The 57,671-nt window shown below is 33.4% G+C and carries 41 protein-coding genes and 1 other RNA gene (2 of these 42 only partly in view); 19 read left to right on the top strand and 23 right to left on the bottom strand.

Going from position 1 to position 57,671, the window contains the following annotated elements; all coding sequences use genetic code 11:
* Positions 1 to 915: the start of an endopeptidase La gene (gene lon, locus FUA24_RS10490; protein ID WP_148542110.1), read on the bottom strand. 1,536 nt of this gene lie to the left of the window's left edge; the window shows 915 of its 2,451 coding nt (coding positions 1-915); its start codon is at positions 913 to 915; its stop codon lies beyond the left edge, outside the window.
* Between the two features lie 247 nt (positions 916 to 1,162).
* Here lon and FUA24_RS10485 point away from each other — a divergent pair, with 247 nt between their 5' ends.
* Positions 1,163 to 1,978, top strand: a complete 816-nt coding sequence (locus FUA24_RS10485; protein ID WP_148542107.1) for a hypothetical protein — start codon at positions 1,163 to 1,165, stop codon at positions 1,976 to 1,978.
* Positions 1,979 to 2,028: 50 nt separating this feature from the next.
* Here the strand turns inward: FUA24_RS10485 and FUA24_RS10480 are convergent, their stop codons facing one another.
* Positions 2,029 to 2,676, bottom strand: a complete 648-nt coding sequence (locus FUA24_RS10480) for a rhomboid family intramembrane serine protease (protein WP_148542104.1) — start codon at positions 2,674 to 2,676, stop codon at positions 2,029 to 2,031.
* Between the two features lie 94 nt (positions 2,677 to 2,770).
* Here FUA24_RS10480 and FUA24_RS10475 point away from each other — a divergent pair, with 94 nt between their 5' ends.
* Positions 2,771 to 3,655: a lysophospholipid acyltransferase family protein gene (locus FUA24_RS10475; RefSeq protein ID WP_148542102.1), complete on the top strand. Its 885-nt coding sequence runs from the start codon at positions 2,771 to 2,773 to the stop codon at positions 3,653 to 3,655.
* Positions 3,656 to 3,660: 5 nt separating this feature from the next.
* Here FUA24_RS10475 and FUA24_RS10470 read toward each other — a convergent pair whose 3' ends face one another.
* The 3 genes from FUA24_RS10470 to glmM form a co-directional block, all read right to left on the bottom strand.
* Entirely contained in the window at positions 3,661 to 5,193 is a 1,533-nt protein-coding gene (locus FUA24_RS10470; RefSeq protein WP_148542100.1) for a sulfatase family protein, read from the bottom strand.
* 111 nt (positions 5,194 to 5,304) lie between these two features.
* A complete protein-coding gene (locus FUA24_RS10465; protein WP_222861344.1) occupies positions 5,305 to 6,066 on the bottom strand; it encodes a DUF1961 family protein in 762 nt (253 codons plus the stop codon).
* 11 nt (positions 6,067 to 6,077) lie between these two features.
* Complete coding sequence (glmM, locus tag FUA24_RS10460; RefSeq protein ID WP_148542096.1) at positions 6,078 to 7,469, bottom strand: phosphoglucosamine mutase; 1,392 nt, start codon at positions 7,467 to 7,469, stop codon at positions 6,078 to 6,080.
* 135 nt (positions 7,470 to 7,604) lie between these two features.
* Here glmM and FUA24_RS10455 point away from each other — a divergent pair, with 135 nt between their 5' ends.
* Both FUA24_RS10455 and FUA24_RS10450 read left to right on the top strand, forming a co-directional pair.
* Positions 7,605 to 8,204, top strand: coding sequence for an acyl carrier protein phosphodiesterase (locus tag FUA24_RS10455; RefSeq protein WP_148542094.1), 600 nt, complete (start codon positions 7,605 to 7,607; stop codon positions 8,202 to 8,204).
* A gap of 145 nt (positions 8,205 to 8,349) precedes the next feature.
* Complete coding sequence (locus tag FUA24_RS10450) at positions 8,350 to 9,054, top strand: hypothetical protein (RefSeq protein ID WP_148542092.1); 705 nt, start codon at positions 8,350 to 8,352, stop codon at positions 9,052 to 9,054.
* A gap of 380 nt (positions 9,055 to 9,434) precedes the next feature.
* Here the strand turns inward: FUA24_RS10450 and FUA24_RS10445 are convergent, their stop codons facing one another.
* The gene (locus FUA24_RS10445) at positions 9,435 to 9,959 is read right to left on the bottom strand and encodes a hypothetical protein (protein ID WP_148542090.1); all 525 of its coding nucleotides are present in this window, start codon (positions 9,957 to 9,959) and stop codon (positions 9,435 to 9,437) included.
* A gap of 111 nt (positions 9,960 to 10,070) precedes the next feature.
* On the opposite strand from FUA24_RS10445, the gene uvrA reads away from it, so the two are divergent.
* The 10 genes from uvrA (at position 10,071) to FUA24_RS10395 (ending at position 26,471) form a co-directional block, all read left to right on the top strand.
* Positions 10,071 to 12,902, top strand: coding sequence for an excinuclease ABC subunit UvrA (gene uvrA / locus FUA24_RS10440; protein ID WP_148542088.1), 2,832 nt, complete (start codon positions 10,071 to 10,073; stop codon positions 12,900 to 12,902).
* A 15-nt stretch (positions 12,903 to 12,917) separates the two neighbouring features.
* Positions 12,918 to 13,607, top strand: coding sequence for an LOG family protein (locus FUA24_RS10435; protein ID WP_148542086.1), 690 nt, complete (start codon positions 12,918 to 12,920; stop codon positions 13,605 to 13,607).
* A 142-nt stretch (positions 13,608 to 13,749) separates the two neighbouring features.
* Positions 13,750 to 16,581, top strand: a complete 2,832-nt coding sequence (locus FUA24_RS10430; RefSeq protein ID WP_148542084.1) for a gluzincin family metallopeptidase — start codon at positions 13,750 to 13,752, stop codon at positions 16,579 to 16,581.
* Between the two features lie 173 nt (positions 16,582 to 16,754).
* Complete coding sequence (locus FUA24_RS10425) at positions 16,755 to 19,163, top strand: alpha-ketoacid dehydrogenase subunit alpha/beta (protein WP_148542082.1); 2,409 nt, start codon at positions 16,755 to 16,757, stop codon at positions 19,161 to 19,163.
* 150 nt (positions 19,164 to 19,313) lie between these two features.
* The gene (gene budA / locus FUA24_RS10420; RefSeq protein WP_148542080.1) at positions 19,314 to 20,144 is read left to right on the top strand and encodes an acetolactate decarboxylase; all 831 of its coding nucleotides are present in this window, start codon (positions 19,314 to 19,316) and stop codon (positions 20,142 to 20,144) included.
* Positions 20,145 to 20,149: 5 nt separating this feature from the next.
* The gene (locus FUA24_RS10415) at positions 20,150 to 22,297 is read left to right on the top strand and encodes a beta-N-acetylhexosaminidase family protein (protein WP_148542078.1); all 2,148 of its coding nucleotides are present in this window, start codon (positions 20,150 to 20,152) and stop codon (positions 22,295 to 22,297) included.
* Positions 22,298 to 22,771 carry a hypothetical protein gene (locus FUA24_RS10410; RefSeq protein ID WP_148542075.1) on the top strand — a complete coding sequence of 158 codons (474 nt, stop codon included), beginning with the start codon at positions 22,298 to 22,300 and terminating at the stop codon, positions 22,769 to 22,771.
* A gap of 82 nt (positions 22,772 to 22,853) precedes the next feature.
* Positions 22,854 to 25,280: a phenylalanine--tRNA ligase subunit beta gene (gene pheT / locus FUA24_RS10405; protein ID WP_148542073.1), complete on the top strand. Its 2,427-nt coding sequence runs from the start codon at positions 22,854 to 22,856 to the stop codon at positions 25,278 to 25,280.
* 9 nt (positions 25,281 to 25,289) lie between these two features.
* Positions 25,290 to 26,147, top strand: a complete 858-nt coding sequence (locus FUA24_RS10400) for a phosphatase PAP2 family protein (protein ID WP_148542071.1) — start codon at positions 25,290 to 25,292, stop codon at positions 26,145 to 26,147.
* 87 nt (positions 26,148 to 26,234) lie between these two features.
* Positions 26,235 to 26,471, top strand: coding sequence for a putative signal transducing protein (locus FUA24_RS10395; protein ID WP_148542070.1), 237 nt, complete (start codon positions 26,235 to 26,237; stop codon positions 26,469 to 26,471).
* A 79-nt stretch (positions 26,472 to 26,550) separates the two neighbouring features.
* On the opposite strand, the gene FUA24_RS10390 is transcribed toward FUA24_RS10395, so the two are convergent.
* A complete protein-coding gene (locus FUA24_RS10390; protein ID WP_148542067.1) occupies positions 26,551 to 28,176 on the bottom strand; it encodes an ABC-F family ATP-binding cassette domain-containing protein in 1,626 nt (541 codons plus the stop codon).
* Between the two features lie 193 nt (positions 28,177 to 28,369).
* Between FUA24_RS10390 and FUA24_RS10385 the strand changes: the two genes are divergently transcribed.
* The gene (locus FUA24_RS10385) at positions 28,370 to 29,782 is read left to right on the top strand and encodes a TlpA family protein disulfide reductase (RefSeq protein WP_148542065.1); all 1,413 of its coding nucleotides are present in this window, start codon (positions 28,370 to 28,372) and stop codon (positions 29,780 to 29,782) included.
* 5 nt (positions 29,783 to 29,787) lie between these two features.
* Here FUA24_RS10385 and FUA24_RS10380 read toward each other — a convergent pair whose 3' ends face one another.
* The 3 genes from FUA24_RS10380 to ffs all read right to left on the bottom strand — a co-directional run bounded on the left by FUA24_RS10380 (position 29,788) and on the right by ffs (position 31,326).
* Positions 29,788 to 30,213: a hypothetical protein gene (locus tag FUA24_RS10380; RefSeq protein WP_148542063.1), complete on the bottom strand. Its 426-nt coding sequence runs from the start codon at positions 30,211 to 30,213 to the stop codon at positions 29,788 to 29,790.
* 58 nt (positions 30,214 to 30,271) lie between these two features.
* Positions 30,272 to 31,075: an SDR family oxidoreductase gene (locus FUA24_RS10375; protein WP_148542061.1), complete on the bottom strand. Its 804-nt coding sequence runs from the start codon at positions 31,073 to 31,075 to the stop codon at positions 30,272 to 30,274.
* 152 nt (positions 31,076 to 31,227) lie between these two features.
* Positions 31,228 to 31,326, bottom strand: an RNA gene (gene ffs / locus FUA24_RS10370) — signal recognition particle sRNA small type.
* A gap of 88 nt (positions 31,327 to 31,414) precedes the next feature.
* Between ffs and FUA24_RS10365 the strand changes: the two genes are divergently transcribed.
* Positions 31,415 to 32,449 (top strand): glutaminyl-peptide cyclotransferase, encoded by a 1,035-nt coding sequence (locus FUA24_RS10365; protein ID WP_148542059.1) that lies wholly within the window; start codon positions 31,415 to 31,417, stop codon positions 32,447 to 32,449.
* Here the strand turns inward: FUA24_RS10365 and FUA24_RS10360 are convergent.
* Positions 32,446 to 33,942: an aminotransferase class V-fold PLP-dependent enzyme gene (locus FUA24_RS10360; protein WP_148542057.1), complete on the bottom strand. Its 1,497-nt coding sequence runs from the start codon at positions 33,940 to 33,942 to the stop codon at positions 32,446 to 32,448. The genes FUA24_RS10365 and FUA24_RS10360 overlap by 4 nt on opposite strands.
* 3 nt (positions 33,943 to 33,945) lie before the next feature.
* A complete protein-coding gene (locus FUA24_RS10355) occupies positions 33,946 to 36,345 on the bottom strand; it encodes a protein-disulfide reductase DsbD family protein (protein ID WP_148542055.1) in 2,400 nt (799 codons plus the stop codon).
* A gap of 324 nt (positions 36,346 to 36,669) precedes the next feature.
* On the opposite strand from FUA24_RS10355, the gene FUA24_RS10350 reads away from it, so the two are divergent.
* A complete protein-coding gene (locus FUA24_RS10350; protein WP_148542053.1) occupies positions 36,670 to 39,042 on the top strand; it encodes an outer membrane beta-barrel family protein in 2,373 nt (790 codons plus the stop codon).
* A gap of 53 nt (positions 39,043 to 39,095) precedes the next feature.
* Here FUA24_RS10350 and FUA24_RS10345 read toward each other — a convergent pair whose 3' ends face one another.
* The 6 genes from FUA24_RS10345 to FUA24_RS10320 are packed head-to-tail and all read right to left on the bottom strand — an operon-like array spanning position 39,096 to position 47,361.
* On the bottom strand, positions 39,096 to 41,948 hold the full coding sequence (locus FUA24_RS10345; RefSeq protein ID WP_148542051.1) for a DUF5060 domain-containing protein: 2,853 nt from the start codon (positions 41,946 to 41,948) through the stop codon (positions 39,096 to 39,098).
* 38 nt (positions 41,949 to 41,986) lie between these two features.
* A complete protein-coding gene (locus FUA24_RS10340) occupies positions 41,987 to 43,012 on the bottom strand; it encodes a Gfo/Idh/MocA family protein (protein WP_148542049.1) in 1,026 nt (341 codons plus the stop codon).
* The gene (locus tag FUA24_RS10335; protein WP_148542047.1) at positions 43,002 to 44,267 is read right to left on the bottom strand and encodes an MFS transporter; all 1,266 of its coding nucleotides are present in this window, start codon (positions 44,265 to 44,267) and stop codon (positions 43,002 to 43,004) included. The genes FUA24_RS10340 and FUA24_RS10335 overlap by 11 nt, the downstream gene beginning before the upstream one ends.
* Positions 44,268 to 44,269: 2 nt before the next feature.
* Positions 44,270 to 45,670: a four-carbon acid sugar kinase family protein gene (locus FUA24_RS10330; protein ID WP_148542045.1), complete on the bottom strand. Its 1,401-nt coding sequence runs from the start codon at positions 45,668 to 45,670 to the stop codon at positions 44,270 to 44,272.
* Positions 45,670 to 46,305 carry a cyclase family protein gene (locus FUA24_RS10325; protein ID WP_148542043.1) on the bottom strand — a complete coding sequence of 212 codons (636 nt, stop codon included), beginning with the start codon at positions 46,303 to 46,305 and terminating at the stop codon, positions 45,670 to 45,672. Before FUA24_RS10325 ends, FUA24_RS10330 begins: the two co-directional genes overlap by 1 nt.
* A gap of 6 nt (positions 46,306 to 46,311) precedes the next feature.
* The gene (locus FUA24_RS10320; RefSeq protein ID WP_148542041.1) at positions 46,312 to 47,361 is read right to left on the bottom strand and encodes a tartrate dehydrogenase; all 1,050 of its coding nucleotides are present in this window, start codon (positions 47,359 to 47,361) and stop codon (positions 46,312 to 46,314) included.
* 184 nt (positions 47,362 to 47,545) lie between these two features.
* On the opposite strand from FUA24_RS10320, the gene FUA24_RS10315 reads away from it, so the two are divergent.
* Complete coding sequence (locus FUA24_RS10315) at positions 47,546 to 48,568, top strand: LacI family DNA-binding transcriptional regulator (RefSeq protein ID WP_148542039.1); 1,023 nt, start codon at positions 47,546 to 47,548, stop codon at positions 48,566 to 48,568.
* 91 nt (positions 48,569 to 48,659) lie between these two features.
* A complete protein-coding gene (locus FUA24_RS10310; protein ID WP_148542037.1) occupies positions 48,660 to 51,026 on the top strand; it encodes a glycoside hydrolase family 3 N-terminal domain-containing protein in 2,367 nt (788 codons plus the stop codon).
* Positions 51,027 to 51,035: 9 nt separating this feature from the next.
* On the opposite strand, the gene FUA24_RS10305 is transcribed toward FUA24_RS10310, so the two are convergent.
* The 5 genes from FUA24_RS10305 to FUA24_RS10285 all read right to left on the bottom strand — a co-directional run.
* Positions 51,036 to 51,884, bottom strand: coding sequence for an SDR family NAD(P)-dependent oxidoreductase (locus tag FUA24_RS10305; RefSeq protein WP_148542035.1), 849 nt, complete (start codon positions 51,882 to 51,884; stop codon positions 51,036 to 51,038).
* 4 nt (positions 51,885 to 51,888) lie between these two features.
* The gene (locus FUA24_RS10300) at positions 51,889 to 53,721 is read right to left on the bottom strand and encodes a sulfatase family protein (protein ID WP_148542033.1); all 1,833 of its coding nucleotides are present in this window, start codon (positions 53,719 to 53,721) and stop codon (positions 51,889 to 51,891) included.
* 18 nt (positions 53,722 to 53,739) lie between these two features.
* Positions 53,740 to 55,599 (bottom strand): sulfatase-like hydrolase/transferase, encoded by a 1,860-nt coding sequence (locus FUA24_RS10295; protein ID WP_148542031.1) that lies wholly within the window; start codon positions 55,597 to 55,599, stop codon positions 53,740 to 53,742.
* A 230-nt stretch (positions 55,600 to 55,829) separates the two neighbouring features.
* Positions 55,830 to 57,086, bottom strand: coding sequence for a serine hydrolase domain-containing protein (locus tag FUA24_RS10290; protein WP_148542029.1), 1,257 nt, complete (start codon positions 57,084 to 57,086; stop codon positions 55,830 to 55,832).
* Positions 57,087 to 57,550: 464 nt separating this feature from the next.
* On the bottom strand, positions 57,551 to 57,671 hold the final stretch of the coding sequence (locus tag FUA24_RS10285) for an ArnT family glycosyltransferase (protein ID WP_148542027.1). The gene runs 1,277 nt beyond the window's last position; only the last 121 of its 1,398 coding nucleotides appear in the window; the start codon falls outside the window, past its right edge; it ends in the stop codon at positions 57,551 to 57,553.

Genomic DNA, 57,671 nt, shown 5'->3' with positions numbered 1-57,671 from the left:
AAAATGTTTAGCCACTTTTTCATCCCAAACCTTATCTTTGGCTCTAGCCTTCATTTCTTCAATCTCCTCGTCATGACTTACCCCACCCAATTCTTCTTGGATAGTCTTCATCTGCTGGTGCAAGAAATATTCTCGTTGCTGCTGGCTCATGTCCATCTGCACTTTAGACTGAATATCATTCTTCAATTCTAATCTTTGAAACTCCATATTCATGTGCTTAAGAGTAGCCAAAGCACGTTGTTTCAGGTCATTCATTTCTAGCAGAGCCTGTTTCTCGGTAACCGATAAATTCATGTTTGAAGACACAAAATTTACCAAAAACGAATTACTCTCTATGTTTTTAATAGCAAAAGAGGCTTCACTTGGAATATTAGGACTCTCTTTGATTATTTCTAAAGCTAATTCTTTTATAGAGTCAATAATTGCCGAAAACTCTTCATTCTTTAACGCCGGTTTAGCTTCTGGGATATCTCTAATGGTAGCATTCATATAAGGTTCCTCAGTAAGAACTTCTGCTACTTTAAATCGTTTTTTTCCTTGAATAATTACCGTAACATTGCCATCGGGCATTTTTAAAACTCGCAAAATTCTAGCAACAGTACCTGTTTCGTGAATGTCTTTGGCTGTTGGAATTTCAATAGATTCATCTTTTTGAGCAACAACTCCAATAACTTTAGAGCCTTTGTTTGCATCTTTAATAAGCTTAATAGACTTATCTCTACCAGCAGTAATCGGAATAACAACTCCAGGAAATAGTACCGTATTTCTTAAAGACAATATTGGTAATGTTTCTGGTAACTCCTCATTATTCATTTCTTCCTCGTCTTCAGGAGTCATTAAAGGAATTAATTCTGAGTTTTCATCAAATTCCTGCAATGACAAACTGTCAAGCGTCATAAAATTAGATTTCTTCATATATTTTTTTAGGTCAATTTGTCATAAAACAAACTAACACCTTGGTTTTTAAAAATCAAACAATACATTTAAAACTCTATATATCAACAATCTACAATTTAAGAAGCGGACACATAGCTTTATATAAAGTCAATACTCATGCCAATTAGAAAAATCAATTATTTAAATAACATTAAAATGATAAATATCATGATACCATTTCAATATTAAGATTTATATTCGCACTTTTATTTAAAAATTATCTTTCATGAAATTACAACAAATCTTACTAAGTGCAATTGCAATTCTATTTTTATCTTGTTCAACTGAATCTAGTGATTCTAAAGAAGAATCAGATGATAAAGACGACAAAACATTAGTAACAAAAATCATATATAATAAAGGGACAGATGAAGAATTTACTGAAACTTATAATTATGATGGAAACGTACTATTAAATATAGATGAAGGGGATGGTTTTAAAACAGTTTATACCTATGAAAACACTTTATTGGTTAGAGAAGATCATTTTTTTGGAGGAGGGCTTGCAGCTTATACTACTTTAGAGTATAATTCTGAAAATAAAGTTATAAAACTTACGGAAATTTGGCTGGAAGATTCTGGTATTGATGGATTGTCTTACAAACATAATATTACATATAACAACAGCAATAATACTTTTACAGATGAATTATTACGCAAAGGACCAGAAGATGGTTCTGTTTTTGAACCAGCAGGTACCTCAATATTTTCTCATATAGGGAATAACATATCTAGTATAAAAGAAGATGATGGATATGAGTATTTATTTACTTATGATGATAAAAATGGCATATTTAAGAACGTGCACCAAGTTGAAGTTTTAAATCTTCTAAGTAATAACGAATTTGGTGCTTTAATTCACTCTAATTCATATAACTTGACTTCTTATATTGAAAAATATAGTGATGAAACAGATTATGATGCAAAAGAAATATACATTTACACCTATAATGATAAAAATTACCCACAAACGGCAATATTAAAATCCGAAATTGATGGTGAAATTGAAGAAGACGAGACAATAGAATTCGTTTATAACTAAATAAACCAATAACAAAGAATAAAAAAGCGCTTTAAAGCGCTTTTTTATGTTTACATCTTCCCAGCCTTTCTTAATGCAAATAATAACACTATGGGAATAGCTAATAAACCAACCATTAGCAGATTTTCCTTTAAAAGCCAAGGAGCAAGAAATAATGTTATAACATAACCACCAATGGCACCACCAAAATGTGCATCGTGTCCAATATTACCTATTCTCTTTTTCATTCCATAAATAGAATACAGTAAATAACCAATTCCAAAAACATATGCAGGAATTGGAATTGGAATAAAATACATATACAAACTCATTTCTGGTCTTAACAAAATTGCAGAATAAAGAATACCTGTTACGGCGCCACTGGCTCCAACAGCACTATAATGGTATTCATTTTTATGAAAATATAATGATAACAGATTCCCTAATAGAAGACTTATAACATAAACAGCAACAAATCCTCCATTCCCCAGAAAACCAGTTACAACATTAGCAAAAAAGAATAGTGTAATCATATTGAATATAAGATGCTGAAAGTCAACATGCAGAAATCCAGCACTAAACAACCTAATTTTTTCTCCACGTTGTACACCTCCAACCTGAAATTTATATTTTTCTAAAAATCCGTAATCATCAAATCCTTTAATAGAAATTAAAACATTTGCTACTATGACTATTATGGTTATTAAATCTAAACTCATACTTTTTTAAACGATTAAGGTCAATTATTTATTTAATGTCTACTTTAAAAAACAAAATCTTGTACTTTTGCGCCTACAAAACTAAAACTAATTCATGCAATTTCTAATTTATATTCTTCTTTATCCTCTTTTATGGAGTATCTCCAAACTTCCCTTTAGAATATTATATTTAATTTCAGATTGTGTTTATGTCTTACTCTATTACATTGTTGGTTATAGAAAAAAGGTTGTAACTAATAATTTAGAATTGGTTTTTCCTGATAAACCCGCAGATGAAATTAAAAAAATTAGAAAAAAGTTCTATAAACATCTAGCAGATATGTTCTTGGAAATGGCAAAGACTATGTCCATTTCAGAAAAAGAATTAAAAAAGCGATTTCACATTAAAAATCCTGAAGAATTTAAAAGATTAGAACAACTTAATAAAAGTATTATTCTCATTTTTGGACATTATGCAAGTTGGGAATGGGCAATTGTTATACAGCAGTATATTAATTTTAAGGGGTTTGCTGTATATAAAAAACTTTCTAACCAATATTTTGACAAACTGGTACGGAAAATAAGATCTAAATTCAGCACATATTTAATTAGCACTAAAGAAACAATTACAACTATTACAACTCATGAGACTTCTGGAGTAAAAACAATTACTGGTTTTCTTAGTGATCAATCCCCCAGAGCTACTCGAGATGTATACTGGGGTAAATTTATGGGCATATCAGTACCTTGCTTTACAGGCGCCGAACGTTTAGCCAAAAACTTAGATTTTTCTACCGCCTACCTTAAAATCAATAAGGTTAAACGCGGGTATTACGAGGCTGAAATAGTAACACTAGCTGAAAATTCTAAAGATTTTCCAAACTATCAATTAACGGATGTTTTTTTAAGAGAATTAGAAAAACAAATATATGATACCCCAGAGTATTACTTCTGGACACACCGCCGTTGGAAACATAGAAATAAAAAACCTAAGTTGTAACTATTCTATTCTTTAGGTGTTGTATCTACAAAATCAGGATTCATAAGCACTCGTCCTTCTTCCCTAGCCTTCATATAAACTGCTTTAGATGGTCTTGGTCTAATACGGTATTTGGTTGGATAGCCTGTTTCGCGTACAAAGTCGTCTGGCGTTCTTTCTGTTGGAAGATAGTCTTTTGTGGTTTCTCTCATACGCTTTAAACGCATGCGCATATCATTTAGCACGTAATCGTATTCAGCGTTTAAAGCTAAGTTTTGTAATTCATAAGGATCTTTTTCAACATCATACAATTCCTCTTCTGGCCTAGGCATTTCAAAGCACCACATTTGAGCTTTAGACAAAGTTCCATTATCTCTTTCTTCCTTCATGCTCTTCCAGGTTCTATCTCTTATTATATCAGCAGAAGGTGTATTAGGAAGGTCTGGATAATAGTTTTTAATGTACTTATACTTTTTGGTTCTTACAGCTCTTGTATAGTCTTCAAAATCATGAAAATGATCTTCGGCATAAACATCTTTTCTTGTTTCGTGATTAGTATCGGCAAGCATTGAAGAGAAATCAACACCATCAAAATCAGATAACGGTTCTAATCCAGCCAATTTCATAAATGTTGGCGCTATATCTACAGAACTTACTAAATTATCATTAACCGATCCAGGTTTAATCTTTGCTGGCCATTTTATAATCCAAGGTGTTCTAATCCCTCCATCATATAAGGTAGTTTTATCTCTAGGGAATGCTCTTCCATTATCTGATACAAATAATACAATTGTATTATCGGCAACACCTTGCGCTTCTAATTCGGCTATAACCTTTCCAACATAATCATCCATTCTAGTAATTTCCTCATAATATAGGGCGAAATCTTTCTTTGAAGCTTCTGTTTCGGGCATATATGGAGGAATAATAGTCTCATCAAGATCATATGGCTGATTACTAATACCCTCATAGAATGGCCTATGGGCATCAAAAGATGCTAACCAAGTAAAAAATGGTTTATCTTTAGGTCTATCTTGCAAAAGTTTTATCCACTCATCACAACCACTTCCATCTCCTTTTAAGCGTCTATCTAAACCAATTGGTGCATCTAACCATTGCATTTCTAAAAGTTGATCGAAATCGTCTCTAACTGGGTCTCCCATATGGTATTTTCCTGCTAAACCAGTCCAATACCCCGCATTCTTAAGTTCTTGCACGAAGGTTTTCTTATAATCCGGTAAAGGCCATGATAATTGTTCAGCATCCGTATTATGTGGGTATAATCCTGAAATAATACTTGTTCTACTCGGACTACATGAACTTGTTGTTAAAAACGCCTGATTGAAAATCATACCATCTTTAGCCATTTTATCTAAATGTGGCGTTCTTACATTAGGATGGCCATAAGCACCCAAATCGTTCCAACTAACATCATCTGCAATAATAAAAACTATGTTAGGTTGTTGATTTGGTTCTTCAATCTTCTTATCAGATTTACAAGATTGAACAAATAATATAACTACGGCTATAAAAACGAAAGCGTATTTTTTTAAATTCATGTATGTGTTTTGATGGTTTAAAAGTAAATGTAAGTATAAAAAAAGGTCGTTTTTTCAAACGACCTATATTTCCAGTATTTCGATATTATTTTACTATTGTAAACTTAAACCTCATAACTTGGTATAAACTTTAAAATTACTATACAAAGAAGACCTTGTAAACATATGTCTCAGGCCTATTCTACCATTTTTAACTTGATTCTGTTCATCTAAATCCCAAGAAAATACTTTTTCTTTTGAATCTCCTTTTACTCTAAAAAACAACTTAGTTTTAGTCTTAATAATTGTAATTTTATACTTCTTTCCAGGTATAAATAGTCCCGTATTAAAACTTGCTGGAGGAATCTCGGTAGTTGTATTAAAATCTGTTCCTTCTAACCTAGGGTATTGTCTAGCTCTAATATACTCACCATCATTTCCAAAAGCAGCATAGCTAATATGAAGACATTTCATATTATCAAAATAAGTTCTCATGTATGGTATATCACGTTCGTCTTTCCATGTGAAAATATCTTTTTTGCCCTCATGGATACCTTGTGCCTGAATATAGACTATATTCACCTGAGATACTCTGGTGTCTATTTTAGTATAATCATATTCTATTTTAACATCACCACTAAACGAGGGTTTGGTCCATAATACGGCATGACAAGAATGATCATGCTCCACATCTCCCGCACTAAAAAGCATACCTTTTTGAGTGTTTACGACTTGAGCCCTAAGGCCATCTAAAAACCATTTGGTTTCCCAATCTTCAGTGCAATTGTCACTAAATTTTAATTGCCATTTAGAGTCCGTATTTAATTGGACAAAATTTTCATTTTGTGCAAAAGCAGTGTTAATTATAAATAATATGATTAGACAACTTCTCAAAAGACTGAATATTATAAGCCGGCTATGGCACCTAATTCAGCAATAAATTTATCTGCTAAATCATCGGCTTCTTTTTGTGATTTCGCCTCTGTATAGATTCTTATTATTGGTTCAGTATTACTTTTTCTTAAATGCACCCAATTCTCTGGAAAATCTATTTTAACACCATCAATTGTTGTCAGTTGTTCATTCTGATATCTGTTTTCTATTTCCTTTAAAACTGCATCAACATCAAGCTCAGGTGTTAACTGTATTTTTTTCTTACTCATAAAGTAGTTAGGATACGTTTTTCTTAACTCACTAACAGACATCTTCTTATCTGCAAGAAGACTTAAAAACAACGCTACACCTACAAGAGCATCTCTTCCATAGTGTGAGTCTGGATAGATAATACCGCCATTACCTTCACCACCTATAACAACATTATTCTTCTTCATTAGTTTTACAACATTTACCTCTCCTACTGCACTAGCTTCGTAAGTTCCACCATGCTTTTCTGTTACATCTCTCAATGCTCGAGTTGAACTCATATTACTTACAGTATTTCCTGGCGTTCTACTTAAAACATAGTCTGCACAAGCTACCAACGTATATTCTTCACCAAACATATCTCCATTTTCGTCCATAAAAGCTAATCTATCTACATCTGGATCTACAACAATACCAAAATCTGCATTATGTTTCTTAACCGCTTCCGATAAATCTGTTAAATGTTCTTTTAAAGGCTCCGGGTTATGAGGAAAATGCCCATTTGGTTCGCAATATAATTTAACCACATCAACACCCAAACGTTCTAATAATAATGGAATAGCAATTCCACCAGTTGAATTTACACCATCTACAACTACTTTAAACTTTGCTTCCTCAATAGGCTTAACTGTTACAAGTGGTAGATCTAGTACCTCAATAATATGCAAATCTATATAGGCATCATTAACCGTAACCTTTCCTAGGCTATCAACATCCGCAAATTCAATAGTACCGCTATCCGCCAAATCTAGAATTTTGGCACCTTCAACAGCGTCCAAGAACTCCCCTTTTTCATTTAACAACTTTAAGGCATTCCATTGTTTTGGATTATGGCTTGCAGTTAAAATGATTCCGCCATCAGCATGTTCCATAGGTACAGCAACCTCTACGGTTGGAGTGGTAGACAGTCCTAAGTTCACAACATCTATACCTTGACCAATTAGTGTATTAATTACAAGACTCTGTATCATTTCACCAGAAATTCTGGCATCCCTTCCTACTACAACTTTGTAATTTTCTTTATTAGGTCTATTTTGCTTTACCCATGCGCCGTAAGCGGCAGCGAATTTCACAGCATCAATAGGTGTTAAGTTCTCACCAACTTGACCTCCAATAGTTCCTCTAATTCCTGAAATTGATTTTATTAGTGTCATATCTTTGTTTATGGATTTCTGCAAACGTACATATTTTTTTTAGCTTGTATTTTAACATAACCTAAAAAAATTAAGGATGGGATTTTAAATTCTAAATATGTTCTAAATTAGACAAGGAATTTGTAAATTCCTCGAATGAATTACTTAGCCCACATTTACCTTTCTGGCAATAATGACCTAGTAACTATTGGCAATTTTATAGCTGATGGTATAAAAGGTAGTAGTTATAAAACCTATTCTAAAGATGTTCAGGTTGGCATTCTGCTTCATAGACATATAGATACGTTTACCGATGCGCATAAAACAGTAAGATTAAGTACTAAACGGCTTCATGAAAAGTACGGACATTATTCTGGGATTATTGTAGATATATTATATGATCACTTTTTAGCCAAGAATTGGAATAAATATTCTAAAACGCCGTTAAATGAATATGTAGAAGCATTTTATGATCTCTTAGAGGAACATTACGACATGTTACCCCCTCGAATTCAAAAAATGATGCCTTATATGATAACAGATAATTGGCTATTGAGTTATGGGTCTATGGAAGGTATATCTAGAGTGTTGGACGGTATGAATAGGAGAACGAAGCATAAATCAAGTATGAATGAGGCTGTAATTGAGCTCGAAGAATTTTATCAGGAATTTGAAAATGAATTCACTTCGTTCTTTAACGAATTAATCACCTTTTCAACAGAAAAACTAAAAGAACTGAGCCTGAAAATTTCTTAATTGCCTTATATTTATAATACATTTTTACTTAAAAAAAGCTAATAAGCTAATGTTTTGGTAATTATGTTTTCACCTAATCCATTTTTCTAAAAAACATTAGGTTATATAATTAAACTTTGTAAATTGTGAAAAAAGTCTGATAGGTTTGAGCAAAAAGAAGAAAAAACCTTTAAAAATTTTATTTGGTTTGGTGATTTTTATCACCCTACCCAGCTTGCTATTTTGTGGATACATTTATTTTAAACATCATGAAGAACTTCCAACTGGTCTGGAAGGAGAAAAGGCAGACATCTTAGCAACTAAAATGTTAGACGCTTTGAATAAAAAAGCTTTTGATAGTACAAATGTTTTTGAATGGACGTATAAAAGTAGAAGGCATTATAAATGGGAGAAACTTAAAAACTGCTGTGAGGTATACTGGGAGGACAAAAAAGTTAAGTTATTTTTTGATAATAGCACTCCTAATCAAGCCTATGTGCACAGCTTTAAAGTTGATGGTGAATTAGCGGATGAACTCATAAAAGATGCCAAAAAATACTTCCACAAGGACGCCTTTTGGGTATTTGCTCCCTACAGAGTCTTTGATGATAATGTAAAACGCGCTTATGTTAATACGGCTCAAGGAAAGGCGCTATTAGTAACCTATCCAAACAGAGGGGCTTATTTATGGCACTTAGATAATAATGGAACTCCTAAAAGTTTTAAAATGTGGGATGACCAAACGCCTATAGATGGTTTAGAAGCTTCTTGGAACACCTGGACTACAACAGAAACCGGAGCAAAACTACCAACAGGGCATGAGATTCTTTTCTTTGGAATGGAAATCACAGATATAAAAGGCATGTATTAAAACATGATGAAAGAAATATTTAATCTTGTTTATGAGGTTCTAATGTTTCTTTCTGAATTAACAGGATTTAGCTACAAAGAAATAAATGTTCTTATTTGGTTTCTTCTAATTCCTTTTTCATGGGTTTATTTATTGGATAAGGCGATAAAAAAGCACATTTCAAAGGTAATATTCTTAGTAACTTTTCTTATTCTATGTGTTTTTATAAAAGACTTTTCCAATTTTTCAAATACACTATTTGATAAATCAGTCGATTTTCTAAGAAGTTTTGATTTTGTTGGAATGAATTATGTTGTGGCTTCGGTTGTAATATGCATATTTTTTCCAATAATTATGTATTGGATTCTCATAAAAAAAGCATTTTTCAAAAAGCCTTAAATCTATTTACTTCGTTGGCCTATAAATTTTTGGGAATCAGATTTAAACAATACATTAAAACTTGTTAAACTACCATAAATTCTTGTTACATATTGCTGCAAGTCTACCTTTTGTTGCTCATCTAAATCACTAGAATTTATGCGCTGCTCCATTACACGAAGTCTATCTCTAACCATTGTTATTTTGTGGAAAAATTTGTCTATTGGTAATTCATAAGCCTTTAAATTTTCATCCGCTGGTTGTAAAATAAGCGTTCCTCCTTTGTATTTATCGGCAATAGTAACAACTTCAGAAACATCGCTCCACTTCTTTAAAATATTCACTAAACTAGTTTCAACATCATAAAAACTAATGGTATCAACATCATCATAAGCGGCTTCAATAATATCAAATTCACTATCTAAATCAATAGTTTCTAAACCTTTATCAATAAATGTAACCCAATAATGTTGAGATGTAACATTGGTTATAACACCTTTACCGTATTCACTATGATTAATTCTTGAACCTATACCTAATAATTTCATCTTATTTTAAAAATTTAATATTCGAACTTCTGTTTACAATTATAACAAATCCAGAAGAAATGTTTACAGAAAATTAACAACTAAAATTGTAAATTAGCACTTTTGTCAAATATGAGCCAATTGAATGATTTTATTGAAGTAAAAGGAGCCAGAGCTCACAATTTAAAAAATATAGATGTTTCAATACCCAGAGAAAAACTTGTTGTTATTACAGGGCTTTCTGGTAGTGGAAAATCGTCCTTAGCTTTTGATACTATTTATGCGGAAGGGCAACGTCGATATATTGAAACCTTCTCTGCTTACGCCCGACAATTTTTAGGAGGCTTAGAAAGACCGGATGTTGATAAAATTGATGGTCTATCTCCCGTTATAGCCATTGAACAAAAAACAACCAGTAAATCACCACGATCTACAGTTGGAACCATTACAGAGATTTACGACTTTATGCGCCTTCTTTTTGCCAGAGCTAGTGACGCCTATAGTTACAATACTGGTGATAAAATGGTAAGTTACAGCGATGAGCAAATTAAAGAGCTTATATTAAAAGACTTTGAAGGCAAACGTATAAACATCCTATCTCCTGTTATAAGGTCTAGAAAAGGACATTATAGAGAGCTTTTTGAACAAATTGCTAAGCAAGGTTTTGTAAAAGTACGAACCGATGGTGACATTAGAGATATTACCAAAGGGATGAAACTAGATCGTTACAAAACTCATGATATTGAAATTGTAATAGATAGATTGGTAGTAAATGATTCGGTGGACAATGACAAGAGACTTACTGAAACTATCAATACCGCAATGTATCATGGAGATGATGTGCTATTGGTTATAGATCAAGATACAAACAAAGCCCGTTATTTTAGTAGAAATCTAATGTGCCCTTCATCTGGCATATCATATCCAAACCCAGAGCCTAATAATTTTTCTTTTAATTCTCCTAAAGGTGCATGCACAACATGTAATGGCATTGGCGAACTTTACAAGGTAAACGTTAATAAAATAGTTCCAGATGATACGCTTTCTATTAAAAACGGAGCTTTAGCACCACATGGTCCAGAGAAAAAAAGCTGGATTTTTAAACAGTTAGAAACCATTGCACAACGCTTCAATTTTAAGTTATCGGATCCCTACAAAGACATTCCAGATGAAGCCAAAGAAATGATTCTTTATGGGGGAAATGAAAAATTTAAGATTGAAAGTAAAACCCTTGGCGTAACAAGAAATTACAATATTGATTTTGAGGGCGTAGCTAACTTTATTGAAAATCAATATAAAACTGCAGAATCTACATCGTTAAAACGATGGGCAAAAGAATACATGGACAAAATTAAATGTCCAGAATGTGAAGGTTCTAGACTCAAGAAAGAATCCCTTTATTTTAAAATAAACGGAAAAAATATTGCCGAATTAGCAAATATGGATATTGCTGAGTTGGTTACTTGGTTTAATGATTTAGAAAATCACCTATCCGAAAAACAATTAAAAATTGCTGAAGAAATACTAAAAGAGATCAGATCTAGGTTGCAATTTTTATTAGATGTTGGTCTCGATTATTTATCCTTAAACCGAAGTTCCAAAACTTTGTCTGGAGGTGAAGCACAACGTATTAGATTGGCTACTCAAATAGGTTCGCAACTTGTTGGTGTTCTTTATATTTTAGATGAACCTAGCATAGGCTTGCATCAACGAGATAACGAAAAACTAATTAATTCCTTAGTTTCTCTACGAGATATTGGTAACTCAGTAATTGTGGTAGAACATGATAAGGATATGATTGAGCGTGCGGACTACGTTATAGATATTGGACCAAAAGCTGGAAAATACGGAGGAGAGATTATTAGTGAAGGCGATATTAATGAACTTAAAACACACAATACCTTAACTGCCGATTACCTTAACGGATCAAAAGAAATTGAAATTCCAAAAACGCGTAGAAAAGGTAATGGTAAGTTTTTAGAACTTAAAGGTTGCACAGGTAATAATCTTAAAAATGTTTCTGTTAAATTTCCTTTAGGTAAAATGATAGGAGTTACAGGTGTCTCAGGTAGTGGAAAGTCTACTTTAATTAATGAAACCTTGTATCCTATTTTAAATGCGCATTATTTTAACGGTGTAAAAGTACCAATGCCCTATAAAAACATTAAAGGTCTAGAACATATTGATAAAGTAATTGATATTAACCAATCCCCTATTGGGAGAACGCCTAGAAGTAACCCTGCAACGTATACTGGGACTTTTAGTGAAATTAGAGCTTTGTTTGCTAAAACACCTGAAGCTATGATTAGAGGCTATAAACCAGGCCGATTTAGTTTTAATGTTAAAGGCGGGCGTTGTGAAACTTGTCAAGGTGGAGGTTTACGCGTTATTGAAATGAACTTTTTACCAGATGTTTATGTAGAATGTGAAACATGCCAAGGAAAACGCTTCAATAGAGAAACTTTAGAAATACGATACAAAGGAAAGTCTATTAGTGATGTTTTAAATATGACCATTAACGAGGCTGTAGGTTTCTTTGAACACATACCAAAAATTTACAAGAAACTCAAAACTATTCAAGACGTTGGCTTGGGCTACATAACACTAGGGCAACAAAGTACTACCCTTTCTGGAGGTGAAGCTCAACGGATTAAACTTGCCACGGAACTAAGTAAAAGAGACACAGGAAACACTTTCTATATTCTTGATGAGCCTACAACAGGACTTCATTTTGAGGATATTAGAGTGCTAATGCAAGTCTTAAATAAACTTGTAGATAAAGGAAATACTGTTCTAATTATTGAACATAATTTAGATGTTATTAAGACCGTAGACCACATTATAGATATTGGCCATGAAGGAGGAAGAGGTGGCGGACAAATAGTCGTTGAAGGTACGCCAGAAGAGATTATTAAACATAAAAAGAGTTATACAGCCAAATTCCTTAAAAAAGAATTAAATTAGAAAAAATTAAAATTTATGAGAAAAGAACTGCACCATAAAGGTTGGAATGAAATTAAAACAAATGATTCTTGGGCAATCTTCAAGATTATGGGAGAATTTGTTAATGGATTTGAAAAAATGAGTCAAATTGGCCCTTGTGTTTCCATTTTCGGATCGGCAAGAACAAAACCAGATCAAAAATATTACCAACTCACCGTTGATGTTGCAGAGAAAATTGTTGAAGCCGGCTATGGCGTTATAACTGGAGGTGGCCCAGGTATTATGGAAGCCGGAAACAAAGGCGCTCATTTAGCAGGAGGAACCTCAGTTGGATTGAATATTGAATTACCTTTTGAGCAACATGATAATCCTTATATAGATCATAATAAAAGCCTAGATTTTGATTACTTCTTTGTTAGAAAAGTAATGTTTGTAAAATATTCTCAAGGGTTTGTAGTTATGCCAGGAGGATTTGGCACATTAGACGAATTCTTTGAAGCTTTAACACTAATACAAACCCATAAAATTGGAACATTCCCAATTATACTTGTAGGAACCGAATTTTGGGAAGGTCTTTTAGATTGGATTAAAAATACACTTCTTGATACTTTTGGCAATATTAGTCCTAAAGACATGGACCTAATTCACCTAGTTGACACCCCAGAAGAAGTTACCGAAATTCTAGATGCTTTTTATAAAGAATCTCAATTAAGTCCTAATTTTTAGTTAGGTATTAGGTATTTTTTATACTAACTTGTTATAATAATACATTGGTAACATTATATTAAAGCGTGCTTAAAAGCATATTTTACTATATTGCAGTGCCTTAAGTTATTTTTGAATTTATACCCTAAATGTTTATTTGATTTTGAAATTCCGCCTCATAAATTGCTTTTTCTTTTACTTTGTTTGCTTTAGTGTTTTTAGCCAAAATAAAATTGATCTTAAAGCAGTTTTTGATGTTGAAAATAGAAAGATTTCAATATCTCAAACTATTAGGTATTATAACACTTCACAAGAAACACTAGATACCATTTATTTAAATAACTGGGGCAACAGTTATTCTACAAAAATCACACCTTTAGCCAAAAGAATTGCAGACGAGTATAAAAACGATTTTCATTTAGCAAAAAATAAAGATAGAGGGTATTCGGTTGTAACATCAATTAAGCAAAATGGTATTGATTTAGAATATTGCGAACTCGAAAACTCACCAGATGTTGTTAAAGTTACTTTAAATAACCCCTTAATGCCTAAGGACTACTATGAAATTAAATTGGATTATGTAGTAAGAATACCGAATTCTAAATTTACTAAATATGGCTTAACCAATGAAGGTGATATTAACTTAAGATATTGGTACATTACTCCTGCAATTTATGATGGGAATTGGCAGTATTATAGTAACGAAGATTTAGATGATTTATTCATCCCTAAAGCAGATATTACGTTGGATCTCTATTGCCCTAAGGACTTTAAAGTAACTTCAGAATTAGATTTAGATAGCCACACGCAAAACACTAATAATCAAAACCTTAAACTCTCAGGAAAAAATAGACTAAACACCAAATTATTCCTAAATAAGCAAAAGATTTTCAACACTATTCAGAATGATGATTTTGCCTTAGTGTCTGGTATAGAAGATAAAAAGCTTCAGGTTATAGACAAGGTATTGATAACAGAAAAAATACTTGGATTTCTAGAGGAAAACTTAGGCAAATATCCTCACAAAAAACTTATTGTATCACATATTGACTATAACAAGAATCCTATATATGGATTAAACTTTTTACCAAAATTCTTAAAACCTTACCCTAATCGCTTTCAGTACGAAATAAAGCTTCTAAAGATTGCATTAAATAATTATTTAGAAAACACACTTCTTCTTAACCCAAGAAAAGAGCAATGGCTAATGGATGGTATTCAAATCTACTACTTAATTAAGTATGTTGATGAATATTATCCAAAAATGAAATTTCTTGGCTCCTTTGCAGATATTTGGGGAATAAGAGCATTTCATGCAGCAGATATGAAGTTTAATGACAAGTATACACTTGTTTTTATGCTAATGGCCAGAACAAATAGAGATCAAAAGCTAACAATGCCTAAAGATTCGCTTTTAAAATTTAACAGTAACATAGCTAACCAATACAAAGCAGGATTAGGTTTAAGATATCTAGACGATTTTGTGAATAAAGATATCGTAGAAAACAGTCTTTCCGAATTTGTAAAAGAGAATAAATTAAAAGACATATCTACTAAAGACTTTGAAGATCTCATAAAGTCCAAAACATCTAAAGATATTAGTTGGTTTTTTGATGATTACCTAAATACTAGAAAAAAAATTGACTTTAAAATCAAAAATGTTATTAAAACTGAGGATTCTGTTACACTTACCATAAAGAATAAGCGTGAAAATAGTATGCCCATTTCGCTATACGCATTAAAAGATGACAGTATCATTTCTAAAACTTGGGTTCAAAACATATCAAAAAGCAAAACCATTACGATTCCTAGAAACGATGCAAATAAGCTAGTTCTAAATTACAATAAAGCTATTCCTGAAATAAACGTTAGGGATAACTGGAAATCTTTAAAAGGAAATCGCTTATATAATAAACCGCTTCAATTTAGAGTATTTCAAGACATAGAAGACCCGCATTACAGTCAAGTTTTCTTTATGCCTGTAATAGAATATAATAATATCTATGATGGCCTTAGTTTAGGAGCAAGAATGTATAACAAAACGGTTCTAAGAAAACTTTTAAATTACAAAATAGAACCAAGATATGCCTTTGGTTCACGCACCCTAACGGGATCAACTACTATTTCTAATATTCACTATCTAGAAAACAAGAATTTATACAGAATAAACTATGGTATTGGAGCCTCTTATTCTTCCTATGCCGAAGACCTTTTTGTGAGAAGAATAACACCTTCGCTTACATTTTATTTTAGAGACGACAATGATTTCAGATCTAACAAACGTAAAATATTAAGTTTTAGATATATTGATATTCATAGAGATAAAGATGTAAATAATATCTTAACGTCTTCCGAACCAAATTATAGTGTCTTTAGCGCCAGGTATATTCATTCTAATGATAACTTAATAAACTTTGGAAAATGGACAGCAGATTTTCAATTAGCAAAAGAATTTAGTAAAGTATCTTTTAAGTATGAATATAGAAAACTGTTTGAAAGTAATAGGCAATTAAACTTAAGATTCTTTACAGGTGCATTTATAAGCAATAAAACCGACCTAGATTCTAACTACTTTAGTTTTGCTTTAGATAGACCAACAGATTATTTATTTGAATATGCTTATTTAGGACGTTCTGAATCTTCAGGGATATTTAGCCAACAATTTATAACAGCAGAAGGTGGTTTTAAATCTAAATTAGAGTTTCCTTATGCCAACCAGTGGATGTCTACACTCAATGCAAGTACAACATTATGGAAGTATGTTTTACTTTATGGCGACATTGGCTTAGTTAAGAACAAGTTTGATTCCACACATTTTGTATATGATTCTGGAATAAGACTTAACCTGGTTACAGATTACTTTGAAATTTACTTTCCTCTGTATTCTAATCTTGGCTGGGAAATAGGACAACCAAACTACGATCAAAAGATAAGATTCAAGTTTACCGTAGACCCACAAGTCCTGTTAGGTCTTTTCCGTAGAAGATGGTTTTAAAACACTAATAATTACATTTTTTTACAAAAAACAGCGTTTATTTTGAAAAATATTCAATTTAAACATAAAAAACTAATTATTTTTTAACAATTGTTAACAATAAGAGTGGGCTTAAAATTGCAAAATCGGTATAAATCACCTATTTTTGCACATTGAAAAACCGTTCTTAAATTATGCAGAGTATTCCCGATTTAAAAAACATATCATTCGAAGATTTTAAAGCTGAAGTAATTAACGATTACAAAATAGCGGTTAGAAGCAGAGAATGTAGTTTATTAGGAAGACGCGAGGTATTAACTGGTAAGGCTAAATTCGGAATTTTTGGAGATGGTAAAGAAGTCCCTCAATTAGCAATGGCTAAAGCCTTTAAAAAAGGAGATTGGAGATCGGGTTACTACAGAGACCAAACCTTTATGATGGCTTTGGGAGAATTAACAGCCGAACAATTCTTTGCAGGTTTATATGCCAATACAAATATGAGCCAAGAACCAATGTCTGCAGGTCGCCAAATGGGAGGGCATTTTATGTCTCATAGCCTAGACGAGAATGGCAACTGGAAAGATCTAACCCAACAATACAATTCAAGTCCAGATATTTCATGTACAGCAGGACAAATGCCAAGACTACTAGGCTTAGCTCAAGCATCTCAGGTATTTAGAAAAGTGGATGATATTAAATCTGGCAACCTATCTGTTAATGGTAATGAGGTAGCTTGGGGAACAATTGGTAATGCCAGTACAAGTGAAGGTCTCTTTTTTGAAACCATAAATGCGGCTGGTGTTTTACAAGTACCAATGGTTATAAGTGTTTGGGATGATGAATACGGTATTTCCGTGCATGCTAAGCACCAAACTACCAAAGAAAATATTTCCGAAATCTTAAAAGGTTTTCAACGCGATGAAAATAATGCGGGTTATGAAATTCTTCGTGTAAAAGGTTGGGATTATGCCAATTTAGTTGAAACCTTTCAAGAAGCTGGAGATGTTGCAAGAGAAGAACATATTCCAATTTTAATTCACGTTACTGAATTAACACAACCACAAGGTCATTCCACTTCAGGCTCTCATGAGCGCTACAAAAGTGCAGAACGCTTAGAATGGGAAAGACAGCATGATTGTAATCTTAAAATGCGCGAATGGATGATTGAAAGCAGTATTGCAACTGCCGAAGAACTTATTGAGATTGAACGCACGATAAAAAGAGAAGTTAGAGAAGCTAAGAAAAATGCTTGGAATACATTTTTAAGACCTATAGTTAAAGAAAAAAATGAATTAGTTGCACTTTTAACACAAGTTGCGTCAAAATCCGCAAATGGCGTTTTTGTCAACAAATTAAAGGAGACTATTTCTGCTATAGATGAACCAACAAGAAAAGACATTCTTTCTTGTGCTAGAAAAGCTTTAAGATATACAATTGGTGAAACCTATGCAGAAAAACAAAAACTAGGAAATTGGATCAACTCAGTATTAGAAGAGACCCAACCCCTATTTAGCTCGCATTTGTATTCTGAAACTGCGCATAACAATACGCGAATTACCGAGATTAAACCAACTTATAATGATGATGCTCCGCTTGTGGATGGCAGAATTATTTTAAGAGATAATTTTGACACCATTTTCAATAATTACCCAGAGGCATTAGTTTTTGGTGAAGACACAGGAAATATAGGTGATGTAAATCAAGGATTAGAAGGTTTACAAGCTAAATACGGAGAACTTAGAATTGCAGACGCTGGTATTAGAGAAGCTACCATTATTGGACAAGGAATTGGTATGGCTCTTAGAGGTTTACGTCCAATTGCTGAAATTCAGTATTTAGATTACATTCTTTATGGGCTTCAAACGATTAGCGACGATCTTGCTACTATTCACTACCGCTCTAAGGGTAAACAAAAAGCACCACTTATTATTAGAACCAGAGGTCATAGACTAGAAGGTATATGGCATTCAGGATCGCAAATGGGAGGATTACTCAATTTATGTAGAGGTGTAAACTTATTAGTGCCTAGAAATATGACAAAAGCTGCAGGTTTTTATAACACTTTATTGCAAGGTGATGATCCTGCCATTGTTGTAGAATGTCTTAACGGTTATAGGCTAAAAGAAAAGATGCCTAATAACTTAGGAAATCTAAGGACACCTATTGGAGTTACAGAAACTGTAAAAGAAGGAACAGATATTACGCTAGTGTCCTATGGGTCCACTTTACGCATTGTAGAAAAGGTAGCTAAAGAGTTACTAACTGTTGGTATTGATGCCGAAGTGATTGATGTACAGTCTTTATTGCCTTTTGACCTTAATCATGATATAGTTAAAAGTATAGAAAAGACTAACCGACTTATGATTATTGACGAGGATGTACCTGGTGGAGCTTCAGCCTATATCTTAGATGAAATTCTAAATAAACAAAAGGCGTTCCAATATTTGGATAGCGAACCTAAGACATTAACAGCCAAACCGCATAGACCTGCATATGGAGATGATGGTGATTATTTTTCTAAACCATCTGCCGAAGATATTTTTGAAGCTATTTATAAAGTAATGCATGAAGTTAGTCCTTCAGACTATCCAAAATTAAGATAAAGACAAAATCTAAATAATAATAAAGCCTTTCTTTTATCGAAAGGCTTTTTTTATGAACACTATTTACAAAACTTTGATTTGCAACACATTGATTTTCCTTTTTAAATTGGTTAAATTCGTTTCACTTACTAAACACTAAATAAACTAAACATGAAACCTTTTTTAAAACTGATTGTCTTTAGCCTTCTATTATCACTCAGCTCTTGTATTAAACAATCTGAAAAATCTACAAAACCAGCTGAAGCACCTCAAGATAATTCTATTGCTTCCACCAATGATTATACACTAAATGAGGATACATTTTATCAATATTCCATTTGGTTTGCCTTTGTTAACAAAGTATTTGACGGCGATTTAACCGTAGAGGAATTAAAAAAACATGGGGATGTAGGATTAGGCTCTTTTGATTTTCTTGATGGAGAACTGATTATGTTAGATGGAATACCCTATCGCATAAGAGAAAATGGAGAAATTAGTGTGGGACAAGACAAGGATGAAATTGTCTATGCCGATGCAGCTTTTTTTAATAAAGAAGACAGTTTTCCTATAGAAGAAACTGTAAAATTTGGCGATTTACCTTCTAAACTAGACGCAAAGAAGAAATCCCCTCATTACTTCTATGTATATAAAATTCATGGAAGCTTTAAACATATTAAATTGGGAGGTGTTCCTAAAGTTAAGAGACCTTTTAAAGACGGACTAGATGTACTCATACCCAACAGGCCTGTTTTTGAGGCTGAAAATATTTCAGGAACTTTAGTAGGTTTTTATTGTCCAGATTTTATTGGACACATTAATGCCAAAGGACACCATTTTCATTTTATTAGTGATGATAAAAAATGGGGAGGTCATGTTATGGATTTTGAATCCTCTTTAACATTAGAGGTTCAGTTCGATACCAAAACGAAATACGAATTTGATCTACCTAAAAGCGAGGAGTTTGAAAACGTAAACCTGAGCAAGAAATTTCAATACAATTAGAAACTATGTTTAGGAATTTTGTTTTTATTACGCTTTTAGTAAGCGTAACACTTTTTAATTGCTCAAAATCGACGCAAATTCAATCGCCTTTAGTTGATTTCGCAAAAGAACACGTAAAAAAGGCCATTGATGAGAATGGTCTTAAAAAACTAAATATTACTTGGATAATTGATAGTTCTACCCTTAAACCTCAAGCCTATAAAGTTTCGGTACATGCCGAAAAGCTTACTATTGCAGGAGGCGATGAACTTGGGCTAATGTATGGTGGATTGGAAGTTTCAGAACAGCTTTCATTGAACGGTAACGTTGTAGATACCGCACATGAACCCTTTATTTTGAAAAGAGGTTTAAAAATGAATATTCCACTAGATGCTAGAACGCCCAGTTATGATGACTCTGGTGATGCGGCTATCAAAAATGTAAAAACGGTTTGGGAATGGGACTTTTGGAAAAACTATCTGGACCAAATGGCAGTAAACAGATACAATGTATTATCGCTCTGGAACCCTCACCCTTTCCCTTCTTTAATCCAGTTAAAGGACTATCCAGAAGTAGCATTAGATGACATCTATACCACAAGTTATACACCAAACGGATTAGAAAATGAAATGGGAGATCCTGGATTGGTTTCAAGCGTAGTTTTTGACAATCTGAAACTTGTAAAAAAGCAATCTATTGAAGAAAAAATAGCCTTTTGGCAAAAAGTAATGGCGTATGCCCACAATAGAGGCATTGATATTTACTGGGTAAATTGGAATATTTGCCCTAATAGCGTAGCTACGCCAGTTGATCCCATGTACAAAACCTATAGAATAAATATGACCGATGAAAAACCTGGTAAACATGGTATTACACATCAAATGGATAACCCAATAACCATTGCATACCATCGTGCAGCAGTAAAAGAATTCTTAAAAACATATCCATACGTAAAAGGAATTGGTATAACATCTGGTGAGCATATGCCCCTAACTTGGGAAGGTTCGAATAGAGAAGAATGGGTTTGGAACACCTATGGACTTGGAATTCTTGATTTCAAAAAAGAACAGCCTAACAGAAAGGTAGACTTAATACATAGAGTTTGGCATTCAGACATGGCTCAAATAATGAACTATTGGGGCGAATATCCAGATGATTTTGATGTAAGCTTTAAGTATGCTAAAGCCCGCCTGTACTCCTCTCCTAGCATTAATTTTTATGACGATCATATTGCATCAATGAAACAGTATAATCTCAAGTCTTGGTGGAACCTTAGAAATGATGACATTTTTGTTTACCGATGGGCTAATACGGATTACGTTAGGGCGTTTATTGCAAATATGCCTCAAGACACCAAGGGTTATTATATGGGTTCTGATGGTTACGTATGGGCTAAGGAATTTATTAGTAAAGTGCCAGAACTTTCTGGAGAATATGAATTTGACAAACATAAATTCAAGTTTATGCTTTGGGGGCGTTTAGGCTATAACAATGAACTATCGGAAGAGATTATTTTTAAAACCTTTGATAAACACTATAACTCCAAGGATAATAAATCATTATTCAGAGCTTGGCAAACTGCTTCTAAGATTATTCCACAGGTGAACAGATTTCATTGGCGCAATTGGGATGCTGATTGGTCTGTAGAATCTTGTAGAGCAAGAGAAAAGCTTGGAGGTTTTAGAGATGTTTTTGATTTTGTAAATAATCCCGTAATGTCAGGTCAAAACCTTATCAATCCGAGAGATTACGCTTTAAAAACCTCTAAAAGAGAAAAAGTTGAGGAAACAACTCCTCTTCAAGTCTCTGAAAATTTAATCTTTTGGGGTTATGAATGTATTGATACTGCAGAAAAACTGTATAATCCAGAAATGTCTGCTCAATCTAAAGCCTTAATTTCAGATATAAAAGCCATGGGTTATTTAGGCATATATTACGCTCATAAAATTAATGCCGCTGTAGATTTAGCGTATTACAACCTAAGAAAAGAAGAGGCTTACAAAATTGTAGCCATAAGTAATATGGAAAAAGCCCTAGAAGCTGTTATAAAATACGCCCACATATCAAACCTTAATTACAAACCTCAAATGTTGGCACGTCCCGGAGCTCTGAATTGGAATGATATGGTAAATGAAGTAAAAAAAGAACTAGAAGCTGTAAAGAAATTACAATAAATGAAAGCTGTCTCTGTAAAAGAAATAAAACAAGAACTTAACACACTTACACCTAAAGAAGTACAGGATATTTGTTTGAGGTTATCTAGATTTAAAAAAGAAAATAAAGAGTTACTTACCTATCTTCTTTTTGAATCTCATAATGAGGAAGGCTATATTCAAAGTGTAAAAGACTATATTGATGAAGAATTTGAAATTATAAATAGAGATAGCTTCTACTACATACGCAAAAGCGTTAGAAAAATTCTTAGAAATATAAAGAAGTACGTTAGGTATTCGCAAAAAAAGGAAACCGAAGTAGAACTCCTGCTCTACTTTTGTAAAAAACTAAAAGATTTTAAACCGAATATTCAACGGAGTACACAATTATTAAACATGTATAAGCGCCAGTTATTTTTAGCTAAAAAACATATGAGCACATTACATGAAGATTTACAATATGATTTTAATATCATGATTGAAGAATTAGAATAACAAAATTGTAAATCATCATACTTTAGTTTGAATGCTATTGAGCATTATTTTATATTTGCCCTCTTAACAAGAAGTAGACTTTATGAAGATTTCATATAACTGGTTAAAGCAGTTTATAAAAATAGATTGGACTCCAGAAAAAACAGGTGAATTACTAACAGACTTAGGGCTTGAAGTAGAAGGAATTGAGACCTATCAGTCTGTAAAAGGAGGGCTTGAAGGTGTTGTTGTTGGTGAAGTATTAACTTGTGAAAAACATCCTAACGCAGATAAGTTAAAAGTTACTACAGTTAACATTGGAGAAGACGCTCCAGTGCAAATAGTTTGTGGTGCTCCCAATGTTGCTGCAGGGCAGAAAGTACCAGTTGCTACCATTGGCACAGTACTTTACACTGAGGAGGGTGAAAGTTGGAAAATTAAAAAAGGGAAAATAAGAGGTGAAGAAAGCTTCGGGATGATTTGTGCCGAAGATGAACTTGGTTTAGGCAAATCTCATGAGGGTATCATGGTCCTAAACGATGCTTTAGAAGTTGGAACACCTTGTGCGAGTATTTTTGACATTGAAAACGATCAAGTTTTTGAAATCGGCTTAACTCCTAACAGAGCAGACGCTATGAGTCATTTAGGAACTGCAAGAGATCTTAAAGCTGGTCTATTACAAAAAGGTACCAATCTTGAATTAATAACACCATCTGTTAGTGCTTTTCAAGTTGAAAATAGAACATTAAAAATAGATGTAGACGTTGTTAATAAAGAATTAGCACCTAGATACTGTGGTGTTACTATTTCTGGCTTAAAAGTTAAAGAATCACCAAGCTGGTTACAAAATAGATTAAAGGCTATTGGCCTAGCTCCTATAAATAATATTGTTGATGCTACAAATTATGTTTTACATGAACTAGGACAGCCTCTACATGCTTTTGATGCAGTTAAAATTGCTGGGAACAAAGTAGAAGTTAAAACTTTACAAAAGGGCACAAAGTTTACTACTCTAGATGGTATAGAACGTGAATTACATGAAGACGACTTAATGATCTGCGATGCCGAAAAACCAATGTGTATTGCTGGTGTTTTTGGTGGTGAATATTCAGGTGTTACGGAAACAACAACATCCATCTTTTTAGAAAGTGCTTATTTTAATCCTGTTTCTGTTAGAAAAACAGCTAAACGTCATGGATTAAATACAGATGCCTCTTTTAGATTTGAACGTGGTATTGATCCTAATTTCACAAAATATGCCTTAAAGCGTGCTGCTTTATTAATTCAAGAGATTGCAGGAGGTGAAATTACAAGTGAAATCACAGATATTTATCCGAATAAGATTGAGGATTTTCAAGTTTTATTAAATTTTGAAAATGCCAAGAAACTTATTGGTCAAGAGATTCCTCGAGAAACTATAAAAAGCATCCTATCATCCTTAGAAATTAAAGTTAATAATGTAACCGAAACAGGTTTAGGATTAACGGTTCCAGCTTATAGAAATGATGTACAGCGTGAGGCTGATGTTATAGAAGAGGTGCTTCGTGTTTATGGATACAACAATATTGAAACTACTAAAAAGCTAAATGCTTCAATATCTAGTACATCCAAATATGATGATCATAGAATTCAAAATGTTGTTGGAGATCAACTAGTATCTCAAGGATTCTATGAAATTATGGCCAACTCCCTAACTACTGCCAAGTACACTGAACTTAGTGAACACCTAAAAGAAGAACATAACGTATCTATTTTAAATCATTTAAGTACAGATTTAGGTGTAATGAGACAAAGTTTACTCTTCTCAGGTTTAGAAGCTGTAAGCTATAATATTAACAGAAAACAAGATAACTTAAAGCTATTTGAATTTGGTAAAACATATCACCAATTTGGTGAAACCAGAGAAGAATTTAAGCACTTATCTGTTTTTGTTTCTGGAAATCGTTCTCAAGAACGTTGGACAAACGCCATTCAAAAAAGCGATTTTTTCTTCCTGAAAGGTACCATTACAAGTATTTTAGCAAGATTAGGTTTATCTAGATATAAGGTTTCTCCGGTTAAAAATGATATTTTTAGCGAGGGTATAAGCTTATCATTAGGTAAAAACAAACTAGTAGACCTTGGGTTAGTAAATAAAAAGATTTTGAAACACTTTGGAATTGGTCAAAATGTTTTATTTGCTGATTTTAATTGGGATGCCGTTTTAGAAATGGTAAAGCATAATAAAGTTAAGTTTAAAGATATTCCTAAATATCCTGCTGTACGTAGAGACTTTGCCTTACTTCTTGATGATACCGTTACTTTTGAAGATATAGATAAGATTGCTTCTCAAACAGAAAAGCAGTTATTAAAAGATGTGGATTTATTTGATGTTTATCAGGGTAAAAACTTACCAGCAGGTAAAAAGAGTTATGCCGTTAGTTTCACCTTACAGGATGAAAATAAAACGCTTACCGATAAGCAAATAGATAAAATTATGAACAAGTTGCAAGCAAACTTTGAAAAGCAACTTGGTGCTGAACTGAGATAGATAATTGTCATGCTTACTAAACATTTTTTTGTGGTACTTATGTGCTGTGTTTTTTCAGCTCCGTACGCCAACGCTCAAAACAAATTATATAAAATAGACCAATCTCAAGAAACAACATGGTCTCTTTTAAAATATGATATTAATGCCACCTGGCATAGTGTTAAACACTCATTCACAAGACCTATTAAATGGAAGAAAAAGGATTTTACTAAGTTTGGTGGACTAATTGTTGGAACTGCTGTTTTATCATTAGCGGATGAAGAAGCCTACGATTTTGCTATAAGACAAAGAGATGGAACCCCTAAAATTGTAAGAGATTTTGGTTGGTACTTTGGCAATCCTCAAAACTACTTTATTGCCAATGCAGGTTTATATGGATACGGGTTATTTACAAAAAATGAAAAGGTAAGACGTACTAGTGTTTTGATTATTTCTTCTTCTGTAACTACAGGTTTAATTCAAACTTTTGCCAAAAATGGATTTGGTAGAGCAAGACCCAGTCAAGAATTAGGAGCGCATTATTTTGAACCTTTTTCTAAAGAACCAGGATTACATTCTTTTCCATCTGGGCATACGGTATTATCTGTTACAATGTCTCACGCTATAGCAAAACAATTTGAGAACCCTTGGGTTAAAGCTGGTATTTACACAATTGGTGCCATCCCTCCTATTTCAAGACTTGTAGATGGTGCACATTGGTTAACTGATGTGACTTTTGGGGCAATACTAAGTATAGTCGTTGTTGATGGTATAGATAAATTTCTATATAAAAATGAATCTCATAATATTCCATATGCAAAGCCAAAAGCAATTTCTTGGAATATTTCCTTTGGCCCCAACAAAGTTGGATTAGTTGGCACATTCTAAATTTCGCACTTAAGAATTTTAGTTAAAAGCATTATGAAATTTCCCTAAAATTTAGTATATTTAAGAGAACCCTTAAATTTTAGAGCTATGACAGATTCAAACTATATCAAAGTATTTACTGGAGATTTTATTATTGTAAAACGTGTTTTGAATGAACTTGAAAACGTAAATATCAGAGCTGTAATTAAAGATGAAACAGAAGCTGGAAGATTGGCTGGTTTTGGAGCTGCTGTTCAAGGGCTTCAAGAAGTTTACGTTCATAAAGATGAATTAGATAAAACGTTACAAATTATTGAAAGCCTGAATTCGGAACTTCAAGCTTAAAATAAATAATTTTTAAATAAAAAAAACACCTTTTAGTTCTACGACTAGAAGGTGTTTTTTTATTTGCGTATATCTCAGATTATGCTGTTACGGCATACATCTTATCCCTTAATTCTTTGATTTTTGCATCTTGCATATACTCATCAAACGTAGTATATCTGTCAATTACTCCATTTGGAGTTAGTTCCACTACTCTATTAGCTACTGTCTGAGCAAATTCATGATCATGAGTAGTAAATAAAATTGTGCCTTTAAAGTTTTTTAAAGAATTATTAAATGCAGTAATACTTTCTAAATCTAAGTGATTGGTTGGCTCATCTAACTGAAGAACATTTGCTCTAATCATCATCATTCTACTTAACATACAACGCACTTTTTCTCCTCCAGACAGAACATTAGATTTCTTAAGCGCTTCCTCTCCACTAAAAATCATTTTACCTAAGAACCCTCTAATATTTACTTCTTCGCGCTCCTCTTCGGTTTTAGCCCATTGACGTAACCAATCTACTAGAGTTAAATCATTATTAAAAAACTCACTATTATCTAATGGTAAATAAGACTGAGATGTTGTAACGCCCCAAGAATAGGTTCCAGAATCTGCTTTTTCTTTATCATTTATAATTTGGTAGAACGCCGTTGTTGCTCTAGAATCTCTTGAAAACACAACTACTTTATCTCCTTTAGCCAGATTCAAATCAATATTCTTGAATAGCAAATCTCCATCTAATGAGGCCGCTAATCCTTCAATATTTAAAATTTGATCACCAGCTTCACGCTCACGTTCAAAAATAATTGCAGGATATCTACGAGAAGATGGTTTAATGCTTTCAATATTAAGCTTATCAATCATTTTCTTTCTACTCGTAGCTTGTTTACTTTTAGCTACATTGGCAGAAAAACGACGAATAAACTCTTCTAATTCCTTCTTTTTCTCCTCAGCCTTCTTATTCTGTTGTGCTCTTTGTCTAGCCGCTAATTGCGAAGATTCATACCAGAATGTGTAGTTACCAGAATAGTGGTTAATTTTTCCAAAGTCAATATCTGAAATATGTGTACAAACGGCATCTAAAAAGTGACGGTCGTGAGATACAACAATAACACAGCTATCATAGTTAGCTAAAAAAGTTTCTAACCAAGAAATGGTTTCATAATCAAGATCATTGGTAGGCTCATCCATGATTAATACATCTGGATTTCCAAAAAGCGCTTGTGCTAATAATACACGTACCTTTTGTTTACCATCCAAATCTCCCATTAAACTATAATGAAAATCTTCTTTTATACCTAAGTTAGATAACATAGCTGCTGCATCACTATCTGCATTCCAACCATTCATTTCCTCAAAAGTTACTTGAAGCTCTCCAATTTTTTCAGCATTTTCATCTGTGTAATCTGCATAAAGCGCATCAATTTCAGTTTTAATATCGAATAAAGGTTTATTTCCCATTAAAACCGTTTCTAATACTGTATGTTCGTCGTATAAATTATGATTCTGTTCTAAAACAGACATACGTTTACCAGACTCTAATGAAACGTGCCCAGAAGTAGCCTCCATTTTGCCCGAAATTATCTTTAAAAAAGTAGATTTTCCAGCTCCGTTTGCTCCAATAATACCATAACAGTTTCCTTTAGTAAAAGAAGTATTTACTTCATCAAAAAGAATACGTTTTCCAAATTGTACAGAAAGATTCGATACCGATAACATATGATTATTTTAATTTTTGCAAAAGTAGAAAAATGAATTGGTAAGTGGAAACTTATAGCTTCTAATTTTAAGAGTAAAAAAACAACTGTTAAACGCTTTAACTTAGTAAATACAACATTTAACAACGCATTAACAACAGTTTTTAAATGCATAAGTTATTTTTGTTTAGTAATTCGTAACTAATGAGGGATACATGAAGTTATATTTATTTTCATTTTTAAGCTTGATTTTATGTTTTGGATGTAATACATCTGAAAACAAAATTTCTCATGCCTATTTTGGAGGTGAAATCATAAACCCAAGTTCTAAATACGTCATTCTTACTAATGATGAACACAAAGCGGACACCATTAGGTTAGACGGAAGAAATAGATTTATATTTAAGATAGATAGTTTAAAAGAGGGAATGCATTCTTTTAAGCATGGCGGGGAGTATCAATCTATACTTATTGAAGCTTATGATAGCATTTTGCTTAGATTAAACACTTTAGAATTTGATGAATCTTTGGTTTACACTGGTCAAGGCTCTAAAAAGAATAATTACTTTATTAATGAATTCTTAGAGAATGAAAAAGAAGAGAAACATATATTAAAACTGTGCCAATTAAACGCTGGCGATTACAAGAACCATATTGATTCTCTTCAGAATAGTAAATTAAAAACTTTGGAGCGTTTTAGTGATAAGTATGAGGTAACTCCTTTATTTAATAAGATTGCTCAAGCTAATATTAATTTTCATTACAACTCTTGTAAAGAAGTTTACCCGTTAATGCACCACGGTAAGTTTAAAGGAGCTTTTCTAAAATCTTTACCAGCGAACTTTTATAGTTATAGAAAGAATATTAACTATAATGATGAATTCTTTAAGAATTACCATAACTATCATATCTTTCTAAGACATCATTTTAACACCCTATCCTTAGAACGCTACTCTGAAAAAAATAAAAACAAAGTTTTTAATTGGGGATCCTTAGGTTATAACATTGATAAGTTACAGCTTATTGATAGTTTAGTTACTCACCCCGATATAAAAAATGAGTTGCTCTACCATTTTACCATAAAGTATTTATCATTTAGTAAAAATGCTAAAGATTCTGATGTTGTTCTAAACTCGTATTTAGATAAAACAACCAATGAAAAGGCTAAATTATTAATGACCAATTATTCAAATTCTATAAAAAAACTTCAGAACGGCGCTACGTTTCCTAGCTTTGACGTTGTAGATTTTGACAATAACATCTTCGATATATACGCTCTAATTAAGCAGCCTACAGTAATTACATTTTGGTCTCACAAATATTACGAGCACTTCAAAAAGAGCTACAAAAAAATTAAGTCTTTAGAAGAAAAATATCCTAACGTTACGTTCATTAATATAAACATTGATGATTATGGTTATGAAAAGCCAAAGCAAACGTTAAAGGACTGCAAGTTTAATTGTGATAATCAGTATTTATTTAAAACTCCTGAAGAATCAAAGAAAACCTTGGCAATCTATCCAATGACAAAAACTATTATTATTGATGAAAATCAAAAAATAGTTAGCTCAAACACTAACATGTTTGCAATGCACTTTGAGAAACAACTTTCTAAACTAAAAAAATAGCGTTTTTAACGCACAACTAAAGTGTATACTTTTGATGTGTTATTAGAACATAAAGGGTCGTGATACCTTTCGTTCCCGTATTCGTCAAAATAGTACTCATTAAAGGCCTCAACTTCCAGATGAACTCTTATAGTATATCTTCCTGGTTCTCTTGGTATACCTTCAAAAACGACTTTTCGCCTTTCATAAATCACATCTAAGCCTCTTGGTAAATCTCCAGAAACTCTAAAGAAGTAATCATAATCGTTATCTCTGGTTTCGTTTTTAATTTCGGCCGATACCGTTTCAAAATAATACTCATCTACATGGGCATGGTCTAATTCCTTATTTTTTAATTCTGGTCTAACATTAATGATACAGTCTACAACATCATCACATGCTGTAAACGCAAAAAAAGAAAATACGAGGAAAATTGATAAATAATGTTTCATAATAATTAATTGATTGATGATGATATTGAAACATTTTATCAAAGAGCATACCAAAAAGTTATAACTTATAATGATTCATTAAAAGTTTCTCGTAGACTTTATCAGGCAAAATCCGTTTTAAAACAATTGAAAATTTTTGCATAAACTCACCTACTTTGTAATGCACTTTCGGTTTAGAAGTATTGATTATCTTAAAAATTGCCTTAGCCATTTCGTTTGGATCGCTTCCGGCATCAACATGCTCATTCATTAAATCTAAAGTGTTACCGTATGGTTCCCTATATGGAGAATCTTCTAAGAGAGGTGCATGATATCTTCCTGCCGCAATATTAGTTGCAAAATCACCAGGAGCAACGTTTGTCATATTAATATTAAAACCTTTAAGCTCCATTCTAAAGGCCTCTGTAATTAATTCCAAGGCTCCCTTACTGGCAGAATAAATACCACGATAAGGCAATCCCATGTAACCAGCAATAGATGTTATATTAATGATTAAACCAGCCTTTTGGCTTCGCATTTGAGGTAAAACGGCTTTAATAACATTTATTGGTCCAAAGAAATTGGTTTCAAAGTTCTTCTTTATTTCCGCTTCTGGAGTCTCTTCAATAGGCCCTGTAATACCTGCACCAGCATTATTAATTAGAACATCTAGTCTTCCCTCCTTTTCAATTACAGTATTTATCGCAGCATTAATTGTTGAAATGTCTTTTACATCTAAGGCTAAAATTGGAAACTTAGTTTCAGGGTAATTATGAGGGCTTCTACTTGTACCATATACAATGAACTCCTTAGCACACAAAAACTCTCCTATAGATTTACCAATTCCAGAAGATCCTCCAGTAATTAAAACAACTTTAGACATTTTTTAATCTTTAGATAATATGAAGCGGCAAAATACAATATACATTGCCGAAAAGAAAATTTAATTATTTATGTTCCCGCTATTACAGGTGTATATTAAACTAAAAAATCTTGACTAGCATACGCTTGCAAGATTTAAATTTATTGTACAAAAAAAGGCAAGCTACCTACATCACACCGCTACGACCATATACCTTTGCTGCGTTCCCGCCCTGGAGGATTCTACAGGAGCTGGTTGTGTAGGACTTGCCGGGTGCAAAGATACAACCTTTTAAAATTTTCACAATGTTTTTCTAAACTGATTTTTAATAAATATCTTGCTATAAATTAAATTATCATCATGCATTTACCCAAGTATCTATTAATCATATTTTTAAGTACACTTATAATTTCTTGCGGATCTAATTCTGGAAAGAAAAAAAACAATTTTCTAATTAAAACTAATGCAGAAAAAGGAAATATTTCTATTGACAAGCCCTTAAATATAACATTGGTTAACAAAAAAAATCTAGAAATTGATTCCGTTGTTTATAAATTGGATGGTAACCCTATTAGTGAAAACACAGACTTAAAAACTTTTAAACTTGGTAAACATACCATAGAAGCTAACATATTCTCAGGAGGAGAAAGCCACGCTGCAACAAGTGCCATAACCATTTTAAATGATAAAGCTCCTAAACTCTTTAAGTATAAGATTTTAAACGAATATCCTCACGACATTACTTCGTATACACAAGGCTTAGAGTTTCATAATGGTGTATTGTACGAAAGCACAGGTCAATACAAAGAATCTAAACTTAGAAAAGTTAATTATAAAACTGGTGAAGTTTTAAAAAATGTAGATTTGGCAGATGAATATTTTGGTGAAGGTTTAACCGTTTTAAATGATAAAGTCTATCAACTTACTTGGCAAAAAGGTGTTGGTTTTGTGTATAATGCGGAGACTCTTGAAAAGGAAGGAAGTTTTAAATACAATAATAGTAAACAAGGTTGGGGTTTATGTCATTTTAACAATACTATTTACAAAAGTGATGGTACAGAAAAAATTTGGACTTTAAACTCAGAAACTCTAGCTGAAGAAGGGTTTATTCAGGTATGTCACAACAGAGGGATGATTTCTCAGATAAATGAAATGGAATGGATTGATGGCAAAATATATGCGAACAGATATCAAAAGAATGGTGTAGCTATAATTAATCCAGAAAATGGTGCTGTTATTGGTGTTGTAGACTTTTCGCCTTTAAAAGACCTTGTTACGCAACATGACAAACTAGATGTATTAAATGGTATAGCGTATAACCCAGAAACCAAAACTATTTTTGTTACAGGTAAAAAATGGGATAAGCTTTTTGAAATTGAATTGATTGAAAACTAAAGTTTAAACCAATCTTTAGTAATGTCTTTTTCAATTGAGCTATGACTCTTATGAATAAATTCATTTTTTAAAGCATTGTACTCATAATCTTTACCCCAATCGGTAAAGTTTTTTGAAACTTGCGCTATAGCATCACAAATAAACTCAATTTCCTTATTAGTCATGGTTGGATGAATAGACATACGTATCCATCCGGGTCTATCTATTAAGCAACCTTCTATAATTTTTTGTTCGATAACTTTTGAAGTTGGCTGGTCTACGTTAAGTAAATAATGTCCATAAGTACCTGCACAAGAACACCCACCTCTTGTCTGAACTCCAAACCGATCATTTAAAAGTTTTACCACAAGGTTATAATGCACGTCATCTATGTAAAACGAAAATACACCTAATCTATCACTATGTCTTGGCGCTAAAATTTGAAGATTATCGATTTTAGACAGCTTATCGAAAATGATGGTATTTAACTCATGTTCTCTATCCAAAATATTTTTAACTCCCATTTGTTCCTTAAGCTCCATTGACAGGGCAATTTTAATAGCTTGAAGAAACCCAGGAGTTCCACCATCTTCTCTAGTTTCAATATCATCAATATAATCATGATCTCCCCAGGGATTGGTGTAATTAACCGTTCCACCTCCTGGATTATCAGGCACTAAATTCTTATATAGTTTTTTATTAAAAATTAGCACGCCTGATGAACCTGGTCCTCCTAAAAATTTATGTGGAGAAAAGGTAATTGCATCTAAATACGCTTCTTTATTTTCTGGATGCATGTTAATATTAACATAAGGCGCCGAACATGCAAAATCTACAAAACATAATCCGTTATTTCGGTGCATTATTTTTGCTATTTCATGATAATTAGTTCTTATTCCAGTAACATTAGAACACCCCGTTATTGCAGCAATTTTAATCGGACAATCTTTATATTTTTCCAATAACTTTTTAAGGTTTTCTGAACAAGGCAGTCCTTCGGTATTAGAAGGTATGACCTCTACTCTTGCAATAGTTTCTAACCAAGATGTTTGATTAGAATGATGTTCCATATGAGATACAAAAATTATTGGTCTTTTTTCTTCAGGAACAATGGTATTCTCTTTAAGGTTTTCATTTAGTTTTAAACCTAAAATTCTCTGAAATTTATTTATAGCCCCCGTCATTCCAGTTCCAACAGTTACAAGAACATCATCATTTGAAGCGTTAACATGGTCTTTAATAATACGCCTAGCATTGTGATAGGCAAGGGTCATTGAGGATCCCGTAATAGACGTTTCGGTATGCGTATTTGCAACAAAAGGGCCTATTTCGTGCAAAAGTTTATCTTCAATTGGTTTATAGAGCCTACCGCTTGCTGTCCAATCTGCATAAACTATTTTTTTTCTTCCGTATGGCGAATCAAAATATTGATTAATCCCAACTATATTACTTCTAAATGTCTCAAAGTAAGCTTCTAAATCGGACTTTTTAATTTGGATAGCATTATTAGTCATAAACTATTTTGTTAAGGCTTTAAAACGCTCAATGCCATCTTTCAAAAATTGCGCATATTCCACTTTATCTGGCGTATACCCAACAGGTTCTTCCAACATTTGAGTACCATTTGAACTTAAAAGAACATAATATGGTTGTGAGTTCGACTTAAAAAATTGCGTTTGAAAGTTAGCCCATTTATGACCATAGTTTTTTAAGACTCTAGTACCGCCATTAACCCTATTAACTTCTAACTTTTGATCATCTGGTAACTCTTTTTTATCATCAACATAAAGTGAAATAATAACATAATCGTTTTTTAGGTAACCATCTACCTCCTCTGTAGGCCAAACATGCTCTTCCATCTTTCTACAATTTACGCAGGCGTAACCTGTAAAATCAATCATTATAGGCTTGTTTACCTTTTTTGCATAGGCAATACCTTCTTTTAAGTCTTTAAAGGTTTTTAAATTATTAGTTGTAGTACTTGGTAAAAACCAACTGTAACCAACTGGTGGTGCTAAACCACTTAATAAAGTTAAAGATGTAAAAGTATTTGTCTCTTTATTAACTCTAAACCCGGATATCAAATACAGCGTAAACGCTGCAACTAGAATACCAGTAGATATCCTAAAAAAGGATAGCTTTTTTATAGGAGAATCGTGAGGAAATTTAATCTTGCCAAATAAGTATAACGCCAAACCACCGAAACATAGAATCCAAATACCTAAAAAGGCCTCAATCTTAAGAATTCCCCAATGATCTACTAAATCGGCATTTGATAAAAACTTAAACGCTAATGCTAATTCTAAAAATCCTAAAACAACTTTAGTCGTATTTAACCACCCTCCAGACTTAGGTAAGGCATTCATCATATTTGGAAACATTGCGAATAAAGCGAAAGGTAAGCCTAATGATACTCCAAAGCCCGCCATACCAGCAGTTAGTTGCCAAGCTCCACCATCAGAAGACAATGATCCCGCCAAAAGAGAACCTAATATAGGACCTGTGCAAGAAAAGGATACAATAGCTAAGGTCAAAGCCATAAAGAAAATGCCTATAATACCTCCAGCATTTTCACCTTTTGTAGTTTTTGTTGTCCAACTAGCAGGTAATGTTAATTCGTAATACCCAAAAAAGGAAAATGCAAAAAATACGAATATGATAAAGAACACAACATTTAACCATATGTTAGTAGATATTTCATTTAAAATATCTTCATTAACAGAATCTAACAAATGAAATGGAACACTCAACAACAAATAAACTAATAAAATAAAAAAACCATAAAGCAATGCCTTGCTTATCCCCGAACCCTTACTTTTTTCACCATTTTTAGTAAAAAAACTAACGGTAAGTGGTATCATAGGAAATACACAAGGTGTTAACAACGCTAAAAGACCGCCAAGGAACCCAAGCCCAAAAATTGCCCAAAGCGACTTAGATTGCTTTAAATTGGTATCAATAAGTTGTACATCTTCTGGATTCATTCCATATAGTTGCATATTGGCAGAATTATTATCTAAACTGGCAATTGCTTTATCAAGAACTATATCTTCATCATTTAAAGAAAAATGGAATGTTTCGTCTATTTGCAAACAAACCTCTTTACAAACCTGTCCTGTTAAAATTAAAGAAACCTGAGAAATTTCAGGTTTATTTAGTTTTATACGTTGTTTTAGAATAGCCGAATTATCAAAATAGGTTTCGTGGACTTTAAAAATCTCATTATACTTTTTAATAGTATCACTTTCAATGGCTTTCCCTACCAAGTCAAATTCATCGACATTATTAGTCTTTTCAATTACAATAGGAAGTGAACCTCCTTCTGCAGTATATTGAGAGTATACATGCCAACCTTCTTCAATACGAGCTTCTAGGATTAAATCATATTCTGTTTCTGAAATTTTCTGAGTAGAGGTCTTCCATTTTACAGGTTCTAAAATCCCCGGTTGTTTATTAAAGCCAACTTTTAACTTGGGTGTATCACTTGGTATCTCAAAAGTTAAATCTATGGTTGTGGGTGGTAAACACCTTGAATCATCACACACCATAAAATCAACCGATCCAGTTACCTTTTTAGTTCCTTTAGAAACCTTAACTTTTTGAAGAAATTCCGCTGAATCCCCAAAATACTTTATCCTCATTGAAAAGATGGGATCATCTACGACATGACCTTCAGGTTCAGAAGTAATACCAATTTTTTCTACATCGTTATAAACAAAAGTTGTTGGTATTGGACCTCCGTCAGGCACATTTTGAGAGTATAGATGCCAACCTTTATCTATTGTAGCTGTGGTTTTTAAAATAAACTCTGTATCTGATACTTTTTCAACGGAAGTTAACCATTTAACAGGTTCTAGAATTTGAGCAAACCCCTGACCTGTTATAATGAATAGCAAAATAGCTAATAGCTTTTTCATTTAATTCTATTTATAATCATTACAAAAAGGGTTACTTGAAAGAATAACCCTTTTTTTACATCTTTCTTTTAATTTACTGACCGACTAACCCAAAAATTACACTAAACAAATGTATAAAGAAAGATGATTTTGTTAATTACATTTTATAACTAGTTTAACAATTTTTTTGTTCAATTAGTTTATCTTAAGCCATTATCAATTCTAAATATTTAACACTCAGCTTACAAAAAATAAAATTAAATACTTTAGAAAACACATAAATATAACTAATAACCGTCATTATATTTACATCTTTTAATAATAAATAATCTTTTTACTGAAAAATTGAAACAACTTATCTTTCTTTCTAGTTTCGTAATCCTGTTTAATTTTGCTGGTATTAGTCAGGATAAAAGCCTAAGCATTACAGGAAAAGTTATAGAATCCTCAACCAACCAACCTGTTGCCTTTGCTACCGTTTTATTAGTTAATTCAGACACCAAAGAGAACTTAACAGGCACAACAACTATTGATGATGGTTCATTTAGATTAGCGTCTAACTCCCTTAACGTGCATATTACCATTAGTTTTATTGGATACAAAACAAAAACTATCACCAATTTAAAGCCTAAAAATGGTAAAATCAGCTTAGGTACCATATACATAGAAGAAGACTTAGCTCAGCTCAATGAAGTGGTTGTACAAGCAGAGGTTTCAAAAACACAGTTTAAGTTAGATAAGCGGATTTTTAATATAGGGCAAGATTTAAGTAGCACTGGTGCCAGTGCACTAGAAGTACTAAACAATGTGCCATCTGTTAATGTTAGCATTGAAGGAGATATTAGTTTAAGAGGAAGTCAAGGTGTGCAAATGCTTATTAATGGAAAACCCTCTGTAATAGCCAGTGACAGTGGTAATGCTTTAGGAACAATTACTGCAGATATGATTGATCGCATTGAAGTTATTACGAATCCTTCGGCTAAATATGATGCCGAGGGTACATCTGGGATTATTAATATTGTACTTAAAAAAGAAGAACGAAAAGGTTTAAATGGATCGGCTACATTAAATTTTGGAGAACCTACCAACCATAGTTTTGGCTTAAGTTTAAATAGAAGAACCGAAAAGTTTAATCTCTTTAGTCAAATTGGAATAGGCCATAGAAAACTGCCAAATGATAGAAAAAGTATAAATAGAGATATAGTTAATAATACCTCATTAGAATCGGATGGTATTGAATATAGAAATGAAAAATTTTATAACATTGTTCTTGGAACAGATTACCATATAAATAAAAGTAACGTTTTAACCCTTTCTGGTAATTTTGCTTACGAGGTTGAAGACCAACCTTCATCAAACACTTTTGAATTCTTTGAAAATGCATTGCGGACGTCTTCATGGAAAAGAACAGAAGAGACTGAAGCTACTAATCCTAAATATCAATATGAGCTTCAATACAAAAGAGAATTTGAGGATAACGAAGAACATGTCCTGCTATTTAGTGCATTAGGACGTTTTTTTGGCAAAGATCAGTCTTCAGACTTTACAGATGCAACAATATCTGGTACTAATAGGGATGCCAATCAAAAAACACGAACGGACTTTAAAGAAGCGAACTACACTTTTAAACTAGATTATACCAAACCTTATACTAAAAAATTCACTATTGAAACTGGTGCGCAATATGTTTTAAATAATGTGAGCAACGATTTTGAAGTTCAAGATTTAATTGCTGGAACATACATAACCGATCCTAATCAGACCAATATTTTTGAATTTGATCAAAATGTCTTAGGTGTTTACGGAACTGCGGCATATGAAGGTGAAAAATGGGGTGTAAAAATTGGATTAAGACTGGAAAACACTGATTTAGAAACGTTACTCACTAATACTAATGAGGGTAATAATCAGAACTATTCTAATTTGTTTCCTAGTTTTCATTCTTCATACAAGTTTAATGAGGCTTACTCTTTACAGATTGGGTATTCTAGGCGCGTTTACAGACCACGGTTATGGGATTTAAATCCTTTTTTTAATATTAGAAACAACTTTAATATTAGAACAGGAAACCCAGACCTAAAGCCGGAGTTCACAGATTCCTATGAGCTTACCAATATTTATAACTTTGGTAAAGCATCCATTAACTTTGGCGTTTATTACAGGTATACCACCGATGCTATTGAACGCAGAATTTCAACCTTCCAGAATAATGTTAATACGTATAAGCCTTTAAATATTGGTACTACAGATGCTATTGGAGTTGAAGTAAATGGTAAGTACCCGATAGCTAACTGGATTAGCTTTAATGGTGATTTAAACTATAACTACTTTAAAAGAAAAGGTGATTTTAACGGTACTTTAATAGATTTTAATGCAGATCAATGGACTGGAAAACTAACCAGTAAAATTAAATTGCCTGCAAGTATAGATTTTGAAATTACAGTAAATTACCAATCTGGGACAGAAACAGTTCAAGGACGTATTTCTGAGAATATTTTTGCAGATTTAGGCCTTAGAAAAAAAGTAATTAAAGGTAAAGGTGTCATAAATTTAAGTGTAAGAGATATTTTTGCTTCTAGAATATTTGAATCTGAGACTATTCAGCAAGATTTTTATTTATTAAATCGAAGCCAAAGAGGACGTTTTGTTACCTTAGGTTTTAGCTACGGTTTTGGTAAAGGAGAAGCTATGGAGTATTCTGCAAGAAAAAGGTTTTAAATCATACAACTTAAAACCTTTTTACTAACTAATTAAAACATTCCCAAAAACTATTACTCAGGAATATAATCTTTATCTCTTGCTAATATCCATTTGTCTAATTCAAAACCGTCTTCTCTCATTGAGAACGATATAATATATTCATCAGCCTTATCGAAGGTTAATGTAATTGTTTGTGCGTATCCGCAGTGATTTTCTGGCACGCGTTGCGCAGAAGACCATGTCCATTTGTGTTTTCCTTTGCATAACTGAATTCGTTGCCCACTCTCTGGCCATTCTCCATTTACACCCACATGTAAGCCATTATCTTCTGGCCCAGTAGAAAAGGCTCTTACCCAAACGTAGTAAGTTCCAGGGTTATTAATTTTAACTTTGTAAGATACCATACCTCCAGTTCCTGGCACTGGGAAAAAGTTTTCACCTACTATAAGCTTATCTTTATGCGTCTTTCTTGTATCTGGCATGGCCTCAATATAAGCATGTCCACTAGCCTCTTTTGTGTGATCATCATGCTTTGTAAAAGGTACAGCTTCGCCGGGTTTATGTATATAAAACTTTCTAGGACTTCCATTATTTGAATTATAATGAAAAGCTTCTCCTTCTACAGCTAGTAAGCCACCTTTCTCCTCAAAAGCATTCTTCTCCTTTAAAACCTCCTCTAAATTGTAAATAACAGGTGTAAGCTCTAAAGATTTCCAACGTCCTCTGGACCATGCTGTTTCATCATGCTCTGGTATTTTTCCATTTGTCAATGCCTTAGATGCTATTTTTATAGTATCTCCAGTTTTTAAATATAATTTACCAACAGCTAAACTTGTATTTTTAAACGATTCTGGAACCTGCGGGTTTTTAACCTTTTTGAATCCTTCTTTGTTTACTCTTATCTCATAAGTCGATTCTCCATCATTCTCGGCTACAGTATTTAAAACACCATTGTAGTAACCTGTTTTTCCATTAAATACCGCATATGCTTTGGCTTGTTTATCTCTAAAAGCCTTCTTTCCTGCATTAATAGCAAAAGTTCCTCTTTTTTCTTCCTTATAATAAATAGCATCTGCTGTTTTGTCTATCTCAAAATCACCTATAGCATTTAAAGTTATCGTTGTATTAGGAGATACTTTTGCCTTCTTTTTGGATTTATTTTGAATTAAAGCTACCCAATCTCCTTCTTTTGAAGGTGGTAAACCAATAGAAACAGCATCACCAGACTTTACTGTTTTTACACTGCCGTATTGTAAATCTCCTCCTGCTTTGGCATTGTACCATTTTACAGTATATTTTGCTTTGCTCCCAGCTAAATCTATTTTTGTTTCTTCAACTTTTGGAAGGTAAACTGCATATACTTCACCTGTTTTGGCAAAAACATAATCATGAGTGTTTTCCGTTAAATTATCACTAGAAACCATATGCTCAAAAGGAAGATGTTTATTGAAAAAATCTAAAGCATGTTTTGTTTGTTCCCAAACATTGTTTCTAGAGCGCCAATCTTCACAAGTTAAATCATGGTGTGCAAACTTGTATCCAAAATACCATTCTACACCAGCACCACCTGCCATTAAGTTACCCCAAAGCACGTCTGCTCTAATATCATCATGATCTGGGTCATCTGCATCTGGCTTTGCTCCTGTACTTGCAGGACCAATTTCATCCTGACATACCACCCATTGTCTACCAAAATTAGCAGATTCATTTATCCAATTAACAGTAATATCATGAACATCATGAGGATGATGTGTTTGCATTGATGGTCCATCTAAATATTCATAACCTAAAAGTGGTGTTAAAAATAGATCTTGAGCTTTTGTTGCTGCATGCGTATGCAAGGCCACAAAGTTTTGATAAGGGTCATTGGTTTTAATGTATTTGGCCATGGCCTTTCTATCCTTATCAGTTTGCCCTTTAGGCGTCCAATGCAATGGTCCGTTTTCTTCTCCTAAATTCCAAGTGATGGCTAAATGATGTGAAAAACGCGCAATTAACTCTCTGTAATATAGTTTACGCATGGTTTTAGTTTCACCTATATCTAACAACAATTCGTTTTCCGTTTCTTGTGTCACAATATGTAACATTAAACCTAAATCATCCATATAGTCAAATACTATTTCCCATTGATCTAGTTTACTACAGTCAAATCGGTAACGCTCATGTCTATTTGTCCAAGGCCATACATCTTTTCCGTCTCCCTGAACGTTCATTGTTAAGAAATAAACAGAATTCATGCCCTTTGATGCCAAATAGTTTAAAGCACCTATTATGTTCTTTCCCTTCCCATTTTGCCAAGTTGGGTTACCTTCTTTAAAATCTTTAGCGTGCGCTTCATATTTGTGTGAGGCCGGTGTTTGATCAAACTCATAGTATCCCAAAAAGCTTTCAGGGCTATCGGCTCCTCCTTTTAGAAAAGCTTGTTTAGAATCGGCGTATCTTAAATACCTATCTCCAGTATAACGTAATCTTCCGTTCTTTCTAAATCTTGACGTCATATCATCATTTTCAGCAATAGTAAATGTGCCTTTTTTACCATTAAACGCTACTGGTTTACCGGCGTGAATATCATCACTTACAGCAATGTTTTCCCCTTTTCTAAAAGACACTTCATAGCTCCATTCTCCAACTTGATCTGGCATAAATCTCACTTTCCAAACCCTTCCCGATTTTGCACTAGATTCTGCTGCATTTCCATCGGCAGCATAAAAACCTGGAACAATTAATGTCTTTTTCTTGTTCTTAAAAATCACATTTAATCTGTAGTTCAAAAATGGGTTTTCTTCGCCACTTTCACTTAACTGATCTCCTTCAAAAGTTAAAGTAACTTTGTGCCATTTCTTTAATTTTCCTTCAATTTTTTGTGCATTCAGTCCAAAAGCGGAAAGAAGCATAATTCCTAGTAAAATGGATATTTTTTGCATTTTTTTAAAGTTTATGCGTTTAGTTTGTTGGTATTAGTTTATAAAATTACAGGGGCATTTATTTCAGCTGATTTATAGACTGCTTCCTGTACTTGTAAGGTTTTTAAATAGTTTTCGCCACTAGTTTCAAAAGGTTCTCCTGAAAACAATTTATCAATGAAATCACTTTGAAAAATAAAACAGCAATCTCCTGCAAAACCTACATCGTTATGTATATAGTTATGTCTTTGCTCTTCTTGCCCTAATTTTTGTACTGTTATAGTGCCATCGGAATATAAGCGAATTGAACCCTTTGAGCCATCTATTAAATACTCGCCGAAAGTATATCTCGATTTTTCAAAATTATTCTCATTATAGCGATTAGCATCCCAAATGGCATGCGAATTATTCTCGAAGTTTAGCACAACCAAACCTGAATCTTCCCCCTTTATTACAGGATTCAATCGCTTTAAAATAGCATAAGCGCTACTTACCTCCCCGGCATGATATCTAAACGTATCGATAAAATGCACTCCAGTTTCATAGATAAGTAGTTTTTTGTAATCCCTGAAATAAGGCTGTCTTGCAAGATAGGCGTCTTCGCCCCAGCCATCTCCCATTCTGGATCTGAAGTTTAAACTAAATAATTCACCAATATCATCATTATCAATAATTTTCTTTATTTCTCTATGCCAAGGTTGAAATCTAAAGTTTTCATGTACTACAAATCGAACTCCTTTTTTAGAAACGTAATCCACAATTTTTTTTGATTCCTCTATAGTTGGCGCTAAAGGTTTCTGACAAATAATATGCACACCATTATCTGCGGCAAATTTGCACATCTCAAAATGTGTTTCCGGAGGTGTAATAATATCAACGAAATCTGGTTTTTCAGCAAGAATCATTTCTTGGTAATCCGTATAGTGCTTTTTTACACCATATGGTTCCATGATATTCTTAGCACGATCTAAATTTGAATTACAAAGGGCGACGATTTGTACTTCAGGAATTCTAGACCATGCTTCGTACTGAAACTTGCTGAAATAACCAGCTCCAATAGCTACACCTCTTAATTTATTCTGCATTTTTTAATTTTTTGTTAGGGTTCATAAAGGACCAGCAAATAATTGCAACTACGCCTAAAGCAGCTGCAACATAGAAAAATGGTTCATTAGAACCAGTCCATTCCTGTAAATAAGGAAATGCTAGTGCTGTAGTAAAAGCACCTAAATTCCCTGCCATATTCATCATTCCAGATACTTTACCGGAGTTTTCTTCACCAATATCCATACAGAATGACCAAGATGGACTTAAAGTCATATCTGCACCAAAAATGGCAACTGATAAACATAAAACAGCCCCTAATGCCGTGTCCATGTATAAACTTGATAATATCCCTATAACAACAAGAATAAATCCTATTGTAGCGGGTAGTTGTCTTGAACGTTTCCAATGTCCCTTTCTATAAATGCTATCTACTGTAAAACCAGACACCCAATTCCCAACCGCTCCAGCCAATAGAGGTAACATAGCATAAAAACCAGTGGCAACTAAACCAAGTTCATATTTAGCTTTTATATAAGGAAATAACCAAGTAAGCATAAAGAAGAAAATAAAATTACTCCCTATATATTGAATCATGGCCAATATTACATTTTTTGACGTTAGTATTGTTTTTAACGCTAAATCTCCACCCTTCTTTTCTTCTGCCTGCTGTCTGTTTGTCTTAATAAACTCTTTTTCGGCATCAGATAAGCCTTTGTGCTCTTCTGGTTTATTTCTAAAGACAATGAAAAACCATACTGCAAAAATGAGTCCTATTGCACCAAAGAAATAAAAGATATTACGCCAGCCCCAAGCATCTATAAGATAAGCTACTAGAGGCAAAGCAAAAGCCGCTCCTAATCTAGAACCCGAAAAATTTATACCTTGAAAAACACCGCGTTCTTTTGTAGGTACCCATGAAAATGCAGCTCTTGATATATTTGGAAATGCTCCCGCTTCTCCTGCTCCAAAAATAAACCTGAAAAATAGCATAGAGACATAATTCCAAGCAGCACCCGTAAGTGCAGTAAAAATGGACCATAATACCATTATGGAAGTCATTACTTTTCTAACACCATACTTATCTCCCAAAGAGCCACCTGGGACTTGAAATAAAGCATATCCTAATGCAAAGGCGCTGAGCACCCATCCCATTTCAATATCTGTTAAATTTAAATCTGAACTTATAGAGTCTTTTGCAGAAGAAATACAAACTCTATCAATATATAATAAAAGGGTTATTAAAAAGGATCCTGCAAAGAACCAATACCTTTTAGCTGGTACGCGTGCACTCATTATTAGTTTAATTTAGTTATTACGTCTTTTAGTGTTTTAGTTGTACCTACATTACCAGGAAAAACAATATATGGTAGATTTGGGAATTTAGTTTGTTCATCCATTTTCCAAACGGGAATACCAGGTTGTATTTGACCAATTACTTTAGAACGCTTCATTTCTAATCCTTTAATTGCTAAATCATGAGATGTTATACCTCCTTTGGCAATTAGATACTTTGGTCTTTCATTTAAGCCATTTACAATACTTACTAAAGCATTGGAAATGGTGGTTGCTATATTTATAGTAGCATTAGCATCACTACCAGTAACCAATTTTCTACTGGTATATACTATAGTATGTTTACCAGTTCTTATATTGGTATCCAAAATATGTATTAAAGATTCTAGATATTTTGAAGCTTCATTACCAAGAACCTTTTCAATATTAACTTCAAGTGTGGTGGTAGCATCAAATAATTGTAATGCTTCTTGAAGTTGTTCTGAAGACTTTTTCACATAAGACCCAACAATAGTTAGGCCTCCATGGTTTGTTGAAACGGATAATAGATCTTCTACATTCAACAACCCTTTTGGTGTTAAACCTATATATGAAGGTACAAAAGAGCTTGAGGTTCTATAGATAATCCGCTTACCTTGCTTTTCAGCATGTAATAGCGCATTAGTTGCCTTATCTAAATCTTCATACCCCAAACTATTAAAAATACAATAGCAACTATCAGGAAGGTTTAAAATGTCTTGAGAGAGTAGTTCAACGTTAGTATTCCTGATAGTTTCTAAGGAGAATGAATACACTTCTGAAGCATTTATTAATCCGCTAGATTTTTCTTGAATGTACGCTTTAAGGTTTGCTGTTGAATATTTAAAAGAATGATCTTGTGAAAAAGGGGTTTGGCTTACGGGTATTAGTTCATCATCTTCCTTAATGTAATGTGTATCATTTAAGGTGACACGTTTACCCTCAAACATTACAGGAATGAAAACGGTAATAGCTTTGCTTAAACCCAAAGATTTTTGTAGCGTTGATGGCTCAAGGGGAAAATGTCCACGCAAAGTTGAATCGCTTCTACTTACTATGGTATAATCTCTTCCTGTAATTTTAGATGCCTGATATATATTCTCCGCAATTTCCTTGTAAACTTTTGAAGTTTCTTGAGCAGATAAACTCCTTGAATTAGTCAATATATAGAATACGGGAGACACCTTTAATTCCTTAACCAACGTTTCTATATTCCAATTAGATAATAACGGGATATCATAAACAGTCTGATTACCAGTGGGATCATCATCTATTACAATACAAGCTTTACCTAATACTTTAAAAAGTTCAGCATTAAGACTTCTGTAATTGGTTGAGTCTACTTCTGGTAAATCGGTTAATATGTTAGATAAAGAAATACGCATTAATATTTTTCAATAGCAATTACCCGTGCTGGAGCACCGTCTCCCCCTCCTATTTTAAGAGGCAGAGCAATAAGTTCTATGCAATTAGACTTTAATGTATCAAGGTTCGTTAGGCCTTCAATAATAACAACGCTTTGCAATAAAATTTGATGTATTAATGTCACCTCTTCCATATTGTTTACATCTGCAACAGATGGTGGTTCTACCCCAATCATCTTTACCTTGTTAGTAACGCACCACCGTGCTAAACCTTCACTAATCCTAGGAAGCTCGTCTCTATATTTTGGTTGGTTAACAAACTCAGCCCATCCTGTTTGAAATACTAAGCTATCTCCTGCAACAAATTGTTCTAGTATAGATTCTGGAATATCAGATACCTCAATTAAGCCTTTAGCACCAACATACTTTACATCTATTACCCATGCTCTACCAACAAAATCGGAAACAGGTATTTGATCTATAGTTTGGTTTTTAACGTTAAAATGAAGTGGAGCATCCATGTGCGTACCACAATGAGAGTAGAATGTTAGCGTACTAGCATTCCACCCATCATCTTTAACAGTTTTAGCAATTTCTTTATTGAAACCGTTAAAATTGTTAGTGTACGTTAATGTAAGATCAACAATGTTGCTCATTAATTTTTAAAGATTTTTTATAACGGCATCGGCTACATCCGAAGTACTAGCTTTTCCACCTAAATCTACAGTTAAAGCACCTTCTGAAGTACTTTTATCAATAGCATCCATAATATTCTTAGCAGCTTCAGCCTCTCCAATATGCTCTAACATAATGGCTGCTGACCAAATTTGCCCGTAAGGATTTGCAATGTTTTGTCCAGCAATATCTGGAGCAGAACCATGTATTGGCTCAAACATTGATGGAAAATCTTTTTCTGGATTTATGTTTCCACTTCCACCTAAACCAAGACTTCCCATAACGGCACCGCCTAAATCACTTAAAATATCACCAAAAAGATTTGTAGTTAAAACTACATCAAAAATCTCTGGTTTCAATACGAACATGGCCGTAGAATTGTCAATATACATTTGTTCGTGTTCCACATCTGGATATTCTTGAGCTACTTCAGCAATTACTCTATCCCAATAAGATAAACTATTAATTAATGTATTTGATTTCGTTATATGCGTAACTTTTTTACGTCTTTTTTGAGCTAATTTAAATGCGTAGTGCGCCACACGTTCAATTCCTTTTCGCGTAAACACACTTGTATCAATACCCATACCATTAGCTTCATCTGGCAAATACTGTCCTCCCATTTGCACAAATTCTCCTTCGGTATTCTCTCTTACAATTACAAAATCAATGTGTTTCTCAGATCTTAAAGGTCTTTGCACACCAGGGTATGTTCTTACTGGTCTATAATTAACATACTGATTAAAACCTGTACGTACTTTAAACGTATAGTCTTTTGCTGGCAAGGTATCGTCTACCTGTGGCAAACCAACAGAACCAAAATAAACGGCATCAAAGTTTTTAAGTGTTTCAAGACCGTTTTCAGGCATGAACTCATTATTTTCAATGTAATAACCAGCACCCCAAGCAAACTCTTCCGTATCTATAGAAAATCCATGCTTTTCTGCTACTGCGTTGATAACTCTTAAACCTTCAGGAACAATTTCTTTACCAATACCGTCTCCTGGTACAACTGCAATTTTGTAATTCTTACTCATGTTTTTGTGTTTCGTTGCGCAATATTTTGCGCAATTTTAGTTATTTGTAAAGTTCAGGTTCCAAATATATAACAAAAAAGCATTATACAGTGTTAAAATCAAGTATTTTATTAAAATTTATTGCGCAATATTTTGCGCATAAAATTAATATTTGTTAATTTTGAACGCTTTTTAAACCAATTTCGTGAGGAAAAAACCAACATTAAAAGACATTGCTACTGCCTTGAATATTTCAACTTCTACGGCATCTAGAGCATTACAGAACAACCCTAGAATTAGTGAAGAGGTAAGAAAAAAAGTTCTAGAACTAGCACAACAGCTTAATTACTTTGATAACAAATTCCCGGAGGTAATGGCCTCAAAGAAATTAAATGCTATTGGTGTAATTGTTCCTAAAATTGGCTATCACCTTTACGCCATGGCCATTAGTGGTATAGAAAAAATCGCGGAAGAAAACGGCATGCACTTAGTAATTTGTCAATCTAACGAATCTTACGAACGCGAAAAAAGTTTAACTAATGAACTAATCGAGACGGGAGTTTCTGGCTTAATAGTATCACTTGCAGGGGAAACCAAACAGTTTGATCACTTTTTGGAACTAAAGAAAAAAGGCATTCCCCTGGTTTTTTTCAATAGACAATGTGATGAAGTTGAAACAGATAAAGTTGTTATCGACAATTTTAAAGCTGCCTATGATGCCACGGAACATCTCATTTCTATAGGGTGTAAAAAAATTGGATACATTGGAGGGCCACAAAAGCTTCAAATTAGTAATACGCGCCTAGCGGGATACCATCAAGCTATTAGCGATGCTAATCTTTTTTCAAATTATAAACTTATTGAACATTGCAACTTCACTAAAGAAAGTAATTTAAGTGCTGCCAGAAAACTGCTGTACTCTCCTAATCCACCAGATGGCATTATTGCATTTAGTGATCAAGTAGCAATTTCTGCAATGTTGGCTGCTAAAGAACGAGGATTAAATATTCCGGAAGATTTGGCTATTATTGGGTTTAATAACGAACCTGTAGATGAGCTTTTAGAACCTTCACTTACAAGTATAGACCAACCTGCTTACCAAATGGGAGTTGAGGCTGCTCAACTTATATTTAATAACATTAATAACAGTGCTAATGCGCATTCGCAAAAAGTTCTTAAATCTGAATTAGTTATAAGAAATTCTACCAATAAAAATAAGCTAAAATAACAGTTTGGCTCTCTAAAAAACACATATGTTATAATAGAAAGAGATCCCCCCTTTTAATTTTGTATTACCATAAATACCCTTTTTATAAATCATGAATAAATTCCTTTTAATTTCTTTCTCCATTTTACTAATTGCCTGTTCTTCTAAAAAAGGTGATGTAGAAGTAATAGCTTCAAAAGTTGTTTCAGAAAAAGCTATTATTTCAAAAGTTGATTCTCTAATTAGTAAAATGCCCTTAAAAGAAAAAATTGCACAGTTACAGGGCGTATGGATGAAAGATTTAATGGATGGTAAAACTTTATCCCTAGATTCTTGCAGAAAGAAAATACCAAACGGCATTGGTTATTTGGCTCAATTTTCTGGTAACCTTTTAACCAGTCCAACGGAATTAAAAATTGCCATTGCAGATTTACAGGATTATTTAATAAATGAAACTGAAAGTAAGATTCCTGCTATTTTATCGGAAGAAGCTATTAGCGGGTTTTCAACAAAGGGTGCTACAACATTACCTCAACAGATTGGAATGGGATGCTCTTGGAATCCCGATTTAATTCAAAGTAATAGTACTAATACAGCTAAATTAATGCGAAGTGTTGGAGCAACGCATGTACTTTCTCCTATGTTGGATATTTGCAGAAACTCGCACTGGGGAAGAATTGAAGAAAGTTTTGGAGAAGAGCCTTATTTAACTGCTAGAATGGGACTAGCTTTTGTAAAAGGTATACAAACTGATGATTTAACCAATGGTGTAGCTACTACAATTAAGCATTTTGCGGGTTACGGCTATAAAGGTGATTTTGATGAAAAAAACTTTTACGAAGAAACACTATTACCACATGAAGTTGCCATAAAATTAGGAAAGGCACAAAATGCCATGGCGGGTTACCATCAAATTAAAGACATTCCATGTTCTGCCAATGAAGAGTTGTTAACCACCATTTTACGTGACGAACTTGGGTTTAATGGTGTTGTAGTTTCAGATTTTTGGTCTGTAAAGCAAGTATTCTCAAGATATAAACATGCAAAAACAGAACCTGAAGCTGGCATATTAAGTTTAAAAGCTGGTTTGGATGTTGAACTGCCATTTGGAATGAGTTTTCCATACTTAGAGGAGGAAATTAGCAAAGGGAATATTTCGGTTGATGTAATCAATACTGCTTTAAGACGTGTTCTTATTTCTAAAGGAAATTTAGGGCTGTTACATTATAAACGCCCTGATAATGAAACAGTAGATTTAGATCCCCCAGCAAATAGAAAAGTAGCCTACAAGGCGGCTTGTGAGTCTATTGTTTTACTAAAGAATAATGGCGTGTTGCCACTATCTAAAGACACTAAAAAGATTGCCATTGTTGGCCCAAATGCTAATGCTGTTCAATCCTTATTAGGAGACTACACCTACCAATCTTTATCTACATTTTTCCGATCTGTTCCAGTTGATCCGAACAATCCGAAACTCATTACTTTGTTAGATGGTCTAAAAAGTAAGCTAGGTGAACACACTGAGATTAATTATGAAAGAGGTTGTGATTGGACTAAAATAGACAATAAACAACCTAATGAAAAGATTGGAGATGAGCGTATAAAGAAATTTGCATACATAGGCGTTAAGGATTTCCCAGAACCAAATACAAAAAAAGCACTTGAAATAGCAAAAGAAAGTGATGTTATTATTGCTGCTATGGGAGAGCACCTGTATTTAGTCGGCGAAGGTAGAGATAGAAAAGACATTCATTTACCTGGACAGCAATCGCAATTTGTACAACAACTTCAAGAGACAGGAAAGCCTGTGGTTTTAGTTATTTTTGGAGGTAGACCACAAATTATCACAGAATTAGCTCCTAAATGTGATGCTATAATTCAAGCATGGTTTCCTGGAGAAGAGGGTGGCAATGCTTTAACTGATATTATTACTGGTAAAGTAAACCCTTCCGCTAAGCTAACAGTTACATATCCTAAGCATAATGGTCAAGCTCCTATAGTATATAGTGCAGGATACAACAAAGGTGATATGCCTATGTATCCTTTTGGATATGGTTTAAGTTATTCTTCATTTAAGTATGATAATCTGGAAGCCCCTAATAGCGTATCCATTGAAACAAAAGAAATTCCTGTTACATTTACGATAACCAACACAAGCGATTTTGATGGTGCAGAAATTGCGCAATTATATATTACGCCACCTTCTGAAAACAAGAATTTAGAACCTATTGAATTAAAAGGCTTTTCTAAAGTCTTTATTGGGAAAGGCGAAACAAAAACTATTGAAATTTCGGTTTCACCTCAGCAATTGGCGTATTACCATAATAAAAATTGGATAATAGCACCTGGAATTTATGAGTTTAAGATTGGGGCTTCCTCTTTGGATATTAAATTGTCTCAGAAAATAGACGTTACCGGGAATCCTATAACCCTAAAAGAACGCAATGTGTTCTTTTCTAAGCATAGAATAGTTAATTAATTATAAAGATTAAAGCCTTTTTCTTGTTTCAATATTTCTAACTCTTAAAACATTTCGTCTTTCGGAAATAAATACATCACTATTTTCTATGGCTTCTTCAATATTTTTATCGTCGGCCTGAAAATATTTCCCAGCTAAAGCATCAGCTTTTCCGCTAATAAGGGTTTTAATTAAATTATTGGTATCCTCTATCTTGGACATGGCGCCATGTTTCATGGTTTCCTCTAAATATGGCATATATTTTCTACCTACTTTAGATTCTACTAAAACCTCGGTACGTTCATTTCTAATGAAACCCGGGTTAAAAGCAAATACTTTTATGGCTAACCCTTCTTTTTCCAACTCAATATTTACCGTCTCAGAAAACTTTACCACACCAGATTTAGCAGCGCCGTATGCAGAACCGTAAGGTTTGGGATCTTGCACACCTCCACCACCAAGGTTAATAATATACCCTTTGCTTTGTTGCTTCATTACATTAATAGCTGTCCTGGTACCAATAAAAGCTGTATTAAGGTTTAACGCTACTTCTGTCCACCAATTTTCTGGTTCCAATTCCCAAGTTGGCCCTATGGCATTATGATTGTTTACACCAACATTATTTATCCATGCATGGATAGCACCTACACTACTAACAATTCTGTCTCCTGCTTCTGCTACCTCTTCGGCTTTAGACATGTCTGCTGTTTCATAGGAAGCCGTTCCTCCTTCTGTTTGTATATCCTTTACTAAAGCTTCTAATTTTTCTTTATTTCTACCTAAACAAATACTATGAAAGTCTTTAGACAAACCTTTAGCCATCATACTTCCTACACCTCCCGTAGCTCCTGTAATTACAATATTTTTTTTCTTATTCATACGTTTATTGTTCTGCAAAATGTTTAATTAAGTGATTGCGTCTTCTTATAGGGTATTTATATTGATTTCTATAAGATTCTTCTAAATCTAAAGCTTTAACCGCCGGCATAAGTTCTTTACCATCTTTACCAATCCATTCTACCATATTAAGAACAGTAAGCAAAGCATAAGAACGTGTTTCTATAAGATTACGTAAGCAATTCAATCCTTTTTCTTTTTGTCCATTTTTTACCAAGATCCAAGCTGCCATAGCCCTTACTTCATGTGAACTATCCTTAATAGCTATCTGTCCTCCCTTCACATCATTTAGTAAAAAGCACCCCACTACTCCCCAATAACGCTCACCAACTTGGTTACTATCCAATAAATTTCTAAGTGATTTAATATTATTCGGATTCTTTTCTAAAGCTAAATCTGCCGCATTTAATATTTTTTGAATGTTATAAAGTTGGGGGTTCCTGGCTACCTCATAAATAGTGCTTTTATGCGCTGTGGCCATATGTTTCATCTCTAATTCTGGTAGTAAACCAGCATCATTAATTTCTAACTGTTTTTTACGAAGTGCTGTACGCATTTCTGTAGCAATATTGCTAAAACTTGAGGTGTCAATTAAATTATGTACACAATCAGGATCACTTTCAATGTCATATAACTCTTCTGTCCAACCTTTTGGTTTAAAAAATCTAGATTGTACGTCATTTGCCCTACCTTCTTTAACCTCCAGTTCCCAGGCTTGGGTGGCTTTCATAGTCCATAGATATTCTAAATATTGCATCCAAGGTAAGTACGGCATATAATTTCTAATGTATAAGTACTTTTTATTTAATACAGCTCTGGCATTATCAAAACGTTCATCCATTCTTCCTCGGAAAGCAAAGTGATACGCTTCTTCTGGTTCTTTATTTTTTCCCAAAAATATTTTCCCTTGCATATAATCAGGAACCTCACTTCCAGTTATACTTAACCAAGTTTTTGGCATATCTACAAAACTTACCAACTGATCTATTTTTGCACCTACTTTATCCGCGGGCCATAAGTTTTTATAGGTTTCTGGGATACGAATGACCATAGGACAATGTAAACTATTCTTAAAGAGGTAACGTTTACTACGTGGCAAAACACCACCATGATCTGACACATAAATTATAATAGTATTGTCTGCGAGTCCAACGTCTTCAAGTTTTTTAACGGTCGCCCCAATTTCAGCGTCCATTTTCTTTATGGCATCATAGTAATGTGCATAGTTTTTTCTGATATCTGGCACATCTGGATGGTATTCTGCCAAAATAGTATGTTCTGGATTATGATCTGTATTATTCACATCTCCAAATGCTTTACTCTCATGAGAAGCACCAAAATTAATTACCTGAAAAAATGGTTGTTTCTGCTTTAATTCATTCCAATTGACTGATTTTGAATTGTCCCATGCTTTTTCGCCATCTCTTCCACCTATATTATAATCCATCTTTTCGAAATTACCTGTGTGATATCCATTGGCATTTAAAAAATCGGGATAGTATTGTATTTTATCATGAGGTATTTTGTAAAAACTCCGCATGGGGTGTGTTCCCATAGAAAGAGACATTACTCCAGTTATCCATGTACTGCGTTGTGCAGCACAAACAGGAGCATTAGCATAGCAATTCATATATTGAAACCCTTGTGAAGCTAACTTGTCTATATGGGGCGTTTCGGCATATGGGTTGCCATAACAGCTTAACCATTCCGCACTATTGTCCTCGCTCGTGAGCCAAAGAATATTTGGCTTATCACCCTGACTAAAACTAATTTCAGAAGCTGATAAAGCAACTAAAATTAAAACTATAAAACATCTCATACTGCTTTAGTTTATATTTTAAATTTTTGGAATAATATCCTCAGGAATATTAAGCTTTTTATCATCTGCTCCTCCTGCAAAATTACTTATGTTATAACTATTGGTAAGAGACCAATCGCATTCTACCCGTCCGTCTCCTAAGGTGATGTTTCCTAATTTTTCTCTAAACCAATCCGCCAAGGCTCTATAATCTCTATGATCTGCCAAATTGCGTTTTTCTAAAGGGTCTACACGTAAATCATAAAGCGCCATGTCGGCTTTAGGTCTATCGCAAGTTAGCGTCCAACGTACATTTTTGTTTTGGTTTGGGCTTTTAATATTGTCCCACATGTCTCTGGTACGCATTGAAAACGCAAAATGCTCGTTTCTCATATAAGCTCTATGCCCATTAACCACATTAATTTCACCTAAAGCATATTCTCGTTTTGGCGCTTTACCAGAAACAACATCTTGTAAATTGTATCCATCAAGATACTCATATTTTTCGTTTGAAGTATCTACACCAGCTGCTTCTAAAAAGGTAGGCACAAAATCAACATATTCTGTAATATCCCTAATTACTTTACCTGCAGGAAATTTAGACTTATCTGAAGACACCACAATTATTGCATCATGAACCGATTGTTTCCAAGGGCCAAACTTAGCCATTACGCCTTGCTCATTTAAGTGCCAACCATGATCCCCCACAGTATATACTATTAACCATTCGTCTCCCCTTTCTTGATTGTATTTTTTGAAAGCCTCAACGGCATCTCCAATTAACGCATCGCCATAGGCACAAAACGCATAATAATCCCTTATAGCCTGAAGTTTTTCTTCTTTCTTAAGTTGATCCGATTTGCATTCATTGTAATGAATTACCAGCTGGGGAGGGAAATTAGATAACTCCTCTGTACTAAACTCAGGTATAGCATACCTCTTATTTTTGAAGAGTTTTCTATATTCCTTTGGCGGCAATACTGGTGTATGAGGCCACGTAAAGCCTAAATTAAGAAATAATGGCTTAGTTGTGTTTACGCCATCAACCTGTCTACCAGACAATGTTTTATATGAGGTATTGGCGTTTTTAAGGTAACTTTTTACCTCTTTAACCAATAGTCCATCAATAGTTTGACCAGCTGGATGTGGATTTTCGCCACCTATTATTAATGTATTATGAGGTCTTGTATAAATTCTAAGGATATCAAAATCTTCATCTACCTTAGCATGTATCTTTCTATCGGCTTCTGGAACACCGTTAATGATATCGTTGGTAATGTATTTATATCTTGTACCATCTGGATAAACTGCTGTTTCCTTTCTATCTATTAGTTTGAAAATGCCATCTGGAAATTCTACAGTTGCTCCACTAGTAAAAATATCTCCAAAGCCCTTATTTTGAAGATCACTTTTAAAACTAACCACCAAATCGAACATGTCATTTGGTTGGTTCTTCTTTTTATTTCTGTTTTTGCTAACAGACCAATGTGTCTTACCAAAAACTGCAGTTCCATAACCCTTTTCTCTTAATATTTGTGAAATTAGAGGTTTAGAAACATCGGCTTCTTGATGTGAGAAGAATTTGTAATGCCCCGAACGAAACGGATAACGCCCCATGTGCATTGATGCTCTAGATATAGCACACATTGGAGAGTTGTTATACGCATTAACAAACATTGTACCTTCTTCAGCAAGCTTATCTATATTGGGAGACATTACAAAACCCAATTGGCTTTCACTTTTTCCAGTTGTGGCTCTATTGTAACACTCTAAAGCATCTGCTCTTTGATCGTCTGTTATTATCCAAAGAATATTGGGTTGCTTTTGTTGTGCACTTATAAAATTAAATACACATATAAAACACAAAACTCCAGCCCATTTAGGGAAAGAAACACTCATAATATATAGTTTAGTTTTTCGGTATTTAAAACTACTAAAGCTATTTATTACGTTGTATTTAAAACATTACACATCTACTATACATAAAATATCAATACTCTAAAAAAATGATATATAAACATCACAAATGGTTATAATAAAAATACTTGGTAAAGTCTTGTCAATATTTTAACAAGCTCTACCAAGTATAATTCAAAACCTAACTAAAACTAAATTGTATTTTCCTTTTTCTAATTATTACTAATGAATTGTTCAACAGCTTGAGAAATTAAAAGTTTTACTTCTTCCCATTTTGGAGTATTGTTAGTAAAAGTTCCGTCCATATTAGTTATTATACAGAAACCAGACGAACCATCTTGTTTTAATTGTAAATGTGTAGATACTCCTAAACTATTTCCTCCATGAATTATATTGCCATTTTTCATATACCAGTACAATCCGTGGTTCTCTGCGAACGAATTTGGCACAACTCCAGATGCTAGTTGATTGGTAAACATTAAATCATAATATTCTGATGCAAATAAGGTTGAAGCCTCTCCTCTAGCACCTTTCATCATATCTAATAAAAATTTACTCATATCATCACTATTACTATGAAGTCCTCCTTCAACGTATCCATGGTTACCATATCTTGGAAATTCTGAATTGTTATCTAAATATTGGGTTGCCATTGCTGAAAAATCAACTTCAGATAAATTGAACGTTGAGTTTGTCATTTGTAACGGCATTAATACATATTCCTTTACATAATCATCAAATGATTGATCTGAAACATACTCTATTATAAATCCCATTAAAGAAGATGCATCGTTTGAATAACTCCACGTTGTACCCGGAGCTGCATCTAAATAATTATCAAGGTTATATAAATCTCCATCTTCTGTAAAGATTTCTATCAAATAGTCATCTAAATCCACTTGTTCCATTTGTTGCATACCTAAATCATTTATCATGATGTTTGCAGCATTCGTGTTTATAGGTTGTCCGGGTAATATGAAATAATTACTAGCCAAATATGTAGATGGTACATCAACAATTCCAGAGGTATGGGTCACCAAATCTTTAATTTTAATATTTGCATTTGGCTGCTTTGGATTTCGAATTTCCACAGGCAAAACATCGTTAATAGGTGTATCTAAAGTAAAATACCCTTGTTCAATAGCTTTTGCTGTAGCAGCACCTAAAAATGCCTTGCTTACCGATGCCATATTATTTATTGTCTGATTGGTATAAGGCGTTTTAGAGGCAATATTAGCATAGCCAAAGGATTTATTAAATACCACAGTGTTTTCAACAGCTACATTTACTGAAAAACCAGGTACGTCTTTTGTGTTAACTAAATTTTCTAGGTAAGCCGATAGTTGTTCTACTGTTGCTATACCGTTTGGAGTTTGGTCTACTGGTTCTCCATCATCGCTGGAACAAGAAAAGTTGAAAGTTACTACTAGTACTAAAACGGCTAGTTTTAATTTGTTTAAAATTGTCATGATTATTCGTTTTTTAATTGATGTTTAATGATTATTTATTGTTTTACGTTGCAAAAATGGCATATGAAGGCCTTTGAATCGTTCGGATTTATGATTCGGAACGTTCGGAATTACAACTATTAATTTTTAGGCTTTACTAAGGCTATTAGAAGATTATATAGCTGTTCTTTTAGGTTGTAAACCTTCGTGTTAAGTATAAGGTTTTGTGCATAACCCTCTGGTTTTAAATTAATTGACATATGGATTGTTTTTTTTGATTGATGCCGCGAAATTCTATTAAAACTAAAAGAAGCGAAAAAAGAAACTGCTCAGTTAGGGCAAAAAGACGGTGGTTTAGGTTTTTATACCATTTACATAATTTACCTTAAAAACACAGGAATAAGTGTAAGCGTTCAACGCACTAGCAAATAATACTCATGAACGCATTCAATATTTAAGAAGAAAATTGACTAAGTATCCAACACTTAGTTGTTTATATGTTTATAAATCTTAGTTTTATAACTTGAGTCCATTACCACAAGTTTATGCATGATGGATTGATCAATAGTTTTTAATCGTCTATTGGGAATTATAATTCTAAATTGT

This window comes from Seonamhaeicola marinus (genome assembly GCF_008085455.1).
This window is presented reverse-complemented; position numbering and strand designations above follow the sequence as displayed.

Excerpts from the sequence above, each read along its gene's own strand:
- FUA24_RS10485 (WP_148542107.1), top strand. The coding sequence starts at position 1,163 with ATGAAATTACAACAAATCTTACTAAGTGCAATTGCAATTCTATTTTTA.
- FUA24_RS10480 (WP_148542104.1), bottom strand. The coding sequence starts at position 2,676 with ATGAGTTTAGATTTAATAACCATAATAGTCATAGTAGCAAATGTTTTA.
- FUA24_RS10475 (WP_148542102.1), top strand. The coding sequence starts at position 2,771 with ATGCAATTTCTAATTTATATTCTTCTTTATCCTCTTTTATGGAGTATC.
- FUA24_RS10470 (WP_148542100.1), bottom strand. The coding sequence starts at position 5,193 with ATGAATTTAAAAAAATACGCTTTCGTTTTTATAGCCGTAGTTATATTA.
- glmM (WP_148542096.1), bottom strand. The coding sequence starts at position 7,469 with ATGACACTAATAAAATCAATTTCAGGAATTAGAGGAACTATTGGAGGT.
- FUA24_RS10455 (WP_148542094.1), top strand. The coding sequence starts at position 7,605 with ATGAATTACTTAGCCCACATTTACCTTTCTGGCAATAATGACCTAGTA.
- FUA24_RS10445 (WP_148542090.1), bottom strand. The coding sequence starts at position 9,959 with ATGAAATTATTAGGTATAGGTTCAAGAATTAATCATAGTGAATACGGT.
- uvrA (WP_148542088.1), top strand. The coding sequence starts at position 10,071 with ATGAGCCAATTGAATGATTTTATTGAAGTAAAAGGAGCCAGAGCTCAC.
- FUA24_RS10435 (WP_148542086.1), top strand. The coding sequence starts at position 12,918 with ATGAGAAAAGAACTGCACCATAAAGGTTGGAATGAAATTAAAACAAAT.
- FUA24_RS10425 (WP_148542082.1), top strand. The coding sequence starts at position 16,755 with ATGCAGAGTATTCCCGATTTAAAAAACATATCATTCGAAGATTTTAAA.
- budA (WP_148542080.1), top strand. The coding sequence starts at position 19,314 with ATGAAACCTTTTTTAAAACTGATTGTCTTTAGCCTTCTATTATCACTC.
- FUA24_RS10415 (WP_148542078.1), top strand. The coding sequence starts at position 20,150 with ATGTTTAGGAATTTTGTTTTTATTACGCTTTTAGTAAGCGTAACACTT.
- FUA24_RS10410 (WP_148542075.1), top strand. The coding sequence starts at position 22,298 with ATGAAAGCTGTCTCTGTAAAAGAAATAAAACAAGAACTTAACACACTT.
- pheT (WP_148542073.1), top strand. The coding sequence starts at position 22,854 with ATGAAGATTTCATATAACTGGTTAAAGCAGTTTATAAAAATAGATTGG.
- FUA24_RS10400 (WP_148542071.1), top strand. The coding sequence starts at position 25,290 with ATGCTTACTAAACATTTTTTTGTGGTACTTATGTGCTGTGTTTTTTCA.
- FUA24_RS10395 (WP_148542070.1), top strand. The coding sequence starts at position 26,235 with ATGACAGATTCAAACTATATCAAAGTATTTACTGGAGATTTTATTATT.
- FUA24_RS10390 (WP_148542067.1), bottom strand. The coding sequence starts at position 28,176 with ATGTTATCGGTATCGAATCTTTCTGTACAATTTGGAAAACGTATTCTT.
- FUA24_RS10385 (WP_148542065.1), top strand. The coding sequence starts at position 28,370 with ATGAAGTTATATTTATTTTCATTTTTAAGCTTGATTTTATGTTTTGGA.
- FUA24_RS10380 (WP_148542063.1), bottom strand. The coding sequence starts at position 30,213 with ATGAAACATTATTTATCAATTTTCCTCGTATTTTCTTTTTTTGCGTTT.
- FUA24_RS10375 (WP_148542061.1), bottom strand. The coding sequence starts at position 31,075 with ATGTCTAAAGTTGTTTTAATTACTGGAGGATCTTCTGGAATTGGTAAA.
- FUA24_RS10365 (WP_148542059.1), top strand. The coding sequence starts at position 31,415 with ATGCATTTACCCAAGTATCTATTAATCATATTTTTAAGTACACTTATA.
- FUA24_RS10360 (WP_148542057.1), bottom strand. The coding sequence starts at position 33,942 with ATGACTAATAATGCTATCCAAATTAAAAAGTCCGATTTAGAAGCTTAC.
- FUA24_RS10355 (WP_148542055.1), bottom strand. The coding sequence starts at position 36,345 with ATGAAAAAGCTATTAGCTATTTTGCTATTCATTATAACAGGTCAGGGG.
- FUA24_RS10345 (WP_148542051.1), bottom strand. The coding sequence starts at position 41,948 with ATGCAAAAAATATCCATTTTACTAGGAATTATGCTTCTTTCCGCTTTT.
- FUA24_RS10340 (WP_148542049.1), bottom strand. The coding sequence starts at position 43,012 with ATGCAGAATAAATTAAGAGGTGTAGCTATTGGAGCTGGTTATTTCAGC.
- FUA24_RS10335 (WP_148542047.1), bottom strand. The coding sequence starts at position 44,267 with ATGAGTGCACGCGTACCAGCTAAAAGGTATTGGTTCTTTGCAGGATCC.
- FUA24_RS10330 (WP_148542045.1), bottom strand. The coding sequence starts at position 45,670 with ATGCGTATTTCTTTATCTAACATATTAACCGATTTACCAGAAGTAGAC.
- FUA24_RS10325 (WP_148542043.1), bottom strand. The coding sequence starts at position 46,305 with ATGAGCAACATTGTTGATCTTACATTAACGTACACTAACAATTTTAAC.
- FUA24_RS10320 (WP_148542041.1), bottom strand. The coding sequence starts at position 47,361 with ATGAGTAAGAATTACAAAATTGCAGTTGTACCAGGAGACGGTATTGGT.
- FUA24_RS10310 (WP_148542037.1), top strand. The coding sequence starts at position 48,660 with ATGAATAAATTCCTTTTAATTTCTTTCTCCATTTTACTAATTGCCTGT.
- FUA24_RS10305 (WP_148542035.1), bottom strand. The coding sequence starts at position 51,884 with ATGAATAAGAAAAAAAATATTGTAATTACAGGAGCTACGGGAGGTGTA.
- FUA24_RS10300 (WP_148542033.1), bottom strand. The coding sequence starts at position 53,721 with ATGAGATGTTTTATAGTTTTAATTTTAGTTGCTTTATCAGCTTCTGAA.
- FUA24_RS10295 (WP_148542031.1), bottom strand. The coding sequence starts at position 55,599 with ATGAGTGTTTCTTTCCCTAAATGGGCTGGAGTTTTGTGTTTTATATGT.
- FUA24_RS10290 (WP_148542029.1), bottom strand. The coding sequence starts at position 57,086 with ATGACAATTTTAAACAAATTAAAACTAGCCGTTTTAGTACTAGTAGTA.